Genomic DNA, 55,331 nt, shown 5'->3' with positions numbered 1-55,331 from the left:
GCGACCGCGCTCGTCCTCTTCCTCGCCGCGAACACCGCGTACAACGGCTTCCCGCTCCTCGGCTCGATCCTCGCCCAGGACCGCTACCTGCCGCGCCAGCTCCACACCCGCGGCGACCGGCTCGCCTTCTCCAACGGCATCGTGCTGCTCGCCGCCGCCGCCGCGGTCCTCGTCTACCTCTACGACGCCGAGGTCACCCGGCTCATCCAGCTCTACATCGTCGGCGTCTTCGTCTCCTTCACGCTCAGCCAGACCGGCATGGTCCGCCACTGGAACCGGCTCCTGAGCACCGAGGGCGACCCGGCCGCCCGGCGCCGCATGGTCCGCTCCCGCGCGATCAACTCGTTCGGCGCGTTCTTCACCGGCCTCGTCCTGATCGTCGTCCTCATCACCAAGTTCACCCACGGCGCCTGGGTGGCGCTGCTCGGCATGGCGATCTTCTACGTGACGATGACCGCGATCCGCAAGCACTACGACCGTGTCGCGGAGGAGCTCGCCGCCCCCGAGGGCCCCAGCGAGGACAGCGTCCGCCCGGCCCGCGTCCACTCCATCGTCCTCGTCTCCAAGATCCACCGCCCGACGCTCCGCGCGGTCGCCTACGCCAAGCTGATGCGCTCCGACAAGCTGGAGGCGCTCAGCATCAACGTCGACCCGACCGAGACCAAGGCCCTCACCGAGGACTGGGAGCGCCGCGGCCTCGACGTCCCGCTGAAGATCCTCGACTCCCCGTACCGGGAGATCACCCGGCCCGTCGTCGAGTACGTCAAGAGCCTGCGCCGCGAGAGCCCCCGCGACGTCATCAGCGTGATCATCCCCGAGTACGTCGTCGGCCACTGGTACGAGCAGCTCCTCCACAACCAGAGCGCCCTGCGCCTCAAGGGGCGCCTGCTGTTCACGCCCGGCGTGATGGTGACCTCCGTCCCGTACCAGCTGCGCTCCTCGGAGGCGGCGAAGCAGCGGGCGAAGAAGAACCTGGAGTGGAACGCGCCCGGCTCGGTGCGCCGCGGCCTGGTCGAGACGGGCGCGAAGCGGCCCACCCCGCCGAACGGCAAGGAGTGACGGCGAAGGGACGCGGAGAAGGGACGTAGACTGGTGGGCTGGTCGTCCGACCGGCCCGGTTGTCCGACCGCCGCGAGAACCCCTTCCCTCCTTTCTCTCCTTGGAGTCACCCCGCCATGCCGAAGAACGCACCCGAGTCCTCGCTGGTCGGCGAGGAGTACGAGGTCGAGGTCGGCCCCGTCGCGCATGGCGGCCACTGCATCGCCCGCACCGGGGAGGGCCGCGTCCTGTTCGTCCGGCACGCGCTGCCGGGCGAGCGGGTCGTCGCCCGCGTGACCGAGGGCGACGAGACGTCCCGCTTCCTGCGGGCCGACGCGGTCACCGTCCTCGACGCGTCGAAGGACCGCATCGAGGCGCCCTGCCCGTACGCCGGGCCCGGCCGCTGCGGCGGCTGCGACTGGCAGCACGCCAAGCCGGGCGCCCAGCGCCGCCTCAAGGGCGAGGTCGTCGCGGAGCAACTGCGCCGCCTCGCCGGCCTCACCCCCGAGGAGGCCGGCTGGGACGGCACGGTCGTCCCCGCCGAGGGCGACAAGCTGCCGGCCGGCGAGGTCCCGCAGTGGCGCACGCGCGTCCAGTACGCCGTCGACGCGTCCGGACGCGCGGGCCTGCGCCGCCACCGCTCCCACGAGGTCGAGCCGATCGACCACTGCATGATCGCCGCCGAGGGCGTGAGCGAGCTGGGCGTCGAGAAGCGGGAGTGGCCGGGCATGGCCTCGGTCGAGGCGATCGCCGCGACCGGCTCGCAGGACCGCCAGGTCGTCCTCACCCCGCGCCCCGGCGCCCGCCTGCCGCTCGTCGAACTCGACAAGCCGGTGTCGGTGCTGCGCGTGGAGGAGAAGGACGGCGGCGTCCACCGCGTCCACGGCCGCCCCTTCGTCCGCGAACGCGCCGACGACCGCACCTACCGCGTCGGCAACGGCGGCTTCTGGCAGGTCCACCCGAAGGCCGCCGACACCCTGGTCCGCGCCGTCATGCAGGGCCTCCTGCCCCGCAAGGGCGACACGGCCCTGGACCTGTACTGCGGCGTCGGCCTCTTCGCGGGCGCCCTCGCGGACCGCGTCGGCGACAAGGGGGCGGTCCTCGGCATCGAGTCGGGCAAGCGCGCGGTGGAGGACGCCCGCCACAACCTGCGGGACTTCGACCGGGTGCGCATCGAGCAGGGCAAGGTGGAGCAGGTCCTGCCGCGCACGGGCATCACGGAGGTCGACCTCGTCGTCCTGGACCCGCCCCGCGCGGGCGCCGGCAAGTCCGTCGTCCACCACCTCGCCGCCCTGGGCGCCCGCCGCATCGCCTACGTCGCCTGCGACCCGGCAGCCCTCGCCCGCGACCTGGCGTACTTCCGCGAGGCCGGCTACAAGCCCCGCACACTGCGGGCCTTCGACCTGTTCCCGATGACGCACCACGTGGAGTGTGTCGCCATCCTTGAGCCTGCGGAGAAGAGCTCCTGACCTGTGGTTTTGTGCGTGCGCATTATGTGCGGTGTGGGCGTTACGGGCGATATCTTGACGCTGAAATGACGCTCGTGACGCTCATTTGACGCTCGTTCTGATGGGGTGTCAGGCGCCTTGTCGGGCAGGTCAGACCCTGTCAAGGTGGCGAGCGTCGATGGGGCGCCGAGGGCGGGCGATGCTGAGCGCAGACCTACTGAGAAGGTGTTAAGTCCTGTTTCTGGTGATGTGGTGTCGCCCGTTCGTGGGTGAGGGGGTGTTTCTGCCATCGCCTCGTGTCGTGTGCATGATGAGGTCGCGGCATGGAACGGATGCCGTACGCAACCGACTTGTCCGACGAGCAGTGGGCGTTGATCGAGCCGTTGGTCACCGCGTGGAAGCAGGAGCGGGTGACCCGGTCGGCGACCGGGGACCCGGGCTCCTGCGACCTGCGTGAGGTCGTGAACGCGCTGCTCTACCAGAACCGGACGGGCTGCCAGTGGCGGCTCCTGCCGCACGACCTCCCGGCCTGGTCGGCGGTGTTCTACTACTTCACCCTGTGGCGCCAGGACGGCCTTGACCAGCGGATCCAGGAGATTCTGCGCTGCCAGGTGCGGGAGCGGTCCAGACGATTAGAGGACCCGTCCCTGGTGATCATCGACACCCAGTCCGTCCGCGTGGCGGCCGGGGTGCCGAGGGAAACGACGGGACTGGACGCGAACAAGAAGACGCCCGGCAGGAAGCGGGGACTCGCCGTCGATGTGCTGGGTTTGATCATCGGCGTGGTGGTCCTGGCGGCGAGTGCGCACGACAACGAGGCCGGTATCGCCCTGCTGGACCAGGCAGCCGAGCGATGCGGGATGCGCCAGGAGAAGGTCCTGGTCGACCAGGGCTTCAAGGACGCCGTGATCATCCACGGGGCGGTGAAGGACATCACCGTCGAGGTGGTCCGCCGCAACCCCGACGACGAAGGCAAGGGCTTCGTCCCGCAACCGAAGCGGTGGGTGGTCGAGCAGGTCAATGGCACCCTCATGCTGCAGCGGCGCCTGGCCCGGGACTACGACCACCGGCCCGACAGCTCGGTCTCCCGCGTCTACTGGGCCTCCACCGCCTGCATGCTCCGCCGCCTGACCACCCCCACCGCCGCCTGGCGGGACGACGTGGAGCTGGCCGCGTGAACGTCAGCGAACTCCTGCGGCTGCCGTGGACCGAGCACGATGAGACCGCCACCCGCGCCGGCAACCTGCGTGAGCAGATCGAGCGGCTCACCACCGCCCTTACCGAGACCGAAGTCCGCCTGGCCGAGCTCGCCGCCACCCGCAAGGTCATCGACGGCCTCACTCCACCGAGCCATGCAACGACCCCCGCGGAGACCACCACCGCGACCGTCTACCAGCGCATCGTCACCACGTTCAACGACCACCCCGAGAAGGTGTTCCGCGTCCATGACCTGCACGAGCACCTCGGCCTGCCCACCGACGAGCCCTCAATCAACATCACCCGCTCCCGCCTGGGACGACTCGTCCGCCAGGGACTCCCCGAACACCCCGGACGCGGCCGCTATCAGAAACGGACTTAACGCCCTCTAACCCCTCGTGAGCGTCGTAACGAACCCGGCAATGCGCTCCAGCGCTTCCGACAGACGTTCCGGCGGCACCGTGTAGGAGATACGGACGTGGTCGGGAGCGGCGAAGTCGGCACCGGGGACGACGGCCACCTTCGCGCGGGCGAGGAGCAGCTCGGCGAAGTCGGCGGCCGAGGTGATGGTGCGGTCGCCGACGCGGTGCCCGTAGGTGCCGGAGACGTCGGCGAAGACGAAGAAGGCGCCGCGTGCGTCCGCGTCGACCCGTACGCCCGGTACGGCGGCGAGGGCTTGGAGCGTGGACCGGCGCCTCTCATCGAGCGCCGCACGCCGCTTGTCGAGTTCTTCTTCGAGGTCTGCTGTCAGTGCACCGAGAGCCGCCCGCTGGGAGATCGAGGACGGCGCCGATGCGGTGTGGCTTTGCACGGCGCTGATCACCTTGGCCACCGAGGCGGGAGCCGCCACCCAGCCGATGCGCCAGCCTGTCATGGCGAAGGTTTTGGATACCCCGCCGATGGTGAGTGTACGGGCCGCCACCTCGGGGCTCAGGGCGGCGACGCTGGTGAAGGCGCTGCCGTAGACCCAGTGGTCGCAGATCTCGTCGCTGATGAGCGTGAGGTCGTGTTCCACGGCCACGTCGGCCAGCGCGGCCAGTTCGTCACGGGTGTAGACGGCGCCGGACGGGTTCGCCGGGCTGTTCAGGAGCAGGACGCGGGTGCGCGGGGTGATCGCCTTCCGCACCTGGTCCGGAGTGATCTTCAGGCCGCCGTCGGGCGCCGGGTGCACCTCTACGGGGACGCCGCCGGCAAGGGTGACCATGTGCGGATAGCTGACCCAGTACGGGGCCGGGATGAGCACTTCGTCGCCTTGGTCGAGCAGGACGTTGAAGGCGTAGTGCAGGGCCTGCTTGGCGCCGGCCGTGATGACCACGTCTTCCGCTGCGTACGAGGTGGCATGCCGGTTCAGGTACGCGGCGACGGCGGTGCGCAGTTCCGGTATGCCTGCGGCGGGGGTGTAGCGCGTGAAGTCCTCTTCGATCGCTGCCGCGGCGGCCCGGGCGGCGGGTTCGACTGTCGGGAACGCCGGTTCGCCGCTGGTGAGGTTGATGACGTCCACGCCGCTGGCGATGAGGTGCTTGGCGTGGGCGTCCAGGGCGGCGGTGGCGGAAGGCGGCAGGTGGGCTGCCCGGCTCGCCAGGCGTATGGCCGTCGTCGTGGTGGTCATGGGTCCTTCAAGGTCGGTTGGAGGGCGTGCAGGCGGGCTGCGGGTCAGAAGTGGATCAGGCTGGCGGCGTGCAGGGTCTGGTCGCGGTGTGCCTCGGCTCGGCTGCTCACGTCACTCACTCGGGAGCAGCTGTCGCAGAACTGCACGCCCCTGGGCTCGGTGCTGCGGGTGGAGGAGAAGACCTTTCGGACGGTGCGGAGCGCGGCGGTCATGACGACCCCTTCCATAGATGGTTGTCGATGGTTTTGAGTATGGGGCAACTCATCGATGCTCGTCAATGGGTTTTGCTGTTGCGGGTGCGGTAAGTCCGCTTCACGGGTGGCTATGGACGTGCGGGGGCGCACTCCGTCAGATTGGTACGCATGATCGAGCAGTTGTCTCCCGTCTTGGCCGCCGCCTGCGGACCCGTCTCTTGTCAGGCCCCGATGACGTCGCAGCAGGCGGTGGACCTGGCAGCGGTGTTCAAGGTCCTTGCCGACCCCGTACGGTTGCGCATCGCCAGCGTCGTGGCGTGCTGCCCCATGGGCGAGATGTGCATGGGGGACATCGCCGCCCAGTTCGACGTGTCCGGGCCGACGGTGAGCCACCACCTGCGCAAGCTGCGCGAAGCGGGCGTGCTCGTCAATGAGCGGCGCGCTAACGAGGTGTACTACCGGATCCTGCCCGAGCGGCTGGGAGCCGCCTTCGGGCAGTTGATGTCCCTCGGTATCGCGGACGGTGTCCCACCGCGCACCGCCTGACCCTCACTTGCCGGGGAAGACCTCCAGGATGCGCGCGACGCGGTGCCAGCCGGCCACGAGGATCGCCGCAAGGGCCGCACATCCCAGGACCATCCAGGGCCGGAGATCCTCAGGAACCTGGAGCGCGGGCATTGCTGCCGAAGCCGCTACAGCGGCTCCCATAGCGGCAAGGATGGCCAGGACGACACGCAATGACTCGCCAAGCGTCGTGCGTGTGGTGGATACGGGCGTCGCGTCGAACAGAGCTTCCTCGCTCAGCAGGGCCCCGACGCGTCCCGCCGCGTAGCGCTCGCTGATCGCCAGCAACATGGCGGCAAGCTCCGGCAATGCCTTTTCGGGCTCTACGTCCAGGCGGGCGAGCTGCGTCCGAAGGGCACCGGCCACGAGCGCGCCGTGGTGCCTTGCTTGAAGCCGGCGCGGGGAGCGGCGCCGCATCGTTCCTATGGTGCGGTGTGCCTGCAGAATTCGCTGCTCGACTTCACGGCACACGTAGTCGAGCTCCTTCAATGGCTGCGAGCGGCGTTCGGCCGGCTTCTCGGCGGCCGTGGCGCACAACACGACGGCGCGCGCGTAGATCAGATTGAGGTGGTAGCGATAGTGAGCACCACGTGCCAACTTCCGGGTGAACACCCAGAAGAACGGCGGGAGGACGCAAGCGGCGGCAGCCGCGGTGGCCATGAGGAAGTCGAGCCCGACGAGGCTCTGGTCGTTCTCCTTGAGCATCTTCCACAGTCAGAGGAAGTGTTGCGCCGCACGTTCGAGGCGCTCCCAGCCGTTTGCCTCCGCTGCTCTGTGAACGCCGTGCGCCAGCGCCCGGGACAGCCTGGTGAGAGCCATCAAGGCCAGAAGCCCGGCCGCGAACCACTCGAATGGCCATGTCTCCAGGGTCAAGCGGGCGAACCGCAACGCGCTCCGGGTATGGGGAAGTCCATCGTGCTGTAAGGACAGTGTGGCGACTGCGCGGTCCAGGGGTTCCACCTGCCGCGAGACAGCTTGATCGTTCACCCTCTGGCGCCACTGCCGGAAGCGCCCCCAGGCCGTCTTCGCCCTCGACGCGGCCCCGCCCATGTCCGACTGTGCCTCGCTCACACCCGTCCCCCGAATCCCCTCGGCGTGATGGATCGATGATCCTCCGGGCTGCCGCGCACGGCAGGTGATTCCTGAAAGTGCTGAGACGCGACTGCGGCCCGTCCCCGATGTCGGGGACGGGCCGTTGCCGTCAGTGAGCCGGAGAGGCTCAGCGTGTGGGCGCCGGTGCGCCTTTGTGCGTCAGAGCCACATCGGGGCGAGGTAGCCGGCGAGGACGGCGCCGCCGAAGAGGAAACCGACGACCAGGCCGACGATCTTCTTACGGGCGATGACGAACATTCCGCTGATCGCGCCGATGCTGGTGCCCGCGCCGGTGATGAGGAAGGCGAGCGCGGCGCCAGGGCCCATGCCGCCCTGCATGAGGGTGGCCACCAAGGGCAGCGAGCCGTCGGAGTTCAGGTAGACCGGGATGCCGATGAGGGCGGCCAGCGGGACGGCCAGGATCGAACCCTCGCCGAGGTAGTTGGTGAGGACGCTGGTCGGGATGGTCTCGATCAGCAGGTAGCCGAGGGCCGCGAAGCCGAAGAAGAAGAGGGCCAGGCGACGGGTGTTCTTCCACAAGGTGACGCCGAACTCGTCCAGCTTGTACTTGCTGACCAAGGTCACCTCCGGCTCGGGAGCGGCCGGCTTCACCTCGATGCGCTCCAGCAGGGCCGTGCGGGCCAGGCCGCCGCCACCCGCCGGCACGGTGGCGCTGCCGCCACCCAGGCCGCCCTCGTCCGAAGATCCGCAGCAGCCGTCGCTCTCGGCCTTGGGCGCAGCCTTGTCCTCGGTGCCGCAGCAGGACGCCTCCTCGGGCGAGACCACACGGGCCTGCCCCTTGAGCCAGCCGGTCTTCTCGATGAGATGGGTGATGCCGCCGGCGGCCAGGCCGAGGACGATCGAGGCAACGAAGAAGGTCGTCGCGAAACTGAAGCCGAAGAGGCCGGTTGAGTAGACGTACTCCTCCGGGCTCGTCAGCGGCGAGGACACCATGAAGGCCACCACGGGTGCCCACGGAACGCTGGAGGCGAGTGCTCCCAGGACCACCGCAGTCGTACCGCAAGAACAGAAGGGCGTGAGCACCGCGAGGGTGACCGCGCCGAAGACCGCGATCCAGGTCTTCCTGCGCAGCCAGGAGGAGAGCCGATCCGCCCCCACGTAAACGCTGATCGCCGAGGCGACGACCACGCTGATCAGAAGGAACGGCCAGTTGTGGGTGAAGGTGCTCCAGACGTCCTGGGCCACTCGGCCCAGCACGTCGACCACGGGCTCGATCATGTCGATCTCCAACTCATTGACGGCTGTCGATGAGTTAGAGCTTGCCGTGACTCATAGACGACTGTCAATGGGTTCTGGGAACAATTCATAGATGGCGATCGTTACGTCGAGCATGAGCACCCCTGTCATCCAGCTCTGCTGCCCTCCCGTCCTGACGGGCCCGCTGTCCCAGCAGGACGCCGAGCAGCTGGCTGCCGCCTTGCGGGTCATCGCCGACCCCGCTCGCCTTCGCCTGCTCGGACTCATCAAGAGCCAGCCGAACGGTGAAGCGTGCACCTGTGATCTTGTGGAGCCGCTCGGGCTGTCCCAGCCGACCGTCTCCCATCACATGAAGGTGCTCTTCGAAGCCGGCTTCCTGGAGCGCGAGAAGCGCGGACGCCAGACCTGGTACCGCCTCGCGCCTGACAGCCTCAGCATCCTGCGTGACGCCCTGGACCCCAACGCCCCCCAGCTCGCCTAGCTCCCGCTGGACCTGCTCCTCGGCTCCTTCTCTCCGGCGACGCCTTCTCTCCTCGGCCGCCCCTCGACGCGCCTGTCCTGCGCGACGGGAGGGCGGCCATTTCTTGCCGTCCCAGGCAGGTGGGTGCCGCGCGCAGTTGCTGCCACCCGGAATCACTTCCACCGCCTCCAGGTACCGAGCAAACTCTTATCCATCAGGGCGGCACACGCCGCCGGGAAAGCCGGAAAGAACTTCCCAGCGGCTGCCCGAATTCCTTGTTGAATCGTTGTTCCGACTTGGAGAGAGTCATGTCTGTTTCGCGCCGAATCGCTTCCGTCGCTGCCGCCTTCGCCTTCGGAATGTCCGCCCTCACCGCCATCGCCGTGGCGCCCGGCCAGGACGGAATCAACGGCGCGGGCTGGGACAACGTGCAGGCGGGCAGCGCGGACGGCGCTGGCTGGGACAGCGGCCCGACTGCCGAGGTCGACGGCGCGGGTTGGGACAACGTGCTTGCCGGTGCGGGCTGGGACGCCGCCCCGGTCGCCGAGACCAACGGCGCCGGCTGGGACACGGCTCCGACCGGTGCGGTCAACGGTGCGGGCTGGGACTGAGCCCCCACCACCGGCACGACCCGGCTGAATTCCTCCCCATCCCCGATAAGCGGTCCGGCGGAGAAGCCGTGATTCTCGCCGCCGCATAATCGCTTCCGGTGCGGCTCCCCGACGGAAGTGCCCCTCCTATTTGCTTAACGGGCCGTTGCGGGCCCGGCCCCACCGACCCGAAATTCTTTCCCGAGGAGCGGAAATGGTAACCCAGGCCACGATGTGCTGCGGCCCCCGGCCGGATGACGTTCAGATCGATGTGAAGCACGAGCCGGTCGACGTGCCCGTCGAGCCGGGCGGATGCTGCGGCACCGTCACCGAGGAACCGCCGATCGTCGAGATCAGCAGCAGTGGCTGCTGCGGTGACGGTGACACGAAGCAGGAGACGGTGGAGATCGTGAAGGCCACCGGCTGCTGCGGCACCACGGGCACCGACGTGACCGTCCGGACCGGACTCGCCCTCTCCGACGCCGCCGAAGGTGTGAACGCCGACCGCGGAACCTGGCCCTTCCTGCACCCGGCGTGGCTCCGGGGCACCGAGACGGCTCTGCCCGACGCCAAGCCGTGGCACGCGGTCGCCCGCAGCGGCGAGGACAACGTGCTGCTGCCTGGCTTCGTGTTCGACGCGCCGTCGATCGTCGACACCGACCCGCGCACATACCTGGGCTGGGAATCGGCCACCGGTGAGAGCGCCTGCTGCTCTGTCACCACCTCCTGCTGCAGCGCCACGACCGACGTCGAGGCCATCGGCGAGGACAAGTTCTTCCCCTCCCTGCTCCTCGGCTCGCCGATCGGTTACCGCAGCGAGGCGGTCGGGTCCACGAACAACGCGCTGCTCCTCGCCGATCTGGTCGACCAGGTCGTCCCCGCTGCCCGCGCCGCCGGCATCCGCAGCATCGTCGCCCCCTGGGTCGCCGACCTGCCGGCGAACGAGGCGCTGCTCGTGGCCCTCCAGGCGCACGGCGCGACCGTCTCCTTCTGGGGCGAGGACAACGTCCTCACGCTGGAGCACGACAGCTACGAGGCACACTTCGCCGCGATGAAGGCCCGCAAGCGCCGCAAGCTGCAGGACGATCACGCCAAGGCGCTGGCCAGTGGGGCCCAGCTGGTCCGAAAGGACGGCGCCGACCTGCTGCCGATCGCCAACCGCATCGCCGAGCTGGTCGGGCTCAACCGCCAGAAGTACGACGGCAGCGAGGGCACCGAGCAGATCGAGGCCCTGCTGACGTCGATGATCGAGAGCGGCGCGGACGTGCGCGCGTACTTGGCGTACTACGAGGGCGAGATCGTCGGCTCCACGGTTGGTTTCCGTCAGGGGAAGCGACTGTTCATCAAGTGGGCCGGCTTCGACTACGACGCGATCGGCGAGCGCAGCGGGCTCTACTTCGAGCTGCTCTTCGACCGCCCGCTCAAGGACGCGTACGACGAGAAGCTGGAGGCGCTGGAGCTGGGTCCGGGTGCCGACCAGGCCAAGCGGCTGCGCGGCTGCAAGCCCCGTGCCGTCCACACCGCTCTGCTGATCACGGATGCCAAGGTGGCCCCCAAGGCCGCCGAGCTCCAGAGCGCCTTCGGTGAGGCGCGGCGCGAGGCACTCGGCGCCGAGACCGCCGAGAACTCGGTGACGGGCAAGCTCCTTTCCGTCTTCCGCGGCGGCTCCAAGCTCGAACCGATCAAGCCGATCCAGCCGGAAGGCGGTTGCTGCGGCTGATCAGCCGGCACAGGCACGGACATGGACACGACCCGTGGGGCCGGTACGACACGAACACGGTGCCGTACCGGCCCCACGGGCGCTTCTGATGTGCGAGTGCCGATCACCGATCTATGCAGGAGGCCGCCGATGGTCATACTGGCTTCATGAGCGAAGACCCGGCAGGGACTCCTGACACCGCAGGGCGCTTGCGGCGGAAGCGGACGCGAAGGCCGGAGGCCGGTCAGGTGGCGCAGATGATCGGGTCTCGGGCCACCGTGCTGAGGATTCACCCTCCGGCCCAGACCCTGGTCGCAGAGGTGATGCGGAACAACCGCCGCAATCCGGCCATGTCCGGGCCACTTGCGGCCATCACGCGACCCACGATCGGAGAACTGCTGGAGCGGCTTCCGGGGCGGGGAGTTCCGTCTCCCACTACCGCGGTTCTCATGCCGGCACTGAACTGGGCGCGGGCAACTGGCATTGAGCAGGGTCTCGCTCCCATGCTGCGTCGGGTCTGGGACCGCCTGGAACTCGACTTCCTCCCCTCCAACTGGCCAGGAGTGGGGGATGTCGACGGCATCGAGGACATGCTCCACGTCATGAGGGCCGGGATGCCCCTGGTGTGGGTCCCGCCGGCCGATGTCGTTCAGGAACTGCTCGACGCCGAGGAGGGTGAGATCCGGGATGTCCTCTTCGACCACCGGGCGACTGTCCTGCAGTCGTGCCGTGAGTGCCTTGACGAGGTGGAACGGGAAGATCTGGCCTACTGCGCAGAGCTTCTGCAGGAGTGTGTGGACGTCGCGGAGAGCGGCTCCTGGAGCGCCGCCCAATCCCTGGCCGCTTCCGTCTGGGACACCCTGATCCGGGGAATCGCTCGTCACTCCGCCGGGCTGCGCAAGCACACGAGGAGATACGGCCCGGTCTTCAACTACAGGACCTTCCGTGACAACCTGCCCCAGTACAGCGGTGACACGTTGATGGGTAAGGTTCGCGCCGTGTGCGTTCTCGCACCCATCCCAGCGGCTCTCGCCGACTTCCACGGCGGACAGATCCCGGAGACGTACTCGCGACACGCGACGGCGCACGCTGCCTCTCCACGGCAGTACACCCCGGCGAACTCGATCATCGCGCTGATGCTGGCGGTCAGCCTGATCCGTGAGATGGAAGCCTCCCGCTGGCGCTGCACCATCGACACTGGTGATCAGGCATAGCCACGGAAGGCCGGCGCCGTGAGGTGCTGTTGGCCGGACCGGCAAAGGTGCCCCGGAGGGCGTCAGCGAGTCGCTGACGCCCTCCGGGAACCACCATTCATGTCCGGTGATCAGCTGAGCCAGCCGCGCTGGGCGGCGCGTGCCCCCGCCTCGAAGCGGCTGCGTGCCTCCAGCCGGCTCATCAAGTCTGACATGGTGCGCCGAACCGTGCGCAGGCCGATGCCCAGTTTCCGGGCGACGATCTCGTCGGTGTTTCCCTGGAACAGCAGTCGCAGGATCTCAGCTTCCTGCGGTGTCAGGCCGGCGTCGTTCGGCTCTTGGTCCCGGTCCGTCCCGAACGGGCTGGCCGCCTCCCAGATCTGTTCGAACAGCGCGGCGAGAGCGGTGATGATCCCCGGCCCGCGCAACAGAGCGGCCCCCTTCTTGGTGTTGTCCGGGTCAACGGGCAGCAGCACCACCTCACGGTCGAACATCACCATGCGGATGGGGAGCGTGGGAGAGGTACGAACCTCTCCGCCGCGCTCCGCGAGCCACTGCGCGTAGTTGAGCGTGGCCTGGTCGTTGCGGACACTGTCCAAGTACAGAGTCAGGAGGCGTACGCCGCGATCCATCAGGTCCTGGTCGAGGGGCTTGCTCGCCTCCAGACTCGCTGCCGACTGCGCGCCACCCGGCATGAACGACAGGCACTCGCTTTCACACCGGTGTGCCAGCTCCTCCAGCCGGCCCTGGATGGCGTCGATGCCGACCAGGTACTCCACGTCGTGGCGCTCGCGATGCGCCCCGTCCGCGTACTCCTCGACCATGCGCATGACGGCCGCCTGGCCTTCGGCCAGTCGCTGCTGTTCCCGCAGGAGCGCGCTTTCGCGCTCCCGTACGAGGAGCCGCAGGCCGACTTCGGGACTCACGGCCCTTACGCGTCCCTGCTCCTGCAAGGAGGTGCGTAGCAGTCGCAGTTGAGCTAGATGGTCCAGTGACTCCCTGACTTCCCCCTCCGAACACGTCAGTTTTGCGGCGATCTCCGCGACGCCCAGGTCATGCTGGCGCAGCATCAGGCGGTAGACCGACTCAGTCCTCTCGTCGATCCCCAGCACCTCAAGCACGAGTTCCCCCCTGTCTCACAGTGCGAGATTTTTGGTTCCCGTATCAGTGGTGCTCGATATTCCCAGCTCAGAGCCGTGATCGGCAAGGTCTTCTCAGGTGCTGGGCAGGTGGCAGCTTGCTGCCTGCGTGCGCGTCGCAGGCAGGCAGGTGCCACGCAAAGGAGCTGCCACCCCATTGATCTTCCGCACCCATGACGAGGCCGGGAAACTGGTGAAGCCAAGGCGGAACACCCCGGAGAGCGAGGCCGACGCGAAAGCCCACTCGCTTCGGGGACCGTCTTTCGAAAATCTCACCCATCCAATCCAGGGGACAGCCATGCCTGTTGCACTTCGCCGTGCCACCATGCTCGTCGGAACCGTGACCGCGCCCGGCTTCACCTCCCGCACCGACTACTCCGCGAGCGACCCCAGAGCGGCGATGCCGCTGGTCGCAACCCTCAGCGGAACCGGCAGACGTAGCCGTGAACCCGAGCGGGGCGACGGGGACTGAACCGGTCGACGCGCCCCATGCACATGATCGAGGCGATATTCGCCGCACCCGACAAAACAGCGACCGGCCGCATCGAAGAGGCTCTTGTGGCCGACATCCTCTGGATATCCGCCCGACCTGACGACTGCCTCGAACACATCTATTCGGAATCGGGCCACGGGCGCTTACAGATCACCTTCTTCATCCGTTCCAAACCCCTCGCCGCCGCGCACGACACGGTGGCCGCCATCTGCCGGCGTGCGCTCCTCGCAGCTCCCGCCCTGCGCGGCTGGCAACTCCTCGACGCCGCCGACCCGGACGGCCGTCCGTACCCATCCTCCAGGAGGACACCCCCATGACCGCTTTTCAGGACCCCCGGCTGTCCGCCGAGCGGCTCACCGTCGAGACGCTCGCGGGCGTCGACAGCGACGTGGCCGTCCTCGGCTCCAAGAGCTACACGAACCGCGCGATCGCCATCGCCTCGCTCGCCGACGAGCCCACCGAGATCCGCGGTGCCCTCATCTCCGACGACACCGTCTACTTCGCCAACGCCGTCGCCCAGTTCGGTCACGTCACCACCGAGATCGACCACGACACGCGCACCATCCACGTCACACCGACCGGCAAGCCCATGAAGGCCCCGGAGGCGGAGGTCTACGTCGGCGCCGCCGGCACCCCGCTGCGCTTCCTGATCTCGCTGGCGGCCCTCGCCGAGGGCACCACCACCATCAACGGCACCGCCCGCATGCAGGAGCGTCCCATGGGCGACCTGCTCGCCGCCCTCGGCCCCCTCGGCGTCGACGCCGTCGCGGTACGCGGCAACGGCTCCCCGCCGATCCAGGTCACCGGTGGCACCTTCCGCGGCGGCCGTACGGAGATCAGTGGCGCGGTCAGCAGCCAGTTCACCTCCAGTCTCCTGATCAGCTCGGTCAAGGCCGAGCAGGACACCGAGATCAACCTCGTAGACGACCTGGTCTCCAAGCCGTACGTCGAGATGACCCTCGCCTCCCTGGCCGCCGCCGGCATCCGCGTCGAGCGCGACGGCTACGCCCGCTTCACCGTCCCCGCCGGCCAGTTCTTCAAGGGCGGTCAGGTCACCGTCGAGCCCGACGCCTCCGGAATGTCGTACTTCCTCGCCGCCGCCGCCATCCTCGGCGGACGGGTCACCATCCCCGGCATCGGCACGGGCTCCCACCAGGGCGACGTCGGCCTCGTCGACGTCCTGGCCCGCATGGGCGCGCACGCCGAGGTCACCGAGGACTCCATCACCCTCAAGGGCGGCGACCTGCACGGCATCGACGTCGACATGGAGGCCATGCCCGACGTCGTCCCGACGCTCGCGGTCGTCGCCGCGTACGCCGAGGGCCCGACCCGCATCACCAACATCGCCAGCCTGCGCGTCAAGGAGTGCGACCGCATCGCCGCCGTCACCACCGAGCTGCGCAAGATGGGAATCCAGGTCGACGAGTACGACGACGCCATGACCATCCACGGCGGCACGCCGCACGGCGCCGTCATCGACACCTACGACGACCACCGCATCGCAATGTGCTTCGCGATCGCCGGCCTGCGCACTGAGGGCGTCGTCATCAACGACCCGGGCTGCGTCGCCAAGTCCTTCCCGACCTTCTGGCAGGCCGTCGACTCGCTGCGGGAGATCTCGTGACCCTCCCGTCCGCGCCGGGAGTGCTGCTCGTCCTGGACGGCTGGGGCCACGCCCCGACCTCCCCGGACAACGCCATCACCCGTGCCGACACCCCGACCCTCGACGCGCTCGCCGCCAAGTTCCCCACGGCGTACGTCGACGCCTCGGGTGCGGCCGTGGGGCTGTTGCCCGGTACGGTCGGCAACTCCGAGATCGGCCACATGGTCATCGGAGCCGGCCGCCCCCTGGAGTACGACAGCCTCCTCGTCCAGCGCGCCATCGACAACGGCGCTCTACGCGGACACCCGCTGCTCGCAGAGACCCTGCGGCGCGTTACGGACGACGGCAAGGCCCTGCACCTGATCGGGCTCGCTTCCGACGGCCAGATCCACGCCCACGTCGAGCACCTGCGCGAACTGCTCGCGATCGCCGCCGCCCACCGCGTATCCCGCGTGTGGATCCACGCGATCACCGACGGCCGGGACGTCGCCGATGGCACCGCGGCCGACTACCTCCGGCGCGTCGAAGCCATCACCGCCGAAGCCGGTACGGGCCGCATCGCCACCGTCTCGGGGCGGGGCTACGCCCTCGACAAGAGCGGGGACCTGGAGCTGACCCGTCTGGTGACCGAGGCCATCGCGGACGCCACCGGCCCGCGCGCCGCGAGCGCCGAGGCGGCGGTCGTGGACGCACCGCGTGGGGACGTGTGGATCGAGCCGACCGTCGTCACGGGTGGCGCGGCCATCGCCGATGGGGACGCGGTGCTGTTCACCAACTTCCGCAGCGACCGCATCCAGCAACTCGCCGACGGCCTTCTCGACCACCTGGCCGCCGGCCCCCGCGCCGTCACGGCCCTGAGTCTCGCCGTCTACGACACCCGTGCCCCGATCCCGCCCCTCGTCCCGCGCGCAGACGCCTCCGGTGGACTGGCCGACGAACTGGAACGACACGGTCTGACCTCCGTACGCATCGCCGAGAAGGAGAAGTTCGAGCACGTCACCTACTACATCAACGGCCGCGATGACCGCCCCCGTACGACCGAGGAGCACATCCGCGTCACCGGCGACGTGCCGCCGGACTACGTCGCCCGGCCCGAGATGAACCTCGACAAGGTCACCGACGCCGTCGTGGACGCCGTCGCCCGCCCCGACGTCGACCTGGTCGTCGCCAACCTCGCCAACATCGACGTCGTCGGCCACACCGGTCATGCCGAAGCCACCGTTCGGGCCACGGAGTTCACCGACGCGGCCGTCGATCGCATCCGGGTGGCCGCGCAGGCCGCCGGCCGCTGGGTGCTGCTCGTGGGCGACCACGGAAACGCCGAGGTCATGGCCAAGCCGGGTCCGGACGGCATCCCGCGCCCGTACGGCGGCCACACCACCAACCCCGTGCCCGCGATCGTCGTCCCGGCCCCCGGCGCCGTCCTCCCCGAGGAACTGCCGACCGGAGGGACCCTCGCCGACATCGCCCCCACCGTCCTGTCCCTGCTGGGCCGCCCGGCCGGTCCCGCCATGACCGGGAGGTCCCTCGTATGAGCACGTCCCCGCTGCTGTCCGCGCCGCTGTCCCAGCTGCCCGCCCTCAACGGTGAACGCTTCGCCGACGCCCTCGCCCCTGAGGCGGCCGTCCGCCAGGTCGAGCTCGGCAACGGCCTGTGGGCCATCGAACGCAGCGGCGGCACCACCCAGCTCCTGTACATCCACAACCCCACCGACCAGCCGCAGTCCTTCCGCCCCGCCGCCGTGTTCGGCGACGACGCCACCCCGCTGTTCCTCTCCGGGGCCATCAGCACGGCGGGCGAGGAGGGCGCGGGTCTGACCGTCCAGCTCGCCCCGCAGGGCGACGTCTGGCTCGCCTGTACCGACCCCACCAACAAGGAGACCGTATGACCGGCATCGCGCAGGCCCGACCCCGGGTCGCCCTGGTCGGCAACCGCAACGACCACACCCCTGCGCACCCCCGGCTGGAGGCCATCGCACCCCACCTTCCGGTGCAGGTGGAGTGGGTCGCGAGCCAGAACGTCACCAGCCCCGCCGACCTCGCCGGCTACGACGGGATCTGGGTCATCCCGGGCTCTCCGTACGCTTCCAAGGACGGTGTTCTCACGGCGATCAAACTGGCCCGCGAGACCGGCATCCCCTACCTCGGCACCTGCGGTGGCTTCCAGCACGCGCTGATCGAGTACATGCGCAATGTCCTCGGCATCACGGGAGCGGACGACGTTCAGTACGACCCGGACACGCCGACCCCGGTGATCATCCCGCTGGTGTGCTGCCTCAAGGGCCAGCAGGCGTCGCTCCACCTGGGTGACGGATCCCGGCTGTCCGGTGTCTACGCCGGTGCCGAGCAGGCCACCGAGACCTTCCACTGCCAGTACGGTCTGAACCCGGACTTCGCCGAGACCATCGAGCGCAGCGACCTGGTCGTCAGCGGCTGGGACAGCGAAGGGGCGCCGCGCGCCATCGAACTGGCCGACCATCCCTTCTTCATCGGAACGCTCTTCCAGCCCGAGTTGTCCTCGGAGCCCGGGGCGGTCCACCCCCTCATCGAGGCGTACACCGACGCGGTCCTGCAACATGCCGGCGTCCCCCGAGCCGCGGCCCTGTCCGCCCTCGTCTGAACTGCCTCACCGACAACGCCGCGAGCACGGCGGTCGTGGAGCGCGAGGGGCCTTTGAGCCCCATGGCCGCGCAAGCCGCCGTGCTCGCCGCTCGGGTGCCGAGTGCAGTCACCAGCACTGGAACCGCCCAGCATCAGCCACCTCCAGAGAAGGCCACCGCCATGTCTTTCATCCCCACCTCGAACACCCACGCCACCGACCGGCCCAGGCGCCGCCGCGCGTATCTCGCCTCCACCGCCCTGGTGCTCACCGCGGTGCTCACCGGCTGCGCCGGCGCCGAGGCCGCCACGGGCGCGCTGCAGGCCAGCGGTTCCACCACCGTGGCCCCGGTGGCCGCGGACGCCGCCGAGGCCCTGAAGGCCAAGGGGCTGGACATCACCGTCGCCACCCAGGGCGGCTCGGCCGGCGGTATCTCCCAGCTCGGATCCGGCCAGATCGAGATCGCGCTGAGCTCGAAGCCCCTGTCGGACGACGACCGCAAAGCCCACCCCGACACCGAATTCGTCCCCACGCAGATCGGTGCCGACGCGGTCGGCGTGATCATCACCAGGAAGGTCGCCGACGCCGGCGTCGACAACCTCACCAAGGACCAGGTGAAGGGCCTGTTCGAAGGGAAGATCAAAAACTGGAAGGAAGTCGGCGGACCGGACCTCGCGGTCTTCGTCTACGACAAGGAGCCCGGCCGAGGCACCCGTGAGGTGCTCGACAAGTTCCTCTACGGCAAGGGGGGCAAGGCCCCGGCGCCACCGCAGTCGGGCAACTACGCCGTCGTCGGCGGCAACCTCGAGACCCGCAACAAGCTGAAGTCGACCCCCGGCTCCATCGCCCCGCTGTCCACCGGCTTCATCGAGGGCCACGACGACCTGGTGGCCGTGACCATCGACGGCATCGCCCCGACGCCTCAGAACGTCGCCGCCGGCACGTACCCGATGACCCGGCCCCTCTTCATGATCACCGACGGGAAGCCGACCGGTACCGCCAAGGAGTACATCGACTACATCCTCTCGTCCAAGGGGCAGGCCCTGCTCACCGAGCACGGTTACCTGACCCGCAAGCAGATGGGTATGTGACCCGTGAGCATCACTCTGGACCGCCCACCAGAGGCGCCGAAGTCCGAGGGGGACAGTCGCCGCGCCGGTACGGACGCGCCTTTCGCGACGGAGACCACGTCCCGCCCCCTGCGGGCGAGATGGGTCCGCGGCTGGACGGCCACCGGCATGTCCGCGATCGGTCTGGTCCTGCTGGTCCTGGCCGGGTATCTGGCGACCGGCGTCGCGAGCGGTGAGGTGGACTGGCTTTCCCTGTTCACCTCCGCGCAGTGGAGCCCGACCCACGCCGCCTTCGGCTCCCTGGCCATGATCTTCGGCTCGGCGGTCGTGTGCGTGCTCGCCCTGGCGCTGGCCGTGCCGGTCGGCTGGGCGGCGGCCGTCACCCTGTCGGAGTACCTGCCGCCGCGACTGGCCCGGCCGCTGCGCCTGCTGGTCGAACTCCTCGCCGCAGTCCCCTCCATCGTCTACGGCCTGATCGGCGTCATGGTCGTCCGCCCGTTCGTGGCCACCCTGGGCGGCGTACCGGGCGGTGACAGCCTCCTCGCCGCAGGCATCGTCCTCGCCGTGATGATCATGCCGACGATCGTGGCGGTGAGTGTGGACGCCCTGACGGCCGTTCCCCACCGGTACCGGGAGGCCGCCTATGCCCTGGGCCTCACCCGCCGGGAGGTCGTCCGCTCCGCCGTCCTTCCGCAGGCCCGGTCGGGCATGCGGGCCGGCGTCCTGCTCGGCCTGGCCCGGGCCCTCGGCGAGGCGATCGCCGTCTTCCTCGTCGTAGGGCGGGCCGACGGCCGGCTCCCCGGCTCGTTCAGTGAGTTCCTCGACTCCTTGTTCCACCCCGGTCAGACCCTCACCACCAAGCTGGCCGGACCCGAGCCGACGCTGACCGGGACCTCCGGTGCCCACTGGGCCGCCCTCTGCGGCCTGGGCGTCATCCTGCTCACGCTGGTCGCCGCGGCCACCGTCTGGGGCATACGCGGCACCGCGCGGCGAGCCAGCGGCGCGACCCGCGGCCTGAAGGGCCACCAGCCCGCGGCCGCTCGACTGCGCATGCCCCGCGACCGGATGGCCACCGTGCTCCATATGAGCGCCCTGGCCCTGCCGGGCGTGCTCCTGGTCGGCATGCTCGCAGTCCTCGTGGGCCGGGGAAGCACCGCCCTGGACCCGTCCTTCTGGTTCACCTCCGCGACGGGCGCGGCCGGCGGCGGCGTGAGCGACCAGATCCTCGGCACTCTGCTGATCATGGTCACCACGGCACTGATCGCCCTGCCGCTGGGCTACGGGGCGGGCATCCTGATCGGTGTGCACGCCTCACCACGAGTGGCGCGTCTCCTGGAGACCCTCACCATGGTCGTCGGCGGTACGCCGACCATTCTGCTGGGCCTGGCGGGATATGTGATCTTCTGCAGCACGATGGGCTGGGGACGGTCCTGGCTGGCCGGTGCGATCGTGCTGGTGCCGGTGGTCGTGCCGGTGATCGCCATGACTACGGCGGGGCGGATCCGGAGCATGCCACCGGAACTCACTGAAGCAGCCATGGCCTTGGGCCTGTCCCGGACGCAGTACATCCGATCGGTGGTCCTGCCCTACACCTGGCCCGCCACCCTCACCGGCCTGCTGCTCGGCCTGGCCCGCGCGGCGGGCGAGACGGCACCCCTGATCTTCACCGCCACGGTGTTCTTCGGGGCACCGGCCCTGCCGTCCGGCGTCGTCGACTCGCCGGTGCAGGCCCTTCCCACGCACATCTTCGCCCTGTCCCAGGACTCGGGTGATCCGGCGGCGGTGGCCCAGTCATGGGGCAGCGCACTGGTCCTGGTCCTGATCACCGCAGCCCTTCTCATCCTGGCCGTGGTGCTGCGCAACCGCTTCGAAGGAGCACGCCGATGGACAACGTGATAGCCGTACGCGACCTGCGGATCCTCGCCGGCGACAGGACGCTGGTGGGCCCGGTCACCTTCGAGATCGAACACGGCTCGACCACCGGCCTGTGCGGTCCCTCCGGCGCCGGTAAGTCCACGGTGCTGCGGGCCCTGGTCGACCTGCTGCCCCACGGGCTGAGGCGGGACGGTCACCTGGAGATCCTCGGGCGGGAGGTCCGGTACGGCAAGGGCGACTTCGCGCTGCGCAGCACGGTTGTCCTGGTGCCGCAGACCCCCGTCGTCTTCGGCGGCAGCATCCTGGACAACGCGCTCTTCGGCCTCCGTCACCTGGTACGGGCATCGAAGCAGGAGATGCGGGATCGGGTGGAACAGGCCCTGAAGGAAGCCGGGTTGTGGAACGAGGTCAAGAACCGCCTCGTCTCCCCGGCGCTGGACCTGTCCGCGGGACAGCGACAGCGGCTGTGCCTGGCACGGTCGCTGGCCCTGGAACCGGCCGCGCTGCTCCTCGACGAACCGACGAGTGCCCTGGACGAACGGAGCCGGGACACGGTCGAGGAGTCGGTGGCGGCGCTGCGAGGCCGCCGCACGGTCCTGCTGGTCTCGCACGACCCGGCCCAGGTGGCGCGGCTCTGCGACACCACGGTACGGATCGAGCACCCGGAGACGGTTGCCCTCGCCGCCGGCTGAGTGCCGCGGAGGCGGTGACGTTCCTCCGGCCTGTCGCAACCAGGCCGGCTGCCGGATCCCCGCCCAGCGTGTCCTGAGTCCGTACCTGGAAGACCGGTCCCCGGTCCGCCGTGTCGCAACCACGGTGGACCGGGGACCGGCGCTTTCTGCGTTACGCAGCTGCTTGTACCCGTGCGTGGAGCAAGGAGGTGAGCAGTTCGGCGCGATCGCTCCGCACCGAGTACCACACCCAGGCGCCGCGCTTGCTTCGCGTGACGATCCCGGCGTCGGTGAGGACCTTGAGGTGATAACTGATCGTGGGCTGCCGCTGGGCGAGCGGAGCGGTCAGATCGCATACGCACGCCTCGCCGTCGGGAGCGGCCAGGAGCATGCTCAACATCTGAAGCCGGGTCGGATCAGCGATGGCCTTGAGTGCGCGCGCCATCTGCTCGGCCTCGTCACGGGGCATGGGGTCCACGCCGAGCGGTGGCCCGCAGGTGGGGTCCTCCCCCTCGATCAGCGGAAGCTCCAGCCGGGGCCCGGGGACAGGTGCAGAAGACATGCATCCCACCCTAAGAACTCACGGCAGGTGGAAGGGCCGGGTCTGGCGCAAACCTCCCACCTGTCGCGAACGTTCGCATCGTGTTCAGCTGGTGTTCAACTCGACGGCGGCCGAGCGGCTACGCGCCGAGGAAGGGCTCGAGTTCGAGCTCGATCGTGGCCTTCGGTTTGGCACCCGCGGTGGTCTTGGTGACCTCTCCTTTCCCGTAGACGTTCAACGCCGGGACGGACATGACGCCGTACTCGGCGGCCGTATCCGGGTTCTCGTCGATGTTCAGCTTCACAACCGTGATGCGGCCGCCGTGCTCGGCGGCGATGGCCTCCAACGATGGCGCGATCTGGCGGACTTCTGGGCCGCACCAGGCGGCCCAGAAGTCCGCCAGTACGGGCCCGTCGCTCTTGAGGACGACGCCCTCGAAGAAGTCGCCGGTCACGCTCTTCGGGGCCGCGGTGGTCTCCTCCTCAGCGGGTCACGCCGTCGGCGAGCGCGGCGAGGTAGCGCTCGGCGTCCAGAGCGGCCGCGCAGCCGGAACCGGCGGCGGTGATGGCCTGGCGGTAGGTGTGGTCGACGACATCGCCCGCGCCGAACACGCCGGGGACGTTCGTCCGCGTGGAGGGCGAGGCGACCTTCAGGTAGCCGTCGTCGTCCAGCCCGAGCTGGCCCTTGACGAGTTCGCTGCGCGGGTCGTGGCCGATGGCGACGAAGAGGCCGGTCGCGGCCAGTTCGGAGGTCTCGCCGGTCACGGTGTCGCACAGGGCGAGGCCGGCGAGCTTGCCGTCCTTGGCGTGGAGTTCGGCGACCTCGCTGTTCCAGGCGAAGGAGACCTTCGGGTCGGCGAAGGCGCGTTCCTGCATGGCCTTGGAGGCGCGCAGGGTGTCACGGCGGTGGACGATGGTGACGGACTTGGCGAAGCGGGAGAGGAAGGTCGCTTCCTCCATGGCGGTGTCGCCGCCGCCGACCACGACGATGTCGTGCCCGCGGAAGAAGAACCCGTCGCACGTCGCGCAGTACGACACACCGCGCCCGGACAGCTCGTCCTCGTGGAGCAGGCCCAGCTTGCGGTGCTGCGAGCCGGTCGCGATGATCACGGCCTTGGCGCGGTGGACGGTGCCGGCGGTGTCGGTGACGGTCTTGATGCCTTGGCTCAGATCGACGGCCACGACGTCGTCGGGGACGAGCTCGGCGCCGAATCGCTCAGCCTGGGCGCGCATGTTGTCCATGAGCTCGGGGCCCATGATGCCGTCGCGGAAGCCGGGGAAGTTCTCGACCTCTGTCGTCTGGATCAGCGCGCCACCGGCGGTCACCGAGCCCTCGAAGACGAGCGGCTTCAGCGAGGCGCGGGCCGTGTAGAGCGCCGCGGTGTACCCGGCGGGGCCGGAACCGACGACTATGACATTGCGGATCTCCGACTCGACGGTCACTTCGCAGCCTCCGGGGCGATCTCTTCGATGAGTCCTTCGACGAGCTTCTTGATCTCGTCGCGGATGGGGCGTACGGCTTCGACGCCCTGGCCGGCCGGGTCGTCCAGCTTCCAGTCCAGGTAGCGCTTGCCGGGGAAGACCGGGCATGCGTCGCCGCAGCCCATGGTGATGCAGACGTCGGATGCCTTGACCGCGTCGACGGTGAGGACCTTCGGGATCCCGGCCGACATGTCGATGCCCACTTCGCGCATCGCCTCGACGGCCGCCGGGTTGACCCGGTCGGCGGGGGCGGAGCCGGCCGAGCGGACCTCGACACGGTCTCCGGCCAGGTGGCTCAGCCACGCGGCGGCCATCTGGGAGCGGCCGGCGTTGTGAACACAGACAAACAGCACGGAGGGCTTGTCGGACATCGAGGTCTCTCTTGGTCAGGCTGGGGCCGGACCCGATTCACATCAGGATCCGGTGGTGTCAGTCACCGCTGATGTGAGAGTATCAGTCCATGATGACGTCAGTCGACACTGAACTGATCCGGGTTCTGGCCGACCCTCTCAGGCTCCGGATCGTGACCCTGCTCGCCCGCGAGACCCTCTGCACCACCCACCTCGTGGAGGAGACCGGCGCCCGCCAGACGAACCTCTCCAACCACCTGAGAGTGCTGCGTGAGGCCGGGGTCGTGGAGACCGAGCCGTGCGGCCGCTTCACGTACTACAAGCTGCGCCCCGACGTCATCGCACAACTCGCTGACCGGTTCGCCGAGCTGGCCGCCACCGCTCGTACCGCCGCTGACAACAAGAGGGCCTGTCCGTGACCCGTACTGAAGCACCCGCGACCACCGAGGAAGCATCCGTCGTTGCCAAGCTCTCCACGCTCGACCGTTTTCTCGCCGTATGGATCCTCATCGCGATGGCCTTCGGCCTCGGTCTCGGCCGTGTGATCCCCGGCCTGAACGACGCCCTCGCGAAGGTCGAGATCGGCGGCATCTCGCTGCCGATCGCCGTCGGTCTGCTGATCATGATGTACCCGGTCCTGGCGAAGGTCCGCTACGACAGGCTCGACGCCGTCACCGGCGACCGGAAGCTCATGGTCTCGTCACTCGTGATCAACTGGGTTCTGGGTCCGGCCGTGATGTTCGCGCTGGCGTGGATCTTCCTGCCGGACCTGCCCGAGTACCGTACCGGCCTGATCATCGTGGGTCTCGCCCGCTGCATCGCCATGGTGATCATCTGGAACGACCTGGCCTGCGGCGACCGCGAAGCCGCCGCCGTGCTGGTGGCGCTGAACTCCGTCTTCCAGGTCCTCGCCTTCGGCCTGCTCGGCTGGTTCTACCTCGACCTGCTCCCGGGCTGGCTCGGCCTCGGCAACGGTGAGCACCTCGACATCTCCATGTGGAAGATTGCGCTCAACGTCGTCATCTTCCTCGGCGTGCCGCTCCTCGCGGGCTTCTTGACCCGGCGGGTCGGCGAGAAGAAGCTCGGCCGCGAGGCGTACGAGTCCGGCTTCCTGCCGAAGATCGGGCCGTGGGCGCTGTACGGCCTGCTCTTCACGATCGTCATCCTCTTCGCCCTCCAGGGGAAGACGATCACTTCCCAGCCGCTGGATGTGGCCCGGATCGCGCTCCCGCTGCTGGTGTACTTCGCGGTGATGTGGTTCGGCACCTTCGCTCTCGGCAAGGCGATCGGTCTCGCCTACGACCGCACCGCGACCCTCGCCTTCACCGCCGCCGGCAACAACTTCGAGCTGGCCATCGCGGTCGCCATCGCCACCTTCGGCGTGACCTCCGGCCAGGCCCTTTCGGGAGTCGTCGGCCCGCTGATCGAGGTCCCGGTCCTGGTGGCGTTGGTGTACGTGTCGCTGGCCTGGCGCAAGAAGTTCGCGGTGGCCCAGTGACACCGCATGTGGATGTGGTGGTGATCGGCGGCGGCCAGGCAGGGCTCGCCGCCGGTTACCACCTGCGCCGCCTCGCTCTGGACTTCGTCGTCCTGGACGCCCAGGCCGTGGCCGGCGGCGCATGGCGCCATGCCTGGGACTCCCTGCGTCTGTTCTCACCGGCGGCGTACTCCTCGCTGCCCGGCCGCCTCATGCCGCCGCAGCCCGGGGCGACATACCCGGACGCGCAGCACGTCGTCGACTACCTGGCCGACTACGAAACGCGGTACGAGTTGCCGATCGAGCGCCCCGTCCGTGTCGAGGGCGTTCACCGCGACGGTGCCCTCCTGCGCGTCGAGACCGATTCCGGCACGTGGCATGCCCGCGCCGTGATCAGCGCGACCGGTACCTGGGGGCGGCCCTTCCTGCCCGCGATACCCGGCCGCGCCCAGTTCCGCGGTGCCCAGCTCCACACCGTGGAGTACCGCAGGCCGCAGGACTTCACCGACTCGCGCGTGATCGTGGTCGGTGGCGGCAACTCCGGAGCCCAGATCGCCGCAGACCTCGCGCACGACACCGATCTCATCTGGGTCACTCCGCGCGAACCGCGGTTCCTGCCCGACGACATCGACGGCCGCGCCCTCTTCGAAGCCGCCACCGCGCGCCGTCGGGCGCTCGACGAAGGCCGCGTCGACACCGGCGGCGTCTCCTCGCTCGGCGACATCGTCGCCGTACCGCCCGTACGGGAAGCGCGCGATGCCGGACGTCTCAAGGCGTCACCGATGTTCGACCGCCTCACACCGACGGGCGTCGTGTGGGCTGACGGCGTGACCGCTGAAGCCGACACCATCATCTGGTGCACCGGCTTCCGACCCGCCCTCTCCCACCTCGCGCCCCTCGGCCTGAGGGGGCCGCGCGGCCACATCCCCACCGCCGGCACCCGCGTCCTCGCCGAGCCCCGCCTCCACCTCCTCGGCTACGGCGACTGGACCGGTCCGGCCTCCGCCACCCTCATCGGGGTGGGCCGCCCCGCCCGGGAGGCGGCCCGCGAGATCGCCGCCCAGACCCGGTAACGGTTCAGGCCAGCGGGCGCCCGACGGCGTCCAGCAAGGAGTTGGCGATGCCCAAGCCGGCTATGGCCGCTGCCGGCGCTCCGCGATCGCAGCGGCGGCTCGGGGTGTCCGACACCTGGTGATCGGCCTCGGATCGTTGATCGGCGCGGGGGTGTTCGCCGCCTTCGGGCCCGCTGCCGACGCGGGCTCGGGGCTGCTCCTCGGTCTGGTGCTGGCGACGGTGGTGGCCCATCGCGACGCGACCTCGTCGGCCCGGCTGGCTGCCCGCCATCCGGCTCCGGGCGGCACCTACGTCTGCGGACGCGAGCGGCTGGGTGATTCCTGGGGCTACCTCGCCGGAGGTGGGCGTCCGTGGTCGGCAAGACCGCCTCCTGCGCGTCAATGGGGGCCTACGCCTGACCCGAGCAGGCGCATGCGGTTGAACTACACAGGGGTGCAGAAGCCGGCCTGACTGACACGGGCGATCGTCGCCGTAGTCCTGGCCGTGCTGGCCTCAGCCGTCACCACCACCCTCTCCTCCGGAGACGTGGAGGTGGCACGACTGGACATCGCAGCCGAAGTCACACCGACCGGGATGCCCCCTCGTCGTCGACGCCGGTGCCTGGTCGCTGGACGCGCCCCCGCATCGCCGCACTGAAACCGCCGTGACTGCGCCGAGCAGCTCCTGAATGAGCTGCGGCCTGTTTCCCCGCCCAGGCAGGACGGTGCCAGGCGCGGATCATGCCACCGGTCTCCTCTTCCTGATGCTCTGCCACTCCGGCCAGACTCTTGAGCAGTCGCCGTGCGCAGAAGCCGGCAGAGGTGCGGGGAGTAACCAGGTGAGCAGTGACGATCGAGGTGTGTCCCGACGTGGCTTCGTGCACTCCGCGGTCATCGGGGGAGTCGGTATGAGCCTGCCCGTCGTCAGCGCGACGAGCGCGAGCCAGGCCGCCGCGGCGAGCCACACCTCGTCGACGTCCCGGCCCGACTTCACCGAGCAGTCCGCCGCACTGAGCCCGGACCGGACCGTGACCACCGCCTGCCAGTTCTGCAACTCCAACTGCCGCCTGCGCGTGGACCTCAAGGCCGACCGCGTCATCGGCGTACGAGGCGAGGCCAACGACCCGGTTCAGGCCGGCGGCCTGTGCGTCAAGGCCGAGATGATGCCCGAGCTGGTCTACAACGACCAGCGACTGACCACGCCGCTACGCCGCGTCGCGGGCAAGAAGGGGTCCCCGGACTCCCGCTTCGAGCCCGTCAGCTGGGACGAGGCCCTGGAGACGATCGCCCGCAAGCTCCTCGAACTGCGCGACGCCGGCCAAGCCCATACGATCGCCAACCGCACCACGGGCCGCATGCTGCGCGGCACCGGGTCGCTCGTCGCCCGCCTCTTCGCCATGCTCGGCAGCCCCAACAACACCGATGTCGGCCCGGTCTGCAACGACGCCGGCGCCAACGCCCTCACCGCGACGTTCGGACTCGGCAACTTCACCAACGGCTACGGCACTGACGCCGCCACGGGCAAGGAGGACCTGGGCTCGGCCCGCTACCTGCTCCTCCTGGGCACGAACCAGGCCGAGACCCATCCGGTGACGTACGAGCACCTGCTGCGCGAGCGCGCGAAAACCGGCGCGAAGCTCACCGTCGTCGACCCCCGGCTCACCCCGACCGGCGCTCAGGCCGACCGCTGGGTGGCCCCCAAGCCGCACACCGACTACGCCCTCGTGCTCGGCATGCTGCACCACATCATCACCACCGGCCGCCACGACCAGGAGTTCGTCGACCGCTGGGTCCTCGGCTTCGACGAGCTGCGTGACCACCTGATCAGCCACCGGTACACCGCCGCCTGGGCGGCCAAGGTCACCGGCGTACCCGAGAAGACCATCACGGCGATCGCCGAGGAGTACGCGGCCGCGAAGCCCGCCGCGATCTACTGCAACGCCGGCATCTCCCACCAGCTCGGTGCCTTCGACACCTACCGCGCGCTGACCTTCCTCGCCGCCGTCACCGGCAACATCGGCGTGCCCGGCGGCGGCTGCAACTTCATGCACAACACCTGGCCCGGCGACCTCCACCTGCCGCCTCTGCGTGCCCGGACCTCGGACCGCACCCAGGCGCTGCCCGTCGGCCCGGACTACTTCGCCGAGTCCATCCTCACCGGCCGCCCCTACCGGCTGCGCGCCATCATCGCCCAGGGCAATCCGCTGGTCTCCTCCGCCAACACCCTCCGCGTGCGCGAAGCCTTCGAGCAGCTCGAATTCTTCGTCTACACCGGCCTCTTCATGGAGGAGCCCGCCTACTACGCCGACATCATCCTTCCCGTGTGCAGCGGTCTGGAAATGGAAGGCGTCTACATGCGGCGCGACGACCGTGCCATTCGCTGGCAGGACCAGGTCGTGCCGCGGGTCGGTGAATCCCGCCCCGACCCGGAGATCTGGATCGGTCTCGCCCACGCGCTCGCCCGCCTCGACACCAAGCGCCCCGACTCCGAGTGGCGCGAGGCGTTCCCGGAGAAGTGGACGGACTACCGAAACCTGTGGGCGGAGTTCGTCAAGCACACCCCGGGCATGGCGGGCATGACCGAGCAGCGGATGCGCCACCGTGCCGAGCCGCTGCAATGGCCCTGTCCCAGCACTGATCACCCCGGCGTGAGCACGCTCTACCTGGACCACCCCTCCTGGTACGAGGCCGTCGAAGCGCTCGACGCCAAGCATGGGGGAAAGCGCTTTCTGACCCCATCCGGCAAGGTGGAGATCTTCACTCCCGAGTTGGAAGCCAAGCTCGCCCCGACCGGTCACGGTGCGCTACCCGTCTTCTACACGCATCCGGAGGTCACGGGAAGCCACCCGACCCTGCGCTACAAGTCCGACTTCGTCGTCAACCCGATCAACCCGCAGGCGCTCACCCATGCCGTGAGCATCGGCCCCCGCCAGGGCCGCTCACCGCACGGCGCCTACCCCCTGATGGGCATGACCGGCCGCCCTAGCGTGGTCCACTTCGCCGAGGTCACGCACTGGACCAGGACCGGCAAGCAGCTCAACGGCATCCGCCTGATCCAGATCCATCCCCGCACCGCCCGCGCGAACGGCATCGCCGACGGCGACCCGGTCCGCGTGGAGAGCCCGCGCGGCTCCGTAACCGGCACGGCTCTGCTGTGGGAGGGCATTCGCGAGGACACCATCTTCGTCCCGAACACCTTCGGCCCCGCACAGCGTGTCGGCGACCTCTACGGCGCCCCGCGCTACGAGCCGGCCAATGTCCTTCCGGATGACGGTCACTACGACAACCTCTCCGGGCAGCAGGCGTTCAAATGCTTCGCCTGCCGCGTCGTGAAGGACACGCAGAGCAGCAAGGGCTCCCGGCGGTGACCGTCGGCGTCACTCCTTGCTGGTGAGCATGCGGCCCATCGCCGCAATGACGGATGGCTCGACCCGGTAGAAGACCCACGTGCCGCGGCGTTCGGAGGTCAGCAGACCCGCCTCCTTGAGCTTCTTCAGGTGGTGGGAGACGGTCGGCTGCGACACGCCGACGTCCGAGATGTCGCAGACGCATGCTTCTCCGCCCTCGTGGGAGGCGACGGCGGAGAACAACCGCAGCCGGACCGGGTCGCCCAGCGCCTTGAACATCGCGGCGGTACGGACTGCCTCCTCCGCCGTCAGCGGACGCTCGTTCAGCGGCGGGCAGCAAGGCTCGACGTCCGGTTCGAGGAGCGGCAGCACGTTCGCGTTCGACATGCGTCCAGATTGACACATGTCGAATCAGTGGAGGGAAGCGAAACGGCGGGCGAGGTGCTGGGCATCCCGTCCCACGCCACGTATCGAAGCGGAGGACAGACTGTGCTGCCACTCCACTCCCACGAATCCCAGCCCTGGCCGGCCGATGGCCATGCCGTCGCGATGGCGCGGACGCCCGGTCGCGTCCAGGGCCCCGAGGGATTCCAGATAGCAGAGGTCGGGGCGGTAGCCGGTGGCCAGGATGATCGCGTCCATACGCTCCCGTGTTCCGTCTGCCCAGCTCACGCGGTCTCCCTCGACGCTGGTGAAGAGCGGTCGGCGGTTGGGGTCTTGGGCTGCGAGCGCTGCGCGGTAGCGGCCGTCGTCGATGACGAGCTGAGTTGGCGGCGTGTGAAGGAATCGGCCGATCGGCGCGGTGTCGAGCCCCGTGCGTGTGAGCCACCAGTGCAAGTCGCGGCCCGAAGGCCATTGGCATGTGAGCTTCACAGGGGCCCGGCTGGCCAGGGTGACGCGCGCGGGCGGCGAGCTCGGCGCCGATTTGTACGGCGGAGTTCCCCGCGCCCACGACGATGACGCGTTGCCCGGCGAAGGGCTCGGGCCTTTGGTGCTCCGAAGCATGCAGCACCTGGCCGGTGAAGGATTCCAGTCCGGGCAGCCGCGGCCGGTGGGGGTTGCCGAAGTGACCGGTTGCCGCGACCAGGCGGTGTGCGGCCAGCGTGTCACCGTTCTCAAGACTCAGCACGAAGCCGCGACCGTCAGCGCGGACGTCCCACACCCGGGACCGCGTACGAATGTCGACGTCGAGCCGCTCGGCGTACCGCCGCAAGTAGTCGACGACCTCGTCACGGTGCGGATACCAGTCGCTGCCCCCGCCGAAAGGCAGACCCGGCAGGGAGCTGTATCGCGCCGGCGAGAAGAGGGTGAGGCTTTCGTAGTAGCGCGGCCACGACCCGCCCGGCTCGTCCGATGCCTCCAGGACCACTGGGGCAGGCCCCCGCCGACGAAGGGCGTAGGCGGCGGCGAGGCTGGACTGCCCGCCCCCGATGACGGCTGCATCCACCGATTCCACGTCCATGACGCTCCCCCTGCTTCTACTTATATCTATATTGACGAGTATCGAAGCAGACGCCATGCTGGTCATGCAAGCTATCGACGGATGTCGAAACAGAGGGAGTCGCCGTGAACGCGCCCACCACCACAGAGCTGCCCGTCGTCGTCATCGGAGCGGGCCCCATCGGTCTAGCGGCGGCGGCCCATCTCGTCGAACGCGGCATCGAACCGCTCGTCCTTGAGGCCGGCCCCGTCGCCGGAAGCGCGGTGCGCGAGTGGTCACACGTGCGACTGTTCTCCACGTGGGCCGAGCTCGTGGACCCGGCCGCCGAGAAACTGCTCGCGCCCACGGGCTGGGGGAAGCCGGACGCGGCGACGTATCCGACTGGTGGCGACTGGGCCGAGCGGTATCTCCAGCCGCTCGCCGACGCCCTCGGCGGGGCGGTCCGCTACGGCGCGACCGTCACCGGCGTCTCCCGCCTCGGCCGGGACCGGGTCGTCGACGCCGACCGTGCCGAGCAGCCCTTCACCATCCATGTCCTGGCCGCGGACGGGCACGAGGAGCGGATTCTCGCCCGCGCCGTGATCGATGCCTCGGGCACCTGGTCGACCCCGAGCCCGCTCGGCGGAAACGGCTTGCCCGCGCTGGGCGAGAAAGCCGCCGGGGACCGCATCTCCTACCGCGTCCCCGACCTCAAGGACCCGGCCGTACGCGCCCGGTACGCGGGCAAGCGCACCGCGGTCGTCGGTTCCGGAGCTTCCGCCTTCACAGCCCTCGCCTACCTCGCAGACCTGGCTGAGGAAGAGCCCGGTACCCGCGCTCTCTGGATCCTGCGCCGGGGCATCACCGGCTCCACCTTCGGTGGCGGCGAGGCCGACCAGCTCCCCGCCCGCGGCACCCTCGGCCTGCGTGCCAAGGCGGCGGTCGAGCAGGGCCGCGCATCAGCCGTCACCGGCTTCCGTACGGAGGCGATCGAGCGGATCGGCGATCGTCTGGTCCTCGTCGGCGACGACGGCCGCCGCCTCGACCCGGTCGACGAGGTCATCGTCCTGACCGGCCTTCGCCCTGACCTGTCGTACCTCTCCGAACTACGTCTCGGCCTCGACGAGCGACTCCAGGCCCCCGTGGCCCTCGCGCCCCTCATTGACCCGAACGTCCACTCCTGCGGCACGGTCTACCCGCACGGCGTGAACGAGCTGGCCCACCCGGAGAGGGATGTCTACCTGGTCGGCATGAAGTCCTACGGGCGCGCCCCGACGTTCCTCGCCATGACCGGCTACGAGCAGGTCCGCTCCATCACAGCCGCCCTCGCCGGTGACCGTGAGGCTGCCGAGCGCGTCGAGCTGACCCTCCCCGAGACAGGCGTCTGCGGTGGCGCGGGCCTCTTCGGCGAACCGGAAGCGGCAGAAGCCGGCGCGGGTGGCGGTTGCTGCGGAGCACCCGCCACCCTCCAGATCGGCATGGGCGCGCCTGCTTCCTCCGGTGGCTGCTGAGCATCGTGACACACCTCGACAAAACTGTATGAGGGCCTCCGCCCCGTGGAGGTGGACGGCCTGCTCCTGTGGCACCGGCTCGGATGCTCTGCTGCGGCCGTCGGCCGCGCCACCGGCCTGCTCCCTGATGCCTTCGAACCGCTACGACGCACGGCGCTGGCGAACACCGCTCAGCTCGAAGGCAACCGGCATCTGCCAGAAAGGGATGCTGTCAGAAATGGCCTAGCGCGCTCCTCCGCCTCCGAATGCGTAGCAGCGCTGCGATCCTCGGCTGACCTGGAGGATGGCCGCCACTGCGGGGCGGCCGAGGATCGCATCCTGTGCGAGATCGGCTACCCGCCGACCGGCGCGATGTGGCGGTGGCCTTCCGGAGTGGCCGAGGAAAGGGTGCGAGGCCCAGTGTTCTTGGCGGCGGATCGCCCTGAGGGTGCGGGGGTAGCCCCTGGGGCGTTCTGAACGTGGTCAGCGGCTGGCTGTCGTCCCCACACCCGTAGGGGAAGTTCGACCACGGTGACACGGTGGTCGGCCAGACGGATCAGGGACGGGTGGGGGTAGGTCGTGCCGGCTGGTGGCCGGGTAGGTCTCGGGGGTTGCGGTTTCGAGGAGGACGTCATCCTCCTCCTCGATGTCGAGCTGTGGTTGCTGCTGTCAGTGCAAGAGGGTGTTCCATTCGCTTGCAGCGGCCTGCTCGTAGGCGTGGCGGAACAGGGGCGCAGAGTTCTTTCGCTCGTCACGTGATTGGCGTGTAGAGGGAGTGCTTAGAAGGCACCTGCTCCAACCCGTGAGCGACGAGACCTGAACCGCATAAATATGGCCTGCGTGCGCTGTTCTCGAATGAGTAGGCGACATGCGGGAGAACCAGTCTGTTCCGGGAGTCGGAGGGCGAGAGCCTCTTGGCTCGGCCGCATGCGCGGGGTCTCATGTCGTCTCCACGGCTTCGGAGCTCTTCGTGGAGACGCTGGGGAATCGTCGGTCCATGACGACATCACCAGCCCGGCTTCGACAACGCCGCCCGGTGTTCATCGGCTCCCTCTTCAGCGAATGTCGGTTGAGCTCGATACGTGAGGTCCGGCCAGCAGGACGTACCAGGTGCCGTCTTCGATGACTGCGTAGCTGTACGACCTGCCTCGGGCCAGAAGCGCGAGGACGTGTTCGTGGGAGGCGGCATTGCCGGACCAGGCGCGGAGCTGGTGCGCTGCCGGAGGATCCAGCTGGTCGGAGATGTCGGAGGCGCGGGTGCGGAGCCATCTCAGGGCGAGTCGTGGGGACGGCTTGAACGCCTCCCCCAAGTTGCGGGCCGAGCCGTTCGGAAGGCGGGCTAGGGCTCGTACCCAGCAAGGAGGAGGCGGGGCAGGAGGCCGGCTGTTCACGGAGCAGGAGGGCGGAATGCGGGCGTCGTTGCCGAGCAGCCTGGTGTGAACGGGCGGCGCTCGGCGAACCGCCAGGGCGCCTTCGCCGCGGTGAGGAAGGCGGTCGGGCCTTCGGTCAGATGGGTGAGCACACCCAGGAGGAGAGTGTGGGAGACGGCCAGGAGCGGACCGTGCTCCTGGGCCGTGCGGTGGAGGAAGGCGGCGCAGAGCCGGGCGCGGGTGTGGAGGTCGGTGAGGCTCTCGCCGTCTTCGCAGGACAGGGAGGGGTGGGTAAGACGGCGCTCTCGCCATGTGCGGTACGCGAGGGGATAGGTGGACGGGGTGTGGCCGAGGACCATGTGGGGAGCTCGCCATTCCGCCAGGAGGTCGGATGCGGCGACGATCGGCAGGCCCGTGAGGTGGGCGACGGTCTCGGCGGTCTGGTGCGCGCGGGGAATCGGGCTGGTGACGATGGCGGTGATGCCGTCCGGAAGGGGGAGCGAGCGGTGGATCTGGTCGCGGCCTTCCGGCGTCAGGGCGGCTTCGGGCGGGGCGTGGTAACCGGGACGGTGCCCCTCGTAGATGCCGTGGCGCATGAGCCAGATGTCAGCCAAGGATCCAGCCTCCGTCGACGCGCAGTGTCTGGCCCGTGATGAAGGCGGCGTCGTCGGTCGCGAGGAAGGCGACGGACGCGGCGACGTCGTCCGGGCGGCCCCGGCGCTGGACGCACTGACGGGCGAGCTGCCGGGCGGTCATGGCTTCCGGGTCGTCGACGACCGTCTCCTCGGCGGGGACGCGGATGGAACCGGGAGCCACGCAGTTGACGGTGACGCCGGCGGAGCCCAGCTCGCGGGCGAGGGCACGGGTGAATCCTTCCAGACCGGCCTTGGCGCTGATGTATCCGGCGAGGTCGTGACGGCCTGCGGTGGCGAGGACGGAGCCGAGAGTGATGATCCGCCCCCACCCCGTGGTGGCCATCACGGGGGTGAGCTCGTGGGCGAGGAGGTAGTGGCTGGTCAGGTTGGCGGCCAGGGCGTCGTTCCACCGGGCGGGGGTCGTCTCCGGCCAGGGGACGCGAGGGTAGGTGCCGGCGTTGCTGACGAGGATGCCGATCGGACCCAGCTGGTCGCGGGCCTGCAGGCAGAGGACGTGTACGGACGCCGGTTCGCGGAGGTCGGCTTCCAGCGGGACGGCGGTGCCGCCGCTCCGGGCGATGCGTTCGGCGAGGCCGGCCGCGGCCTGGTGGTCGTCGAGGTGGGCGAGGACGACGGCGGCGCCGTTCGCCGCGAGGCGGCGGGCGACGGCCGAGCCGATACCGCCGGTGGCACCGGTGACCAGGGCGGTGCGTCCGTTCAGGGGGCCGGGCATGGCGACTCCTGCGGGGAGAAGTAGGTGGCGGGGTCGAAGGCGGGGCTCAGGGCTTCGGCGAGCCGGGCCAGGAGGACGAGTCGGTCTTCCGGGGTGAGGCCGGCGAGGTCGTAGACGGCGAGGATGCGCATGGCCAGGTACGGGCGGAGCAGTCGGGCGAGGTCCAGGCCCGGCCAGAGCCGCTCGGCGACCGGCCTCACGAGCTGCTGCCAGTACGCGGCCACGGCAACCCGTCGGGGCGCCGAGAGGCGCGGGGCGTAACCGATGTGGATGGTGTTGGTGGCGGAGTCCACGTCGGCCCGCCGGAGCTGGGGCGCGTTGGCCGGGACCCGGGTGAGGGCGGCGGGGTGGTCGGTGAAAGCGGCCGGGTTGTAGGTGGGGACGAGCCATCCGCCGAGGGCGGCGGTGTACCAGAGGAAGTTTGCGAACTCACCGGGGACGCTGTTCATTCCGGCGGTGTCGAAGTCGAGCCAGGCGAGGGGGCGAGCGAGGTTGACGTCGGTGGGGTCGCCCTGAGTCAGGGCTGCCCAGACCGGCTCGGTCGCCGTGAAGTGCGCGCGCAGTCGGCGGAGTGTCGTGGCCCAGTCCAGGTGGTGCCGCCGGCCGTTGATACGCAGGGTATATGTCCCGAGGAGGGAGACCGGGACGTCGATGAGGCCGTCGGCGACGGTGAAATCCTTCCCCGCGTAGTACGCGTCGAGTCGGCCGCCGGGCATCGCGCGGTCCCAGTACAGCTTGCGCACGACATGGGCGGGATCGGTCGGCTTCGCCGTTGTGAGGATGACGTCCCGGTACGTGGCCGTGAGCCGGTCCATGTAGCCGTTGAGATCATCACTCGGCTCGTCGGTGTTGAGGAGGTCGAGCAGGAGCCCCTGGTCGGTTCCGCCGGGGAGCCGTTCGTACGCGAGGAGGTGGCCCCCGGGCACGCGCAGGTGCGTGTGGAGGGTGGGCGCCCGGTAGTGCCCGGCCAGTCGGGCGTGGCCCTGGATCTCCTCACGGGCCTCGGCCGGATCGCGGGTGTACTTCAGCAGCAGGGGACGGCCGAGAACGTCGACGGGGCAGAGAAGATTGCGGGTGGACCGCCGCACCGGTCCGATCCGGAGGAAGCGCTGTCCGGTCATCCCCTCACCCCGTTCAGCAGGTCGAGGCAGACGTGGGCGAGCGCGGCGGGAGGGAAGGCGTCCATGTGCACGTCCGTCTTCGGGGCGATGACGTCGCGTACGGGGCACAGGTCGCCCTGGTGCATCCGGTCGGACAGATCCGTGGCGACGGCATGATGGTGTGGCAGGCCGGTTCGCCACTTGCTGTGGCTGTGCCGTGCGTACAGGCCGACGACCGGCGGACCGCTGCCGTCGGGACCGCGGCTCATCGCGGCGAGGTGGGTGAGGCCGGTGTCGTTGCCGACGACCAGACGGCAGTGCGGGAAGAGGTCGGCGAGCTGATCGGCGGGAACGCCGTCGAGGCGCAGAACCTGTACGTGACGCCGAGGCCCCTCCGCGGCGATGCGGACACCGTTGCCGTCCGGGTGTCCTCCGATGAGCAGCAGCCGGGCCTGTGACTGGTGCGCCTCGGCGATGCGCTCGGCGAGTTCGACGAAGCGCCGGGCGGTGTAGTCCTTCCGCTCCGGCCAGCTCGTAGCCGTGATCGCCGCGATGGTCAGGCCGTCGAGCCAGCCTGCCGAGCGCAGCTCCTCCACGAGCCTGCTCGGCCCGGTTGAGAGAAGGGGAACGAAGGGAGCGGCGCCGGGAAGCCGGACACCGAGGCGGCGTTCCAGTGCCAGATAGTGCCGCGCGGGCAGGTCCGGGTACGGGCGGCCGTCGCTGGACCAGCAGGGCGGTGCCGTCGGATCGCACACCAGGACCACCGCCGCGCCGGATGCGCGCGCCTCGACGGCGGCTCGGTCGCCGATGACGACCCGTCGGCCGGTGGCGACGGTGACCGGGTCCCGCGTGACCGCACCGGTACGGGCAATCAGTCCGGCGTACGGTCCCACCGCCCGCACGGAGACGGGGATTGCGCGCAGGCGCAGCCAGTGGGTGAGAGCGCGGACGGCTGCGAGAGCCAGCAGGGTGTCCCCGAGCTTCCCCTCGAAGGCCACCTCGATCTCGTCGCAGGTGCTCAGGCGGCCGACGAGTTCGGCGGAGGCGGGGAGGGGGAGCGGCGTGCCGATGGGGACGCCGGCACGGTCGTATCCGAGTGGCGTGGTGTGGATGGTCCCCGAGGGGAAGACCTGCGAGCCGGGGTGGAACCGGATCCCTGCGGAGGCGACCGTGGTCATGCCTGACCCTCGATCGTGGTGAGGGAGACCAGAGGGAGGCCGAGGCCGGCGAGCAGGGCGCGGGCACCGCGCGTGGTGTCCTCCACGAGGCAGGCCGCCGCCAGCGGGACCGCGCCGGCCTCGCGGAGACGGAGGGTGAGGTCGGCCAGCGTCCGACCGGTGGTGATCTCGTCGTCGACCAGGACGATCCGCTGCCCGGCGGTGATGCCGTAGGCGAAGACGTCGGTGCGCATCGCGTGGGGTTCGGTGAAGCGGACCGCTCCGTCGAGCGGCAGGTGCAGCTTCCAGGCGATCTTGTAGGGCAGCCGCGCTGCGCCGGAGAGGGACACCGTGGGCAGGATGCCGCCGGCGTCCAGGCCGAGGAGGAAGTCCACGGGATCGAGACCGTCGGGCATTCCCTCCTGGAGGCGCTGCCACAGACGGGTGCCGGTGCCGGCCAGGGCGTCGGGGTGGACCGGGTCTTCGAGCCCGTCCAGCGAGTGGACGACGCGCTCACGGCGGCTGGTCACGCCGACGCTCAAGCGCTCGACGATGCGGGCGGAGAAGGGCGGCACGGTGAGGATTTCAGGCATGGCGAAGCTCCTGCGGGCAGGGACGAGGGAAGAGGAGAGGTCGCTCAGGCGGCGAGCTGGGCGGCGTACCAGGCCAGGAGCCGGTCGACGGCCGCGGTGACGGACTTGAGCGCCGTCTCGCTCCCGCCGTCGCGCCAGATGGTGGAGACCTCGGCCAGGGGCGGCACGGAGAAGGCGGCCAGACCGGGGACGCGACAGGCCGCGGCAAGGATTCGGTCGGGGCCGGACTCCCACTGGTCGTGTTCGCGCAGGAGGAGCCGGCAGGCCAGCACGAGGTGCTTGTACAGCTGCCGCAGGGCTTCCGGCCGCGCGTCGGCGCGCAGACGACGCATGGTGAGGACGACCTGGGGGAGTTCGCGGACGGCGGCCAGAGCGAGCTCGTCGCGCGTGACGCGGGGCAGTTCGACGTCCGGCGCGGCATGCAGGACGGGTCGGCCCTGCTGGAGCTGGTACAGGGCGAAGGCCAGGCGCGGAGTGAGGCACCGGGCGGTCAGTTCACCAGGAGAGACGAGGGTGGGACCGAGATCGGCCGCACCGTCCAGGGCGGTCCGGTAGCGATCGAGGGCCTTGTGGACCCGGCCGGTGGCCTCGTGTCCGGCGACCACGAGCAGGTCCAAGTCGGACCAGCCGGCAATCCAGGCGCCCTCGCCCGGGCTACCGGTCAGGGCGACGAGCTGTATCCCGGGGCCGTACGCCCGTAGAGCGTCGGTGAAGTCGGCCGTCGCCGAGGCGACCGCGGCGGGCAGACCCAACCCGTACGGGGTGGTGATGCGCAGTGCTCCGGTGACGGGCGGGGCGGCGATGCGCCGGAGCCTGGCACGCAGGGCTGTGATGCTGCCGGAGTTGTCGATCACGTGGTCGGCGAGCGCGGCGACCTGGTGGGCGCCACGGCTCATCTTGATCTCGTCCTTCGCGGCGACCGCCTGGGCCGGCATCCCGGACCGTTCGGCCCGTACGTCGAAGGGAGCGTCCAGGTAGACGATCTGGAGCGTGTCGCCCATGAGGCGCTTGAGCTCGGTGACCGAGGCGTCGTCGTGAACCGACTCGATGGTGAACAGCCGCGTGACGACGTGCGCCTCCGCGAACCGGTTCAGCTCAGTGAGCAGCAGCTCGGCCTGCCGCCGGGCCGACAGCGCGTACGGGTCGGCGAGGCCCTGCCGGTGGGCGGCCTGCCGCAGGAGGAAGCCGATCTTGAGACGCTGGGCACCGCACGCCCGGCGGAGGAACTCGGCGCTGGTGCTCTTGCCGCACTCGCTCAGCCCGCCGACGGCGATGACCCGGCCCAGACGGCGACTCGGCCTGACCTCCGTCACCGCGGCGTCTTCCCGTCCGTAGAGCTTGTAACGGGCCGGCGAGGGAAGGCGCCGCCTGCCGACGAGGATGTCGGCGACCAAGGTGTCGAGAGCGGCACACAGCTCCTCGCGCTGCCGGTACAGGGTGGGAACACGACGCCGGGCCAACTCGTTCCGTACGGCAGCGCGCTCGCTGTGCCAGATCCGCAGGGTGAGTACCGAGAGCCGGTCCACGACGGAGGCGAGCGTCTCGGTGTGCAGCGGCGCGTCGGCGCGTCCCGCGTCCGCGAGAGCCTCCAGCACTTCGTCGGCCCGTTCGGCGAGCGCGTTGCGTTCGGCGTTGAGCTGGTCGATCTCGCGCTTGCAGTCGGCGACCTGGGCGGCGGTCAGCAACGCGCCGCGCACCCGGTCCTCGGTGTCCCACAGGCGTCCGTTGACGCTGTGGAGCCGAGCGACGGTGTCGTCCAGGCGCCGCCGGTCCTTGTCCCGGAGACCGGTGACGGCCTGGAGCAGCCCCGGTGGAAGGATCAGTGGCGGAAAGTTCTGCGCCATTACGGACTCCCGTCGGTGAGTGTGTGGAGGCCGGCGTGGTGGAGCACGTCGGCGTGGACGTCGTCCGGGGAGCGGTCCTCGCAGTTCACAACGGCGGTGTACGCGCCGTGGCCGACCTGATGGAGCAGGACCGTGTGGAGGGCCTTCTGGTATGCGGGGTAGACGCCGTTCCAGGGGCGGCTTTCACGGGCGCTGGTGATGGCGTAGCTGCGCTCGGTGTCGAACGAGGGCAGCAGGAGGACCGAGGTCTCCGGCGGGGTGGCCCTCGTACCGGCGATGCCCATCACGGCGCCCAGGGCCTCCCGCACCGACAAGCCGTCCTTGACCACGCAGGTCGCGGCGGCCACGGCGAGGAGCATGGGCAGGCCCCGGTCGAGAAGCCCCGTGCGACCGGCGCTGAGGGAGGCGGCCCGCTTGGCGTGACCGGTGAGCAGCATCTCCGTCAGTTCCACCGTCGTGGACGTCTCGAACCACCATCGGGCGTAGTCTCCGGCCGCCACCCGCGCCCACGGCTCCGGGTCGTGCTCATGGACCGCGCCCAGCGGTTGGAAGCCGCTCCAGCACTCGGCCAACCGCAGCAGTTGAGTCGTCTTGCCGGCGTTGTCGGGCCCGTTGAGGCTGACGAAGGCCGGTGTCCTGCCCTCCATCCGCGCTCATGCCTCTCGGATCGGAGTGGCGAGGACGGAGGAGATCGCGTCGGTGTTGGCGGCGATGAACCCGCCCAGCTCCGGCGGCATCAGGTTCAGCTTGCGGACCGCCTCGGCGGTGAACGGCACCCGGACCACCTCGTACCCGCCCCGCTCTGGCTTGGTGAACTCCGTTCCGGTACGGGCGGCCAGGTCCATCGACGCCAGGCGCGCGGCGAAGATGTGCTGGACGCCGACACCGCCCTCCAACTGGTCGGTGATCAGGTGGACGAGTTCGGCGCGTTCCAGCTTGCCTCCGAGCTCCTCGGACACCTCCCGGTGCAGCGCCGCCTCGACGGTCGCGTCGTCCTCCTCGACTCCGCCGCCGACTGTCACCCAGTACGGCTTCCTGCCCGGTTTGGTGCGCTTGATCAGGACAAGCTCGTCACCGTCGAGGAGGATGGCGCGAGCGTTGCGCTTGACGATGTCGGACACTGCGGCTCCTTGTGGTCGAGGTACTTGCGAGCCGGCGGACGGTTTCACCGTGCGAAGTCACCCGGCTCGGTGGATACAGCATGGTGCAGATCAGTGGCGGAGCGTGACGTACGAGTGCTGCACCAATGCCGCACCATTGCCGAACACGGCTCGTTACGCTGAGCGTTTCGGCGCTCCACTGGACGGCGAACAGGGGGTACGACGGTGGTCACAGTGCAGCGATGGTCCGGACGGGAGACCCGGTTGTTGCGGGAAGCCCTGCGCATGAGCCTTCGCGACTTCGCCGCCTACCTGGGGGTCAGTGACCGCGCCGTGTCGAAGTGGGAGGCGGGCGGGGCGAGCTACCGTCCGCGAGGAGAGTCGCAGGCCGTCCTCGACACGGCGCTCGCACGTGCGTCGAACGAGGCGAGAGCACGGTTCGCCGAAGCCGCCGGCATGAACGGTTCCGACCCGCCCGTCGCTGCCGGAATCGGGGTGGACTCCCACAAGTTCCTGCCCGTCTTCATCGGTGTCGAGCGTGCGCACCGGCTCCTCGCTCTCATGCCCCCGGGCACCGTGCAGGGGTGGCTCGAGTCCTCAGCCGCCCAGGTGGACCACCCCGACGCCCGGAAGTGCACCCTGCACGTTTTCGGGTGCGGCGTCGCCGTGTTCCACCTCGTGCAACCCCACGAACCGTCCTCGCTCACCGAACTCGCCGTGTGGCGCTACCGCTCCTACGCCACCGACCTGCCCTGGGCGCGGGGGAAGATCCGCGACCTCCTGGACGAGGACCACTCCCGCGTTCCCCATCCCGAGTACGTCCTCTCCCTGTACTGGCTCACTTCCAGCCCGTGGACGCGCCGCGAGTACGACACCGCCCTGCGCCTGCTGTCCACCCCGTCGGTACTGGTCGACCGCGGAGCGGCCGGGGGACCCGCACCTTTGGACGGCTCGGTCGAGGAATCGCTTCTGGCCACGGGCTTCGACCATCCGGACATCGTGTCCTTCGGCGTACGGGGAGTCTCCACCGGTTACGCGGGCTGGTCCGGCGTCGCGTACGCGTCCCTCTCCCGCGAGCGCAGCCTGAGCATCGATGAACTGGTCACCTGCGAACTGACCGTCCAGGCCCTGTGGTGCTTCACCCGTCACATCCAGCAGATGGTCGAGGAGGGCCAGGACCCCTCCATGCCGGAGCAGTACGGCTGGCGCTTCCTTCGCGCCGCGTACTCCCGTCTCACCACGGCCCGCGCCCAGGAGACCGCGCAGCACGTCCTCATGAGGGAGGCCATCATGAAGACCAGCGGCTTGGCCGAGCGGCTCCGTGCCGCCCAGGACGCGCTGCGCGAAAGCGCTGGCTGAGAAGACAGGGCAGGAGAGGCAGCGGATGGACATCGGCAGTGCCGTGCTGGTCGTGATCGACATGCAGAACGGATTCGTGAACCACCACAGTCGCCATGCCGTTCCCGTGGTTTCCGACCTGGTCGCCCGTTGGTCCCTCGCCGGCCGCCCGGTGGTTTTCACCCGCTACTTCAACTACCCGGGCAGTCCGTACGAGCGCTTCTTCCGCTGGCACCGCCTGCAAGGGCCGCCCGAGACCGACATCGTCCCCGAGCTCACCGAAGCCGCTGGTCGCGCGCACGCAGTCGTCGACAAGACCGGGTACACGCTCTTCACCCCCGAAGCGGCCGAGCTGATCCGCCAGGCCGGATGGACCGACCTGATCTTCTGCGGCATCGCCACCGAGAGCTGCGTACTGAAGTCCGCCACTGATGCCTTCGAGCACGGCTACGCCCCCTGGATCGTCACCGACGCCTGCGCGAGCGACGCGGGCCCGCACGTGCACGATGCCGGCCTCGTCGTCGCACGGCGCCTCGTCGGTTCAGGCCAACTCGTCGGCGTCGAGCACGTAAGAGGACGACTCGCTGCGTACGCGGGGGCTCCGGTGCTGGAATAGCCCCATGGCCGATACTCCGCCCCGCACCGGTTCGCCCGCCACTCCCGTCACCGGCACGGACCTCGACACCGATCTCGTCGTCGTCGGTGGGGGACCCGCCGGTTGTGCCGCCGCCCGCATGGCCGCCAGTGTCGGCATGCGTACGGTCCTGGTCGAGGCGGGCGCCCTGTGCGGCAGTCTTTACCGCGTCCCGGTGCTGGACAACGTCCTCGGTGGACACACCGGCGGTCCGGGGCTGGCGGCGGCGATCACCGCGGAGTTGGAGGGCACGGGGCTGTGCCGTCTCGTGCTCGGCCGCCGGGCGACGGGGCTGCGGGCCGGCGATGACCGTGTCACGGTCACCCTGGACACCGGTGCGCGCGTCACCGCCCCGTACGCGGTCGTCGCCACGGGCGTGCGTCCGCTCCAGCCCCGCGACGTCGGGTGGATCACCGCCCCCACCGACCTGGCCCTGCCTTCGTTGTGGGAGGCGGACGCGTCGGACGCGGCCGGCCGCACGCTCCTCGTCCTGGGCGGGGACCGCCCGGTCGGCACCTTCCTCCGCGCCCATCCGGCCCTCGGCACCCGTGTGCTGGTCGCCTACCCGGAGAGCGACGACTACAAGGTCGAGGAGGTCCGCGACGACCCCCGCGTGACCCTCCTGCCCGTCGGGCACCTGGTGTTGGGCTCCGCGGGTGGCCGGGCGGTGGCCGAGGTCTCGGACCGGTCCGGCGGGCGGCGGACGGTCGCGGCGGACACCGTCTTCCTCAGCATCGGCGGGGCCCCCACCGCCCCGGCGGGCGACCTCGTCCGCGACGAGGCGGGCTACTGCCTCCCCGCCGACCAGCACCCCCGCGTCCTCGTCGCCGGAGACCTGCGCTCGGCCCGCTTCCAGCGGATCATGACGGCCATGGGCTCCGGCGGCGAGGCCGCACTGCACGCCTACTACGCGGCGCGGAAACCACCCACCGGTACCTGAGGCACACCCGCGCCCGACCGAGGCACACATCCGGATCGGGGCTCGCGCCGACACCGCGACGCGCTTGAGTGCGAAACGTCCCGCAGGGGTGTACGGCAGCCAGTTCACGTTCATCAGGCCGTCGGTGAGGGTGACGGTGGTCCGGCACGCCGCAGAGCCCGAACAGGCTGATCAGCGCGGCGGGAACACCAGAGGGGACGCGCGTCCTGTCCGCCGCGGATGACCGGGTCGTTCCGGCGACGACATGCGAGCTCGGCCCGCTCACACACGACGATCACCCAGCAAGTGACACTCTTTTGCGCTTGGGATCATGTCGGCTGCTGCCGGTCGAGGACGGCGGTCGCGGCGGCGTGGACCGCGTTGGCGGCGCGCCGCACGGCCCTGATTGTCTCTTCCAGGTCGGGAGCGTCCGCTCCGGCGTTGAGAGCCTTGGCCACCTGGTTGAGGTTGCTGCCGGCCCAGCCGAGCTTGCGCCGGCTGTCGAACAGGACGGTGATCACTTCGCGCTCGGTGGCGATCTCGGCGCTGGTGCGGTCGAGGTCGCGGGCAGTGGCGAGCGCGGCGCGTGCGAGGAACCCGGCGACGGTCAGATTGCACTGGGCAGCGGCGGAGGTGATCAGCGCGTACTCGGCGTCGTTGAAACGGGTCGAGTGCTGGTGTCGGCGCTTCTTCGTGGACGGCTGACGCGGACGCTGTCGGGCAGGATGCTGGCGACGGGGCGGCTTCGGTATCTGTGTTCTTCCCCCGGCTTCGATCCGCCCTCGGTCGAAGCCTTCGGAACCTGCGCCCCCGGTGCAGGTTCTTCCACACTCCTGGGAGGGGTGGGCTCGGCGGAAGCATTGCTTCCGCCCCAACTTGCTCGGCCGGGGGCCGGACTGTCTCCCTTCTGCTGCGGGCAGGCGGCGTGGTTGGTGCGCGGGCGGCTCATACGTGAGGTTCTCCGTGGTGGTTGTGCTTGCCGAAGCTGAATGGCGATATGCGGGCCAGGATGAGGTCCGTGTGATGCTGTGGTCGTCCGGTACGGGACAGCTCTCGGTGGAGGGCGTTCGTAGCGGACCCGGTGGAGGCAGGCGTCGGCCTTCATCTGTCTGGACCAGCGGTCCTGGACCCGTGATGTGGTTCGGGTCCCTGTGTGGTTTTGATTGCGCGTGGCCTCTGGCTCTGAAGGGGACCGTGGTCCCTTTGGGACACGGTCCCCGATCACGGTCCCCGATCACGGTCCCCGATCACGGTCCCCGATCACGGTCCCCGATCACGGTCCTCGATGGCGGCGCGTTGACCTGCAAAATTGCTGGCCCGTAAGCCTGGTCCGGTCCCCTGCGACGCGTGGTCCCCGGTTGGTGTCGACGTCCCCGGTCCCCGGATCCTGGGATCGTGTCCGGTCCTGTTCCGGTGGGGACCGTGGTCCCCACCCGCGGTCCCGGTCCCCGGTGTTGTGGGGGTGGTCCCGGAGGTGGTCCGCAGTCCCGAAGACGGTCCGGTCGGCATCCTCCGGTCCTCGGGGGACCGTGACCACGGTGGTTCCCCAACCGGTTCGGTTTGCCTTGCTGGGCGTGTGGTCCCTTTAGCGGGTTCGCCCCGGAGCGGTGGTCGGCGGAGGCGCGGCCACGGTGGTTCGCGCGGGGGCGGACGCTGGGGAGCGGCGACGGTCGGGGCCCTGGAGGATCACGCGGGTGGTCATTTCGGCGAGGCGGGAGGCCACGCGGTCGCCGAGGACGTTGCGGAGCTCTGCGATGGGGACGTTGGTGGTGATGAGCGTGGGGAGCATCGACGTGTAGCGGCGGTCGATGAGCCGGTACGTCTGCTCCTCCGTCCACTCCGACTGCTTGGCCGCGCCGAGGTCGTCGAGGATGAGCAGGGGGCTCTGGGCCAGCTCCTGGAAGGCCCGTTCGGGGTCGTGGCCTTGGCGGGGACGGAGCTGCGCGTGGAGGTCGGCGGTGTTGGTGGCTGCCCAGCGCAGGCGGACACCGGCTGCCAGGAGGGTTCGGACGGCGCCGTACGCCTGGTGGGTCTTGCCGGTGCCGGTCGGGCCGGCTATCAGCAGCGACGGACCGTGGTCGATGCCGGGGACCCCACCAGGACCGGGCTTGCCACGGCGGGCGATCTCGCTCGTCCAGACTAGGACGTCGGGGTGGTCGGCGAAGGCGTCGCGATAGCGGGGCGGGATCCGGCGGGCTGCGAGTTCCAGGGCGATGGCCTGGGCCTGCGGCGGTTCCTCGCGGACGGCGGTGGTGCTGGGCTTGGACGGCATGGCCGCGATGATCGCGTCGAGGCGGCGCGTGAGGTGTTCCTTCTGCTGCTGCGAGTGCGGGTTGGGTGTGGTCACAGGGCGCCTCCGTAGGCGGCCTGGACGTCGGCGGGGTTGGTGTAGGGCTGGTGGGCGGATCGCGTGCCCATGGAGGCGTTTGTGGCGTTCATGGCCTCGTTGACGAGGCTGGGCAGGACACGGGCGTGCAGGCCCTTGGTTCGGAGCCGGTCGAGTCCGGCGCGGATGTGTGCGGGCGAGATGCCGTCGGCGAGGAGCTTGGCGATCTCCCCGCCGAGCTGGCCGAGCACGCTGCTGGGCGGACGGTGGGCGCACACCGCGACGTACTCGGTGACGAGCTGCTTGGCCGAGACGGTCTCGGGTGCGGGGGCGCTCGCGTCCCCCAACGGGGTAGATCCTAGATCCCTGTTCCTAGGTCCTAGATCCGGGCCGTGAGTACTCACCACGGGCTCAGTGAGCCCTCCGCGAACCAGCGGTGAAAGCTCATCACGGCCAGCCTGACCTGCGGGTTCGTCGCAGGCTACCGCACTCTCCGTGCGGTCTCCCCGCGTTGTCACTGAGGACTCCGTGACGGCTCCGTGCGACAGCGATGCGGGCTCACGTACAAAGCCGAGGTCGTGGTGAGGGCAGCTGGGGTGCCGTACACCGCTGGGCCGGTTGACCTTCTGGTGCCGGGCGAAGGTGACGATGTGCAGGTACCGCTTGCCGTCGCCGCCCTCGTAGCGGCAGATCAGCTCGGCGGCCTGGAGCTGGTTGAGATCGTCCTCGACGCCGACGGGACCGTGGTCGGGGCGCAGGGACCACAGCAGGCCGGCGATGACCGCGGGCTGGTCGCGGAACCGGCCGTGGTCGTCGGCCTGGGTCAGCAGCCCGAAGAACGTCCGCTCGGCGGAGAGGGACACGGCCGCGAGGGACTCGGAGGAAAACGCTTCGGGCTTGATGGTGCGTATACGGGCTATGGCGATCGACCACCTTCACGGATCAGGGAGTGGCATCCGGCACGAGCCGGGGCATGGACAACGAAGCCACACCCAGAGCGCAAAAGTCCAGAGTTAGTTCACAAACTCTGTAGTACTCGCGCCGGGCCGGGAGAGAGTAAACCCAGATCGCCGGTGGGAGAAAACGTCTCCGAAAGCCCCTGAAGGCGGGGCATCGCTCACAGCGGACAGAAATCCGCTTCCCACGCCGGGAAACGCAAGCTACAACACACCAATGCCACCGCGATCCCTCGAAATCGGCCCCGCAGGACAGGCCGCCGTTCAGGCCATCACCCGCGCCCGCACGGCCTGCGGGTACCCGCAGCGCCAGCTCGCCGCCCGCGTCACAGCCCTGGGTCGCCCCACGGCCTTCACCCTGCTCTCCCACATCGAACACACAGTACGGCGCTGCGACATCGACGGCCTCGTCACCATCGCCACCACCCTCGGCAGGCCGCCGTAAGCCCTGCTCGACAGTGCCGCACGAGCCTTGGAGGCGGGTGAAGCGGGCGGAATATAGCCGACGATCGCCGGTTGGCCAAACCGGCGATCCTCCGCACCATTGAACGTCCCGGCACGACCACCGCGCCGTCCCCTCAAAACCACCCTTCCGCGCGTGAGGAACTTCTTGCTTCGACCTATGAGGAAAGCCGCCCGATTCTCCACACCACCGGGAAGTCGGTGCGTCAGCTCATTGACCCCGTCGCACCTGCTTAAACACGCTCACGGATGAAAACCGCATCCGTTCCCCTGTCGCCCCTTGTTGATGGCGTCAGGGAACGACGTGTCCGCTGAGCCTTGCCGACAGGAACGCGCCCCAGCACCCCCCATCAGAACTCCATCGCATTTCCCCGCCCCGCCGCCACGAAGGAATTTCCTGTGCCGCCTCGCCTGCTGTCCGTTCCCACCGTCGCCGCCCTGCTCGACGTCGACCGCCGCACCGTCTACCGCCTCATCTCCGCCGGAGACCTGCCCGTCGTCGACCTCCGTACCGGACCAGGGCGGTCTCGTGTGCGTGTCCCCGCCGACGGACTGGACGAGTTCATCAGCAGCCGCGCCGTCATACCGTCGGCTGCCCGCCGCTGACACCACCGCTTCCGGCACCAAACCGTCGAAAAAGGAGAAGAACCACGTACCTGCGCAAGCTCAGGTCCGGCAAGTGGCAGGCGACCGTACGCAACCGGGCGGGAGACCGATTCAGTGAATCGTTTCCTCTCAAGTCCCAGGCACGCGCCTGGGGCACGGAGATGGAGACCCAGTTCACCCGAGGGACCCTGCGCGATCCACGAGCAGGCGAGATCACCTTCCGCGAGTGGCACGACCGCTGGTGGAACGCCCGGGTCGTGGAACCACACACCCTGCGCGGCGACGCCTCCAGCCTCAAGAATCACGTCCTGCCCCACTGGGCCGACTGGGAGATGCGATCCATCACCCGCATGGACGTCCAGAGCTGGATCCGCGCCCTGACGGAGAAGGGCACCGGTGCCGCGGCAATCAAACGGGCCTACAACTTGACGTCCTCCCTCATGCGCGCGGCCGTCGACGACGACATCCTCGCCGTGAGCCCCTGCCGCAACATCGACCTGCCCGCCATCGCGGTCAAACCACCCCAGTGGTTCACCCTCGATCAGGCGCAGAGCATCCTGGACGCGCTTCCGCCCGAATGGCGGACCATGTGCCTGCTCGGCTTCTACACCGGACTGCGCTGGGGTGAACTCTCCGGTCTGCACTGCCACCGCATCGACCGGCGCCGCTCGCGCCTGTTCGTGGTGGAGGTCAACACCAAGAGCGGCATCAAGGAGTACCCCAAGAGCTCCAAGAGCCGCCGCGAGGTCCCGCTCCCGCCCCACGTCCTGGAGGCACTCGAACGCCACATCCACCGGCTCGACCGTGACGCGCTGGTCTTCACCACCATCACCAAGGGCCGGGCCGGCCGCCGCCTCGACGACGGCAACTGGCGCCGCCAGACCTGGTGGCCGGCCATCGACGCCGCCTACTACTTCGACAGCGACGGCGAACAGCAACCCGTCCCGCACTACCCGCCGCACTCCATGCGCCACACCTGCGCCTCATGGCTCGTCCAGAAAGGCGTCTCGCTCTACGAGGTCCAGCACCTCCTCGGCCACGAGAGCTTCCAGACCACCCAGCGCTACGCCCACCTCCAGCCCGACGCCCACAAGGCCGTCCTCGGCGCGTGGCAACGCCTGGACTCTCCGCTCACCATCGCCGCATAAACGCCTCCGCCCTGTCCCCCCAAGGACAGGGCGGAGGCGTTCGCGCACTCAGGGAGGTTCCGTGAGCGCTTCGTCGGGCGGCGTCCAGCGGCCGTCACTGTCGTAGCCAGGGGGCGTAAGGATCTGCCTGGAGGAGTTCGGCCAGAGCCTGACGGCTGGCCGGCGGATCAGATGGTGACCCCAGCGGGCCGCGCAGCGGATCAATCCGCTCCGCGTAGGTCTCAGCCCAGTGCAACCACTCCAGTTCGCCGGGCGAGCTGGCATCGCCTGCTCGGGCGCGGACCGCGCGGCAGAAGGCGCGGATGTCGTCGGCTCGGCGCCAGGCTGTCACCTGCTCGACAAGCACCTGCGCTCGATGCCGCTCGACTTGCTGCTTGCGGGCCTGGCGGACCGCGGCGAGTCAGCGGCGCTGCTTGCTCGGCCTTGCGGAGTTCTTCCTCCTGCTGCCGACGTTCGGCCGCTGCGGCACAGCCTTCGAGATTGTGCAGGAGGTGTCCCAGGCGTGCTTCCAGGGTCCACCGTGTGCTGCCGCCGCAGGCGTACCAGGTCTGGTACCCGCTGCCGGCGGGCGCACTCCGTTCGAGATGTCCGTCGAACCCATGGTCATCCTTGGGGACCTGGGCCCGAGAAAAGCGTTGCTGCCGGTTCGTCTCCTCAGCGGTCGGCTCGTGTGGCACCTTGGTCGTCCGTTCCCTGATGGCCAGCGGGAGCGCGTGCCCTCGGATGATGACGACCATCTCCGGGACGGCCCTGCCGCGACGGCGGCCGGTGTGGGTCTCCACCTGATGACCGCGGCGTTCCGCCTCGGTCAGAAAAGCGTGCATGATCCGCAGCACCCGGTCGGCATAGGCACGTGACACATGCATGGGAATGACCCCCGGCGTCATGCGGGTGTCGACCACGGTTTTGGATCTGCCGAGGACCGTGCGTGTGGCCCGTACCAGTCGATGAGGCCGGTCCAGCACATCGGGTACATCGATCATCGGTACCAGCGGCGGCTTCGCAGTCTCCTCGCGCACCAGCGTGAAGACGCAGTCACCACGCTTCTCCAGCGCCCAAGCCGTGTGGATGGCGGAGGGAGGAAGAGTCACAGCATCGGAAGCCGCAGCAATCTCCCGCAGCAAGAGGATCTGCGGCTCCGTCAACGCGTACGTCACGACCACAGGCTCCACTCGACTCGCTGCGGGGCAGGCTGCCACCCCAGAGCGAGCGAGGCTGCGAACGGCCACACCGAAACCCGCTTACGAGCTCATGTTGCCGAAGCCGTCCCTGCGAAGAGCGCCGGTGGAGTACATAGCCAACCGGCTCGTAGGACCTGGCCAGCAGGATCCGTCCGACACGGACGTAATAGCGGCATTTGCCTACTGAGGCTCTTTCCTCCTGTGCTGGAGGGTGAAAGAGGCTGGTCAGCGGGGGCGGTGACGAGGCAGGGCCCCTCGTCGTTGGCGTGGTGATTCCACTCAGCACACCGGCGACCGAAGGGGCCCTGTTGGTTCCGTATCCTGCCACGCTCGACGTCCCGCGCGAGCTTGTTGAGCATGTCGCCTGGTTGCTGTACGAGCACCGCCAAGCCCGCAACACCCGCTGGCGCAAGCTCGGCTGCTTCCAGCAGGCGCTGCTGACCCTCGTCCATCTACGGAAGAACGAGACGTTCTCGCAGCTCGGAGCCGGGTTCGGAATATCGCAGGCCACCGCCTGGCGGTACGTCGACGAGACGCTGGACGTTCTGGCCGGCTGGGCACCCGACCTCCACGAAGCCCTCACCGGCCTCGGTGAAGGCAACCACGTCATCGTTGACGGCACCCTGATCCCCACCGACCGCATCCGTGCAGACGATCCGTACTACTCGATGAAGCACCGCAAACACGGCATGAACGTGCAGGTCATCGCCCGCCCCGACGGCACACCGCTCTGGTTCTCCCGCGCAACACCCGGCCACACCCACGACCTGACCGCCGCCCGCGCCCACGGCATCGTCCAGGCATGCCTTACCCGACAGATCCTCGTCCTCGCCGACCGCGCCTACCAGGGCGCCGGCGCCACCTTCCGCACCCCCTACTACCACCACCGCGAACAACCCACCCACTACCAGCAGTTCAACCGCGACCACGCCAGACTCCGAGCCCCCGGTGAACGCGCCTTCGCGCAGTTGAAGTCCTGGCGACTACTCCGCCGGGCCAGATGCTCCACCCGCCGTATCGGCACCGTCGTCCAGGCCGTCCACACACTGCTGACCTGCAACTATTCAGGATGAAGGAGGCTCAATATCTGTGCCCGCGGGCTGAGATTTCAGCGGAACATACAGACAGATTCTCTGCCGCAATAAGTGGAGTGGGTCTCTTCATCGCACACAGGTCGCTGTGGCGTGCTACTGTCGATCTCAGTTGCAGTTGTGGTTCCCGAAACTTCAAGTGCTCTCCGGTCGGCTTCTGTGTCGCTGGGAGCGCTTTTGTATTTCCGGTCTTTTTCCGGGCGGGGTGATCATCGCGGCGACATGGTGTCCGCGCTGTGCGGATCCCGATGCACTGCCCCAAAGGAGATATGACATGGCTGCTGGTACCGTGAAGTGGTTCAATGCGGAAAAGGGCTTCGGCTTCATCGAGCAGGACGGTGGCGGCGCTGACGTGTTCGCCCACTACTCGAACATCGCCGCCCAGGGCTTCCGCGAGCTGCTGGAGGGCCAGAAGGTGACCTTCGACATCGCGCAGGGCCAGAAGGGCCCGACGGCCGAGAACATCGTTCTCGCCTGACACTGACGCTCACTTCGTAGCTGGGGCCCGCATCCTTCGGGGTGCGGGCCCCAGCTGCTCGCATTTCCGCAGTGGTTTCACCTGTGGACGACGGCCAGGAATCCGTTGGCTCAGTGCACGGATCCTCCTTCAGGGGTACAGACGCATCCCTTCACAGAGCTACATCGCAGTGAACGCCCCGAATATTGCGTCCCACATCGCGGCACTCATTTCAGCGCCTGCGCCCGCACAGATTTCCGTCCGGCCAGGTTCGCTTTCGCGTTCCACCGGCCCAATCTTGCAATTCTCCGTGCTGCTCATCGCTGCGGGAATTCCTTGATATGTGCCGCCTCAAGGAAGGTTCCGCATGAACCGCACACGCACGAACGACCGCTTCGCCCGCACCCGTAACGGCAGTATCGACTCCGGAAGGGGTGGCAGCCGATTCGGTTCGTCGGCCCCGCGCCGGTCCGGCGGGCCGAGCCGGTCCGGCGGTTACGGCCGCCGGCCCGCGGCGGTCCAGGGGGAGTTCGCCCTTCCCCGGACGATCACTCCCGCGCTTCCCGCCGTGGAGAGGTTCGCCGATCTCGACATGCCCGGGGAACTGCTGGCCGCGCTCGGCTCGGAGGGCGTGACCGTACCGTTCCCGATCCAGGCCGCGACCCTGCCGAACTCCCTCGCCGGTCGGGACGTCCTCGGCCGTGGCCGCACCGGCTCCGGCAAGACCCTCGCCTTCGGGCTGGCGCTGCTGGCCCGTACGGCCGGTCAGCGCGCCGAGGCCAGGCAGCCGCTGGGGCTGGTCCTCGTCCCGACGCGTGAGCTGGCGCAGCAGGTCACCGACGCGCTCGCCCCGTACGCCCGCTCCGTGAAGCTGCGGCTGGCCACGGTCGTGGGCGGAATGCCGATCGGCAGGCAGGTGAGCGCGCTACGCGGTGGCGCCGAGGTCGTCGTCGCCACACCGGGACGCCTCAAGGACCTCATCGACCGCGGCGCCTGCCGGCTGGACCAGGTCTCCGTCACCGTCCTCGACGAGGCCGACCAAATGGCCGACATGGGCTTCATGCCGCAGGTCACCGCCCTGCTCGACCAGGTCCGCCCCGAAGGCCAGCGCATGCTGTTCTCCGCCACCCTCGACCGCAACGTCGACCTGCTCGTACGCCGCTACCTCAGCGATCCCGTCGTGCACTCTGTCGACCCCTCGGCCGGCGCCGTCACGACGATGGAGCACCACGTGCTGCACGTCCAGGGCGCCGACAAGCACACGGCCACCACCGAGATCGCCGCACGCGACGGCCGCGTCATCATGTTCCTCGACACCAAGCACGCCGTCGACCGCCTCACCGAACACCTCCTGAACAGCGGGGTACGGGCCGCCGCCCTGCACGGCGGGAAGTCGCAGCCACAGCGCACCCGCACGCTGACGCAGTTCAAGACCGGGCACGTGAACGTGCTGGTGGCGACCAACGTCGCGGCGCGCGGCATCCACGTCGACGACCTCGACCTCGTCGTCAACGTCGACCCGCCGACCGACCACAAGGACTACCTCCACCGCGGCGGCAGGACCGCCCGCGCCGGCGAGTCCGGCAGCGTCGTCACCCTGGTCACCCCCAACCAGCGCCGCGGTATGACCCGTCTCATGGCAACGGCCGGTATCGTCCCGCAGACCACTCAGGTCCACGCCGGCGAAGCGGCCCTGCACCGCATCACCGGAGCCCAGGCCCCCTCCGGCATCCCGGTCGTCATCACCGCACCGGTGGTCGAACGCCCCAAGAAGCGTGGCGCCACCTCACGCGGCCGACGCCGCCCCGCCTCGGCCCGCCGCGCGCCCGTACGGCAGTTCGCCGCCGGTGCGGCGGCATAAAACCCTCGTGATCAGGAAGCCGGCCCATCTCCGCAGGAGGCACCCATTGACGCTGGTCCAGATGCAGTTCCGCCCGGCGAGTGCCCACCCCGTGCACCGCACGGTGGCCGACACCATGGACGCGGCCGGACCGCAGGTCTGGGAGAACATGACCGTGGAGGTGGCACTGTCCGTGATGGCCGCCGACCATACGGGTCATCTGGTCGTCTGCGACGAGGACGGTCTGTGCACCGGCCTCGTCACCCGGGCCGGGCTCACGGCCGTTCGTGACAGCTCCGGATACACGGACCGGATCCGCCTGCGTGACATCGCCGACGTCATCGGGCCCTTCGCCTCGCCGCTGACCACGAGGGTCGAAGCCGAGCGTGCGATGCGCTGCCGCCAACTCGGGGCCCTGCCCGTGGTCGACGAAGACGGCAACGCTCTGGGCGTCCTCGCCCTCTCCCGCTGAACTGCATGACGGCGGTCGGACCCGACTCCCCTTCCCCCTGTGAGGCATCATGCGCTGCATCATCGCCCGCTTCCCGTTCGGCCTGACCAAGAGCGGAGTGCTGGAATCGATGAAGGGCGTCAAACCCGAACCGGTCACCGGCGAGTCCGTGATCATCGGACGACGCCGCTACCCCGTCAAGCAGGTCGGCCAGGTCATCACCTGCCAGGACCGCCGCGATTTCAGCGCCGGCGAGGTCCTCCGGGCCATGTCCCGGCTCGGCTTCACCTCTCACGCCCTTCCCGAGGCCGCACCCGCGCGCACCGAAAGCCCGTTGCAGCGGGCTTCCGCAATGCTCGGCGCCCCGCTGGCCGTCTGACCGACGGGACAGGCGCGAGCCGAACACAGTGAGGGCCCTACCGGCACGTGCCGGTAGGGCCCTCACTGCGTGGCGGGCCGCTCGGAGCAGCCCTGGGGCAAC

At 69.5% G+C, this 55,331-nt stretch carries 57 protein-coding genes and 2 pseudogenes (1 of these 59 running past the window's edge); 35 read left to right on the top strand and 24 right to left on the bottom strand.

Annotated features, from left to right (window positions below; all coding sequences use genetic code 11):
- The 4 genes from RND61_RS16975 to RND61_RS16960 form a co-directional block, all read left to right on the top strand.
- On the top strand, positions 1–1,059 hold the 3' portion of the coding sequence (locus RND61_RS16975; RefSeq protein ID WP_315878812.1) for an APC family permease. The gene continues 999 nt to the left of window position 1, outside the view; the window shows 1,059 of its 2,058 coding nt (coding positions 1,000–2,058); its start codon lies off the left edge, out of view; its stop codon occupies positions 1,057–1,059.
- A 116-nt stretch (positions 1,060–1,175) separates the two neighbouring features.
- Entirely contained in the window at positions 1,176–2,507 is a 1,332-nt protein-coding gene (locus tag RND61_RS16970) for a class I SAM-dependent RNA methyltransferase (protein WP_315878811.1), read from the top strand.
- Between the two features lie 302 nt (positions 2,508–2,809).
- Complete coding sequence (locus tag RND61_RS16965; protein WP_315878810.1) at positions 2,810–3,664, top strand: IS5 family transposase; 855 nt, start codon at positions 2,810–2,812, stop codon at positions 3,662–3,664.
- The gene (locus tag RND61_RS16960) at positions 3,661–4,065 is read left to right on the top strand and encodes a hypothetical protein (protein ID WP_315878809.1); all 405 of its coding nucleotides are present in this window, start codon (positions 3,661–3,663) and stop codon (positions 4,063–4,065) included. Before RND61_RS16965 ends, RND61_RS16960 begins: the two co-directional genes overlap by 4 nt.
- Positions 4,066–4,071: 6 nt before the next feature.
- On the opposite strand, the gene RND61_RS16955 is transcribed toward RND61_RS16960, so the two are convergent.
- Complete coding sequence (locus RND61_RS16955; protein ID WP_315878808.1) at positions 4,072–5,292, bottom strand: pyridoxal phosphate-dependent aminotransferase; 1,221 nt, start codon at positions 5,290–5,292, stop codon at positions 4,072–4,074.
- 44 nt (positions 5,293–5,336) lie between these two features.
- Positions 5,337–5,504 carry a hypothetical protein gene (locus RND61_RS16950; RefSeq protein ID WP_315878807.1) on the bottom strand — a complete coding sequence of 56 codons (168 nt, stop codon included), beginning with the start codon at positions 5,502–5,504 and terminating at the stop codon, positions 5,337–5,339.
- Between the two features lie 150 nt (positions 5,505–5,654).
- Here RND61_RS16950 and RND61_RS16945 point away from each other — a divergent pair, with 150 nt between their 5' ends.
- Complete coding sequence (locus RND61_RS16945; protein WP_315878806.1) at positions 5,655–6,032, top strand: ArsR/SmtB family transcription factor; 378 nt, start codon at positions 5,655–5,657, stop codon at positions 6,030–6,032.
- Between the two features lie 3 nt (positions 6,033–6,035).
- On the opposite strand, the gene RND61_RS16940 is transcribed toward RND61_RS16945, so the two are convergent.
- Entirely contained in the window at positions 6,036–6,755 is a 720-nt protein-coding gene (locus RND61_RS16940; protein WP_315878805.1) for a hypothetical protein, read from the bottom strand.
- 546 nt (positions 6,756–7,301) lie between these two features.
- Positions 7,302–8,381 (bottom strand): permease, encoded by a 1,080-nt coding sequence (locus RND61_RS16935; RefSeq protein ID WP_315878804.1) that lies wholly within the window; start codon positions 8,379–8,381, stop codon positions 7,302–7,304.
- 91 nt (positions 8,382–8,472) lie between these two features.
- On the opposite strand from RND61_RS16935, the gene RND61_RS16930 reads away from it, so the two are divergent.
- The 4 genes from RND61_RS16930 (at position 8,473) to RND61_RS16915 (ending at position 12,323) form a co-directional block, all read left to right on the top strand.
- A complete protein-coding gene (locus RND61_RS16930) occupies positions 8,473–8,841 on the top strand; it encodes a metalloregulator ArsR/SmtB family transcription factor (protein ID WP_315878803.1) in 369 nt (122 codons plus the stop codon).
- Between the two features lie 287 nt (positions 8,842–9,128).
- The gene (locus RND61_RS16925; RefSeq protein WP_315878802.1) at positions 9,129–9,431 is read left to right on the top strand and encodes a hypothetical protein; all 303 of its coding nucleotides are present in this window, start codon (positions 9,129–9,131) and stop codon (positions 9,429–9,431) included.
- Between the two features lie 193 nt (positions 9,432–9,624).
- The gene (locus RND61_RS16920; RefSeq protein WP_315878801.1) at positions 9,625–11,130 is read left to right on the top strand and encodes a GNAT family N-acetyltransferase; all 1,506 of its coding nucleotides are present in this window, start codon (positions 9,625–9,627) and stop codon (positions 11,128–11,130) included.
- Between the two features lie 428 nt (positions 11,131–11,558).
- A complete protein-coding gene (locus RND61_RS16915; protein WP_315878800.1) occupies positions 11,559–12,323 on the top strand; it encodes a hypothetical protein in 765 nt (254 codons plus the stop codon).
- A gap of 110 nt (positions 12,324–12,433) precedes the next feature.
- Here the strand turns inward: RND61_RS16915 and RND61_RS16910 are convergent, their stop codons facing one another.
- Positions 12,434–13,423: a LuxR C-terminal-related transcriptional regulator gene (locus RND61_RS16910; protein ID WP_315878799.1), complete on the bottom strand. Its 990-nt coding sequence runs from the start codon at positions 13,421–13,423 to the stop codon at positions 12,434–12,436.
- A gap of 316 nt (positions 13,424–13,739) precedes the next feature.
- On the opposite strand from RND61_RS16910, the gene RND61_RS16905 reads away from it, so the two are divergent.
- The 9 genes from RND61_RS16905 to RND61_RS16865 all read left to right on the top strand — a co-directional run bounded on the left by RND61_RS16905 (position 13,740) and on the right by RND61_RS16865 (position 21,772).
- Positions 13,740–13,913: a hypothetical protein gene (locus tag RND61_RS16905; protein ID WP_315878798.1), complete on the top strand. Its 174-nt coding sequence runs from the start codon at positions 13,740–13,742 to the stop codon at positions 13,911–13,913.
- 17 nt (positions 13,914–13,930) lie between these two features.
- Positions 13,931–14,251 carry a hypothetical protein gene (locus RND61_RS16900; RefSeq protein ID WP_315878797.1) on the top strand — a complete coding sequence of 107 codons (321 nt, stop codon included), beginning with the start codon at positions 13,931–13,933 and terminating at the stop codon, positions 14,249–14,251.
- Positions 14,248–15,558, top strand: a complete 1,311-nt coding sequence (gene aroA / locus RND61_RS16895) for a 3-phosphoshikimate 1-carboxyvinyltransferase (RefSeq protein ID WP_315878796.1) — start codon at positions 14,248–14,250, stop codon at positions 15,556–15,558. The genes RND61_RS16900 and aroA overlap by 4 nt, the downstream gene beginning before the upstream one ends.
- Positions 15,555–17,072 (top strand): 2,3-bisphosphoglycerate-independent phosphoglycerate mutase, encoded by a 1,518-nt coding sequence (gene gpmI, locus RND61_RS16890; RefSeq protein WP_315878795.1) that lies wholly within the window; start codon positions 15,555–15,557, stop codon positions 17,070–17,072. Before aroA ends, gpmI begins: the two co-directional genes overlap by 4 nt.
- Positions 17,069–17,425 carry a hypothetical protein gene (locus RND61_RS16885; RefSeq protein WP_315878794.1) on the top strand — a complete coding sequence of 119 codons (357 nt, stop codon included), beginning with the start codon at positions 17,069–17,071 and terminating at the stop codon, positions 17,423–17,425. Before gpmI ends, RND61_RS16885 begins: the two co-directional genes overlap by 4 nt.
- Positions 17,422–18,156, top strand: a complete 735-nt coding sequence (locus RND61_RS16880; protein WP_315878793.1) for a CTP synthase C-terminal region-related (seleno)protein — start codon at positions 17,422–17,424, stop codon at positions 18,154–18,156. Before RND61_RS16885 ends, RND61_RS16880 begins: the two co-directional genes overlap by 4 nt.
- A gap of 161 nt (positions 18,157–18,317) precedes the next feature.
- Positions 18,318–19,226: a phosphate ABC transporter substrate-binding protein gene (locus RND61_RS16875; protein WP_315878792.1), complete on the top strand. Its 909-nt coding sequence runs from the start codon at positions 18,318–18,320 to the stop codon at positions 19,224–19,226.
- Between the two features lie 147 nt (positions 19,227–19,373).
- Positions 19,374–21,101, top strand: coding sequence for a phosphate ABC transporter permease subunit PstC (gene pstC / locus RND61_RS16870; protein ID WP_315878791.1), 1,728 nt, complete (start codon positions 19,374–19,376; stop codon positions 21,099–21,101).
- Positions 21,089–21,772, top strand: a complete 684-nt coding sequence (locus RND61_RS16865; RefSeq protein ID WP_315878790.1) for an ATP-binding cassette domain-containing protein — start codon at positions 21,089–21,091, stop codon at positions 21,770–21,772. Before pstC ends, RND61_RS16865 begins: the two co-directional genes overlap by 13 nt.
- A 151-nt stretch (positions 21,773–21,923) precedes the next feature.
- Here the strand turns inward: RND61_RS16865 and RND61_RS16860 are convergent, their stop codons facing one another.
- From RND61_RS16860 to RND61_RS16845, 4 genes are all read right to left on the bottom strand, one after another.
- Positions 21,924–22,313 carry an ArsR/SmtB family transcription factor gene (locus RND61_RS16860; protein WP_315878789.1) on the bottom strand — a complete coding sequence of 130 codons (390 nt, stop codon included), beginning with the start codon at positions 22,311–22,313 and terminating at the stop codon, positions 21,924–21,926.
- A 118-nt stretch (positions 22,314–22,431) separates the two neighbouring features.
- On the bottom strand, positions 22,432–22,746 hold the full coding sequence (locus tag RND61_RS16855) for a thioredoxin family protein (RefSeq protein WP_315878788.1): 315 nt from the start codon (positions 22,744–22,746) through the stop codon (positions 22,432–22,434).
- Between the two features lie 28 nt (positions 22,747–22,774).
- Positions 22,775–23,734 (bottom strand): thioredoxin-disulfide reductase, encoded by a 960-nt coding sequence (gene trxB, locus RND61_RS16850; protein ID WP_315878787.1) that lies wholly within the window; start codon positions 23,732–23,734, stop codon positions 22,775–22,777.
- A complete protein-coding gene (locus RND61_RS16845) occupies positions 23,731–24,144 on the bottom strand; it encodes an arsenate reductase ArsC (protein ID WP_315878786.1) in 414 nt (137 codons plus the stop codon). Before RND61_RS16845 ends, trxB begins: the two co-directional genes overlap by 4 nt.
- An 89-nt stretch (positions 24,145–24,233) precedes the next feature.
- Here RND61_RS16845 and RND61_RS16840 point away from each other — a divergent pair, with 89 nt between their 5' ends.
- From RND61_RS16840 to RND61_RS16820, 5 genes and pseudogenes are all read left to right on the top strand, one after another.
- Positions 24,234–24,542, top strand: a complete 309-nt coding sequence (locus tag RND61_RS16840) for an ArsR/SmtB family transcription factor (RefSeq protein WP_315878785.1) — start codon at positions 24,234–24,236, stop codon at positions 24,540–24,542.
- A complete protein-coding gene (arsB, locus tag RND61_RS16835; protein WP_315878784.1) occupies positions 24,539–25,621 on the top strand; it encodes an ACR3 family arsenite efflux transporter in 1,083 nt (360 codons plus the stop codon). Before RND61_RS16840 ends, arsB begins: the two co-directional genes overlap by 4 nt.
- Entirely contained in the window at positions 25,618–26,673 is a 1,056-nt protein-coding gene (locus RND61_RS16830; protein WP_315878783.1) for an ArsO family NAD(P)H-dependent flavin-containing monooxygenase, read from the top strand. The genes arsB and RND61_RS16830 overlap by 4 nt, the downstream gene beginning before the upstream one ends.
- Before the next feature lie 47 nt (positions 26,674–26,720).
- A pseudogene (locus tag RND61_RS16825) lies at positions 26,721–27,250 on the top strand (amino acid permease); the annotation flags it as partial.
- A gap of 310 nt (positions 27,251–27,560) precedes the next feature.
- Entirely contained in the window at positions 27,561–30,020 is a 2,460-nt protein-coding gene (locus RND61_RS16820; RefSeq protein ID WP_391653597.1) for a molybdopterin-containing oxidoreductase family protein, read from the top strand.
- Positions 30,021–30,029: 9 nt separating this feature from the next.
- Here RND61_RS16820 and RND61_RS16815 read toward each other — a convergent pair whose 3' ends face one another.
- The 3 genes and pseudogenes from RND61_RS16815 to RND61_RS16805 form a co-directional block, all read right to left on the bottom strand.
- Positions 30,030–30,386 carry an ArsR/SmtB family transcription factor gene (locus tag RND61_RS16815; RefSeq protein WP_315878781.1) on the bottom strand — a complete coding sequence of 119 codons (357 nt, stop codon included), beginning with the start codon at positions 30,384–30,386 and terminating at the stop codon, positions 30,030–30,032.
- Positions 30,387–30,410: 24 nt separating this feature from the next.
- Positions 30,411–30,641 carry a hypothetical protein gene (locus tag RND61_RS16810; RefSeq protein WP_315878780.1) on the bottom strand — a complete coding sequence of 77 codons (231 nt, stop codon included), beginning with the start codon at positions 30,639–30,641 and terminating at the stop codon, positions 30,411–30,413.
- A 313-nt stretch (positions 30,642–30,954) separates the two neighbouring features.
- Positions 30,955–31,461 (bottom strand): annotated as a pseudogene (locus tag RND61_RS16805) (flavin-containing monooxygenase); the annotation flags it as partial.
- A gap of 104 nt (positions 31,462–31,565) precedes the next feature.
- Between RND61_RS16805 and RND61_RS16800 the strand changes: the two are divergent.
- On the top strand, positions 31,566–32,930 hold the full coding sequence (locus RND61_RS16800) for an NAD(P)-binding domain-containing protein (RefSeq protein WP_315878779.1): 1,365 nt from the start codon (positions 31,566–31,568) through the stop codon (positions 32,928–32,930).
- Between the two features lie 1,366 nt (positions 32,931–34,296).
- Here RND61_RS16800 and RND61_RS16795 read toward each other — a convergent pair.
- The 8 genes from RND61_RS16795 to RND61_RS16760 are packed head-to-tail and all read right to left on the bottom strand — an operon-like array spanning position 34,297 to position 41,462.
- A complete protein-coding gene (locus tag RND61_RS16795; protein WP_315878778.1) occupies positions 34,297–34,893 on the bottom strand; it encodes a histidine phosphatase family protein in 597 nt (198 codons plus the stop codon).
- Positions 34,886–35,647, bottom strand: a complete 762-nt coding sequence (locus RND61_RS16790; protein ID WP_315878777.1) for an SDR family NAD(P)-dependent oxidoreductase — start codon at positions 35,645–35,647, stop codon at positions 34,886–34,888. Before RND61_RS16790 ends, RND61_RS16795 begins: the two co-directional genes overlap by 8 nt.
- Positions 35,632–36,768 (bottom strand): hypothetical protein, encoded by a 1,137-nt coding sequence (locus RND61_RS16785; protein WP_315878776.1) that lies wholly within the window; start codon positions 36,766–36,768, stop codon positions 35,632–35,634. The genes RND61_RS16790 and RND61_RS16785 overlap by 16 nt, the downstream gene beginning before the upstream one ends.
- On the bottom strand, positions 36,765–37,925 hold the full coding sequence (locus tag RND61_RS16780; protein WP_315878775.1) for a glycosyltransferase family 9 protein: 1,161 nt from the start codon (positions 37,923–37,925) through the stop codon (positions 36,765–36,767). Before RND61_RS16780 ends, RND61_RS16785 begins: the two co-directional genes overlap by 4 nt.
- A complete protein-coding gene (locus RND61_RS16775) occupies positions 37,922–38,497 on the bottom strand; it encodes a phosphoribosyltransferase (protein ID WP_315878774.1) in 576 nt (191 codons plus the stop codon). The genes RND61_RS16780 and RND61_RS16775 overlap by 4 nt, the downstream gene beginning before the upstream one ends.
- Before the next feature lie 44 nt (positions 38,498–38,541).
- Positions 38,542–40,341, bottom strand: coding sequence for a DUF4254 domain-containing protein (locus RND61_RS16770; RefSeq protein ID WP_315878773.1), 1,800 nt, complete (start codon positions 40,339–40,341; stop codon positions 38,542–38,544).
- Positions 40,341–40,988 (bottom strand): hypothetical protein, encoded by a 648-nt coding sequence (locus RND61_RS16765; protein WP_315878772.1) that lies wholly within the window; start codon positions 40,986–40,988, stop codon positions 40,341–40,343. Before RND61_RS16765 ends, RND61_RS16770 begins: the two co-directional genes overlap by 1 nt.
- Positions 40,989–40,994: 6 nt before the next feature.
- Positions 40,995–41,462, bottom strand: coding sequence for an NUDIX hydrolase (locus RND61_RS16760; protein ID WP_315878771.1), 468 nt, complete (start codon positions 41,460–41,462; stop codon positions 40,995–40,997).
- A gap of 204 nt (positions 41,463–41,666) precedes the next feature.
- Here RND61_RS16760 and RND61_RS16755 point away from each other — a divergent pair, with 204 nt between their 5' ends.
- From RND61_RS16755 to RND61_RS16745, 3 genes are read left to right on the top strand one after another with little or no spacing between them, the layout of a single operon-like run.
- Positions 41,667–42,800, top strand: a complete 1,134-nt coding sequence (locus tag RND61_RS16755; RefSeq protein WP_315878770.1) for a helix-turn-helix domain-containing protein — start codon at positions 41,667–41,669, stop codon at positions 42,798–42,800.
- Positions 42,801–42,825: 25 nt separating this feature from the next.
- Positions 42,826–43,395 (top strand): isochorismatase family cysteine hydrolase, encoded by a 570-nt coding sequence (locus RND61_RS16750; RefSeq protein ID WP_315878769.1) that lies wholly within the window; start codon positions 42,826–42,828, stop codon positions 43,393–43,395.
- Positions 43,396–43,399: 4 nt separating this feature from the next.
- On the top strand, positions 43,400–44,353 hold the full coding sequence (locus RND61_RS16745; RefSeq protein WP_315878768.1) for an FAD-dependent oxidoreductase: 954 nt from the start codon (positions 43,400–43,402) through the stop codon (positions 44,351–44,353).
- Positions 44,354–44,661: 308 nt separating this feature from the next.
- Here the strand turns inward: RND61_RS16745 and RND61_RS32710 are convergent, their stop codons facing one another.
- The 3 genes from RND61_RS32710 to RND61_RS16730 all read right to left on the bottom strand — a co-directional run bounded on the left by RND61_RS32710 (position 44,662) and on the right by RND61_RS16730 (position 47,578).
- On the bottom strand, positions 44,662–45,570 hold the full coding sequence (locus RND61_RS32710) for a plasmid mobilization protein (protein ID WP_391653591.1): 909 nt from the start codon (positions 45,568–45,570) through the stop codon (positions 44,662–44,664).
- A 347-nt stretch (positions 45,571–45,917) separates the two neighbouring features.
- Positions 45,918–46,679: an ATP-binding protein gene (locus RND61_RS16735; protein ID WP_391653589.1), complete on the bottom strand. Its 762-nt coding sequence runs from the start codon at positions 46,677–46,679 to the stop codon at positions 45,918–45,920.
- Positions 46,676–47,578, bottom strand: coding sequence for a hypothetical protein (locus RND61_RS16730; protein WP_315878862.1), 903 nt, complete (start codon positions 47,576–47,578; stop codon positions 46,676–46,678). Before RND61_RS16730 ends, RND61_RS16735 begins: the two co-directional genes overlap by 4 nt.
- 253 nt (positions 47,579–47,831) lie before the next feature.
- On the opposite strand from RND61_RS16730, the gene RND61_RS16725 reads away from it, so the two are divergent.
- The 3 genes from RND61_RS16725 (at position 47,832) to RND61_RS16715 (ending at position 49,830) form a co-directional block, all read left to right on the top strand.
- Positions 47,832–48,059, top strand: a complete 228-nt coding sequence (locus tag RND61_RS16725; protein WP_315878766.1) for an XRE family transcriptional regulator — start codon at positions 47,832–47,834, stop codon at positions 48,057–48,059.
- Positions 48,060–48,475: 416 nt separating this feature from the next.
- Positions 48,476–48,682 carry a helix-turn-helix domain-containing protein gene (locus tag RND61_RS16720; RefSeq protein ID WP_315878765.1) on the top strand — a complete coding sequence of 69 codons (207 nt, stop codon included), beginning with the start codon at positions 48,476–48,478 and terminating at the stop codon, positions 48,680–48,682.
- A 161-nt stretch (positions 48,683–48,843) separates the two neighbouring features.
- The gene (locus tag RND61_RS16715) at positions 48,844–49,830 is read left to right on the top strand and encodes a tyrosine-type recombinase/integrase (protein WP_315878764.1); all 987 of its coding nucleotides are present in this window, start codon (positions 48,844–48,846) and stop codon (positions 49,828–49,830) included.
- A gap of 221 nt (positions 49,831–50,051) precedes the next feature.
- Here RND61_RS16715 and RND61_RS16710 read toward each other — a convergent pair whose 3' ends face one another.
- Positions 50,052–50,987 (bottom strand): hypothetical protein, encoded by a 936-nt coding sequence (locus RND61_RS16710; RefSeq protein WP_315878763.1) that lies wholly within the window; start codon positions 50,985–50,987, stop codon positions 50,052–50,054.
- Positions 50,988–51,277: 290 nt separating this feature from the next.
- Between RND61_RS16710 and RND61_RS16705 the strand changes: the two genes are divergently transcribed.
- From RND61_RS16705 to RND61_RS16685, 5 genes are all read left to right on the top strand, one after another.
- The gene (locus RND61_RS16705; protein WP_315878762.1) at positions 51,278–52,084 is read left to right on the top strand and encodes an IS5 family transposase; all 807 of its coding nucleotides are present in this window, start codon (positions 51,278–51,280) and stop codon (positions 52,082–52,084) included.
- A 292-nt stretch (positions 52,085–52,376) separates the two neighbouring features.
- Positions 52,377–52,580 carry a cold-shock protein gene (locus tag RND61_RS16700; RefSeq protein ID WP_014145516.1) on the top strand — a complete coding sequence of 68 codons (204 nt, stop codon included), beginning with the start codon at positions 52,377–52,379 and terminating at the stop codon, positions 52,578–52,580.
- A gap of 346 nt (positions 52,581–52,926) precedes the next feature.
- Entirely contained in the window at positions 52,927–54,420 is a 1,494-nt protein-coding gene (locus RND61_RS16695; RefSeq protein WP_315878761.1) for a DEAD/DEAH box helicase, read from the top strand.
- A 46-nt stretch (positions 54,421–54,466) separates the two neighbouring features.
- Positions 54,467–54,871, top strand: coding sequence for a CBS domain-containing protein (locus RND61_RS16690; RefSeq protein WP_315878760.1), 405 nt, complete (start codon positions 54,467–54,469; stop codon positions 54,869–54,871).
- A 49-nt stretch (positions 54,872–54,920) separates the two neighbouring features.
- Complete coding sequence (locus tag RND61_RS16685) at positions 54,921–55,229, top strand: SCO5918 family protein (protein ID WP_315878759.1); 309 nt, start codon at positions 54,921–54,923, stop codon at positions 55,227–55,229.
- Positions 55,230–55,331 lie beyond the last annotated feature (102 nt).

Source organism: Streptomyces tamarix (assembly GCF_032423885.1).
GTDB classification, from domain to species: domain Bacteria; phylum Actinomycetota; class Actinomycetes; order Streptomycetales; family Streptomycetaceae; genus Streptomyces; species Streptomyces tamarix.
The sequence above is the reverse complement of the archived record's forward strand: the minus strand, read 5'-3'. Positions and strand labels throughout refer to the sequence as shown.

What these genes read in the sequence shown, in the direction of transcription:
- RND61_RS16970 (WP_315878811.1), top strand. Translation starts at nt 1,176, where the DNA reads ATGCCGAAGAACGCACCCGAGTCCTCGCTGGTCGGCGAGGAGTACGAG.
- RND61_RS16965 (WP_315878810.1), top strand. Translation starts at nt 2,810, where the DNA reads ATGGAACGGATGCCGTACGCAACCGACTTGTCCGACGAGCAGTGGGCG.
- RND61_RS16955 (WP_315878808.1), bottom strand. Translation starts at nt 5,292, where the DNA reads ATGACCACCACGACGACGGCCATACGCCTGGCGAGCCGGGCAGCCCAC.
- RND61_RS16950 (WP_315878807.1), bottom strand. Translation starts at nt 5,504, where the DNA reads ATGACCGCCGCGCTCCGCACCGTCCGAAAGGTCTTCTCCTCCACCCGC.
- RND61_RS16945 (WP_315878806.1), top strand. Translation starts at nt 5,655, where the DNA reads ATGATCGAGCAGTTGTCTCCCGTCTTGGCCGCCGCCTGCGGACCCGTC.
- RND61_RS16940 (WP_315878805.1), bottom strand. Translation starts at nt 6,755, where the DNA reads ATGCTCAAGGAGAACGACCAGAGCCTCGTCGGGCTCGACTTCCTCATG.
- RND61_RS16935 (WP_315878804.1), bottom strand. Translation starts at nt 8,381, where the DNA reads ATGATCGAGCCCGTGGTCGACGTGCTGGGCCGAGTGGCCCAGGACGTC.
- RND61_RS16930 (WP_315878803.1), top strand. Translation starts at nt 8,473, where the DNA reads ATGGCGATCGTTACGTCGAGCATGAGCACCCCTGTCATCCAGCTCTGC.
- RND61_RS16925 (WP_315878802.1), top strand. Translation starts at nt 9,129, where the DNA reads ATGTCTGTTTCGCGCCGAATCGCTTCCGTCGCTGCCGCCTTCGCCTTC.
- RND61_RS16920 (WP_315878801.1), top strand. Translation starts at nt 9,625, where the DNA reads ATGGTAACCCAGGCCACGATGTGCTGCGGCCCCCGGCCGGATGACGTT.
- RND61_RS16915 (WP_315878800.1), top strand. Translation starts at nt 11,559, where the DNA reads ATGCCGGCACTGAACTGGGCGCGGGCAACTGGCATTGAGCAGGGTCTC.
- RND61_RS16905 (WP_315878798.1), top strand. Translation starts at nt 13,740, where the DNA reads ATGCCTGTTGCACTTCGCCGTGCCACCATGCTCGTCGGAACCGTGACC.
- RND61_RS16900 (WP_315878797.1), top strand. Translation starts at nt 13,931, where the DNA reads ATGCACATGATCGAGGCGATATTCGCCGCACCCGACAAAACAGCGACC.
- aroA (WP_315878796.1), top strand. Translation starts at nt 14,248, where the DNA reads ATGACCGCTTTTCAGGACCCCCGGCTGTCCGCCGAGCGGCTCACCGTC.
- RND61_RS16885 (WP_315878794.1), top strand. Translation starts at nt 17,069, where the DNA reads ATGAGCACGTCCCCGCTGCTGTCCGCGCCGCTGTCCCAGCTGCCCGCC.
- RND61_RS16880 (WP_315878793.1), top strand. Translation starts at nt 17,422, where the DNA reads ATGACCGGCATCGCGCAGGCCCGACCCCGGGTCGCCCTGGTCGGCAAC.
- RND61_RS16875 (WP_315878792.1), top strand. Translation starts at nt 18,318, where the DNA reads ATGTCTTTCATCCCCACCTCGAACACCCACGCCACCGACCGGCCCAGG.
- pstC (WP_315878791.1), top strand. Translation starts at nt 19,374, where the DNA reads ATGTCCGCGATCGGTCTGGTCCTGCTGGTCCTGGCCGGGTATCTGGCG.
- RND61_RS16865 (WP_315878790.1), top strand. Translation starts at nt 21,089, where the DNA reads ATGGACAACGTGATAGCCGTACGCGACCTGCGGATCCTCGCCGGCGAC.
- RND61_RS16860 (WP_315878789.1), bottom strand. Translation starts at nt 22,313, where the DNA reads ATGTCTTCTGCACCTGTCCCCGGGCCCCGGCTGGAGCTTCCGCTGATC.
- RND61_RS16845 (WP_315878786.1), bottom strand. Translation starts at nt 24,144, where the DNA reads ATGTCCGACAAGCCCTCCGTGCTGTTTGTCTGTGTTCACAACGCCGGC.
- RND61_RS16840 (WP_315878785.1), top strand. Translation starts at nt 24,234, where the DNA reads ATGATGACGTCAGTCGACACTGAACTGATCCGGGTTCTGGCCGACCCT.
- RND61_RS16820 (WP_391653597.1), top strand. Translation starts at nt 27,561, where the DNA reads ATGAGCCTGCCCGTCGTCAGCGCGACGAGCGCGAGCCAGGCCGCCGCG.
- RND61_RS16815 (WP_315878781.1), bottom strand. Translation starts at nt 30,386, where the DNA reads ATGTCGAACGCGAACGTGCTGCCGCTCCTCGAACCGGACGTCGAGCCT.
- RND61_RS16810 (WP_315878780.1), bottom strand. Translation starts at nt 30,641, where the DNA reads ATGGACGCGATCATCCTGGCCACCGGCTACCGCCCCGACCTCTGCTAT.
- RND61_RS16790 (WP_315878777.1), bottom strand. Translation starts at nt 35,647, where the DNA reads ATGCCCGGCCCCCTGAACGGACGCACCGCCCTGGTCACCGGTGCCACC.
- RND61_RS16785 (WP_315878776.1), bottom strand. Translation starts at nt 36,768, where the DNA reads ATGACCGGACAGCGCTTCCTCCGGATCGGACCGGTGCGGCGGTCCACC.
- RND61_RS16780 (WP_315878775.1), bottom strand. Translation starts at nt 37,925, where the DNA reads ATGACCACGGTCGCCTCCGCAGGGATCCGGTTCCACCCCGGCTCGCAG.
- RND61_RS16775 (WP_315878774.1), bottom strand. Translation starts at nt 38,497, where the DNA reads ATGCCTGAAATCCTCACCGTGCCGCCCTTCTCCGCCCGCATCGTCGAG.
- RND61_RS16770 (WP_315878773.1), bottom strand. Translation starts at nt 40,341, where the DNA reads ATGGCGCAGAACTTTCCGCCACTGATCCTTCCACCGGGGCTGCTCCAG.
- RND61_RS16765 (WP_315878772.1), bottom strand. Translation starts at nt 40,988, where the DNA reads ATGGAGGGCAGGACACCGGCCTTCGTCAGCCTCAACGGGCCCGACAAC.
- RND61_RS16750 (WP_315878769.1), top strand. Translation starts at nt 42,826, where the DNA reads ATGGACATCGGCAGTGCCGTGCTGGTCGTGATCGACATGCAGAACGGA.
- RND61_RS16745 (WP_315878768.1), top strand. Translation starts at nt 43,400, where the DNA reads ATGGCCGATACTCCGCCCCGCACCGGTTCGCCCGCCACTCCCGTCACC.
- RND61_RS16725 (WP_315878766.1), top strand. Translation starts at nt 47,832, where the DNA reads ATGCCACCGCGATCCCTCGAAATCGGCCCCGCAGGACAGGCCGCCGTT.
- RND61_RS16715 (WP_315878764.1), top strand. Translation starts at nt 48,844, where the DNA reads ATGGAGACCCAGTTCACCCGAGGGACCCTGCGCGATCCACGAGCAGGC.
- RND61_RS16700 (WP_014145516.1), top strand. Translation starts at nt 52,377, where the DNA reads ATGGCTGCTGGTACCGTGAAGTGGTTCAATGCGGAAAAGGGCTTCGGC.
- RND61_RS16695 (WP_315878761.1), top strand. Translation starts at nt 52,927, where the DNA reads ATGAACCGCACACGCACGAACGACCGCTTCGCCCGCACCCGTAACGGC.
- RND61_RS16685 (WP_315878759.1), top strand. Translation starts at nt 54,921, where the DNA reads ATGCGCTGCATCATCGCCCGCTTCCCGTTCGGCCTGACCAAGAGCGGA.